Here is a 57,671-nt window from a genome sequence, read left to right on the forward strand (position 1 = left end):
GTTGCCGATTTTTGGCGCAGATGGCATATTTCATTATCAAGTTTTTTACGCGATTATCTATATATTCCATTGGGAGGAAATAAAAAAGCGAGTTTTATATCTTATTTGTTTGTCCCGCTGATCGTATTCTTTTTAAGCGGACTCATCAACTATTACTGGTCGCCCGGAATTACCATCGGCGAAACATTTTACGCTCTCGATTTTTGGGTGTTGAGTTTATTATTATTACTGGCCATATTGTCGCTGATGCTCATTGAATCTGTCAGAAATTTTATGAATACCGACATCAATTTACTCATTACGATGCTGCTTGGCGGATTATGGCATGGAGCGAGTATGAAGTTTATTATATGGGGAGGATTAAACGGATTAGCATTGGTGATTTACAAATACTGGAAGCGCGTTTCTCCCTATGAAAAATCGAATTTCTTCCTGGTTCATTTCTGGAAAATATTTTTCACGTTTAATTTTATCACCTTCACCCGGATATTTTTCCGTGCAACCGACATGGATAATGCCAACTTTTACCTGAACAGGATCTGGAATAATTTCGGATTATTTACTGCAGAAGGATTTAACTCCGCAGCATGGAATCTGATGGTGACAAGCTATTGGGCGGTATTAATAATTATGATTATTGCTTATATCATTCACTGGTTATCGGGTTCGTTCAAGGAAAAGGTATTGGAGAAATTCGTTAACCTTTCCATGGCGGCACAAATTATTATAACCTTTATTTCATCGGTACTAATTTATCAGATCGCTTCTTCGAACAATTCTGTTTTCATTTATTTTCAATTTTAATCCATGTTGCTTCACGAACAAAGCTGCAGTTCACAGGACGATTGCGATGCATTAATTGCCATGCTCCGCAACTTGAGAACCAATAATCAGATTAAAATTCTGGAAGGCTCGTTTGATCCGGATGCCTCATCCATTGTTGAATTATTATTCATCGAAAACGACTCGAAACAAAAATGGATTCTGGAAGGCGTTTACGATCTCCGGGGAGGTTTAACGCTGCGGAAAGCCGATTTATAATTCATACCCTAAATCCGACATCAAGGCATAGATTTCTCTTGGTGAAAAATAAAATTTCTCTTTTTTCTTTTTGTACGCCTCAGGCACACCTGCGTTGTTTTGCAATTGCGTTGCGAAATCATAACACTGCCAACCTAAGCCTCTCACAACGGTTATACTGTCGGTGTAACGTTCATACTTCATTTTAAAATTTTCCTTTTTGTATCGGAAAGCATCCCCCAATAAGCTTCCGGCTTTTTGAACACGGTATTTCAACAAATGAGCTAATTCGTGTCCCAATACCCCTATTTGTGCATTGAACGTGAACTCATGAAATTGCGGGGAGGCGTGACTGCTGTCGCTATTGACATAAATAACGTAACGCCGCTTTGATTTGGAACGAAACAAACTGGAAATTACCGTTGGACGAGCAGCCATTGTGCTGTTCAATTTTTTTTCCCGGATAGAAATTCGCAATGAAATTAATTCCGGATACCGGCTCAGTGCATAATAAAACGCCAAACGGTATTTTGCAGGCACTTGTTTATTAGAACCATAAACCCGTTCCAGCGAATCAGCCATAAATCCCGCTTCAGTCTTGCTTACATTCATCGGTGCATTCCCCTGTTTCCCTTCACTTTGTGAATAAAACAACAACATACATAGGCTTATTGCTAGAAACTGTGCTTTCATTTTTTAAATTTAAGGCAATAAAAACCAGAATGAAAAAACTATTCCTGTTTATTGCCATACTTTTTACGGCTACGGTTTCCCACTCTGCCGATCCGGATTCGGTGCTTATCCGAAAAATTTACGATGCTGAATTGACCAATGGAGAATGTTATCAGAATTTAAAAGTTCTCTGCAAAAGTATCGGTCATCGACTCAGCGGATCTCCGCAAGCGGAACAAGCGGTGTATTGGGGAAAAAAAATAATGGAAAAAGCCGGATTCGATAAAGTTTATCTGCAGGAAGTAATGGTTCCTCATTGGGTAAGAGGAAAAAACGAAAGTGGAATGCTCATTCTTTCTAATTATCCAAAAAGAAAAGACGGAACACCGGTTAGCAGTTCCATTAAAATCACCGCACTCGGTGGTTCTGTGGGTACAAACGGAAAATTAACTGCAGAAGTGATTGAGGTTAACGATTTTGAAGAATTAAAACGACTGGGGCCGGAAAACATCAAAGGTAAAATCGTATTGTTTAATCGTCCCTTCGATCCTACATACATTCACACGTTTAATTCGTACGGACATTGTGTAGACCAACGTGTACATGGTGCTAAGGAAGCAGCCCAATACGGTGCTAAAGCTGTTGTTATTCGCAGTATGACGCATGGAGAAGGTGATCATCCGCATACCGGTGCAATGAAATACGATGACTCCATTCCTAAAATTCCTGCTGTTGCAGTAAGTACCGTGGTTGCCGATGAAATTTCGAAAGAATTAAAAGCGGGTCGTCCCGTAAAAATGACGTTGAATTTAGATTGCCAATGGTTACCTGATGTAAAATCATACAACGTAATTGGAGAAATCACCGGTAAAGAATTTCCCGACGAAATCATTTCAGTGGGTGGTCACCTCGACAGCTGGGATATCGGCGAAGGCGCTCACGATGATGGAGCGGGATGTGTTCAAAGTATGGAAGCTCTTCGTTTATTTAAAGTGTTAGGCATTCAACCGAAGCATACTTTAAGAGCTGTATTGTTTATGAATGAAGAAAACGGATTAAGAGGCGGAAAAAAATATGCGGAGCAAGCCCATGAAAAAAATGAAAAACATATCGCTGCATTAGAAAGTGATCGCGGTGGATTTGTTCCCCGTGGTTTTGCCATTGAGGGTAATCAAAAAGAAATTGACTGGTTGCAATCACTTGCCCCATTGTTTAAAGCATACGACCTCCACTATTTTGAACCCGGAGGATCCGGAGCAGATATTGGTCCCCTTAAAAAATACTTCCCCGATATTGTGTTGTTCGGATTTGTTCCCGACTCCCAACGTTATTTTGATCATCACCATGCAGAAACCGATGTGTTTGAAAATGTAAACAGACGGGAACTCGAATTAGGATCTGCCGCAATGGCTGCATTTCTCTATGTGTTGGACATCCATTTGGCAAATCATTAATTAGAGCGAAGGAGAATTACAGTGACCCCGATTGATTTTAAACCCACAGAACAAACCCAAACTGCACACATTCATATTGTCGACGGAATCATTCACGTCACTTATCTGAAAGATGCAGAAATAACGGTTGAAGTTAAAAAAGAACACCATCGATTTTATAAGGAGATTACCGTTTTTGGTCCCATGCCTATGTTGCTGAAAATGGAAGATGGGGTAAGCATTACCCGCGACGCCAGAGTGTATTCCCGAAAGATTGAGGACAAACAACCTTTTACCGCCACTGCAGTTTTGGTCAATAATCTTGCCTATAAAATCCTGGCCAACTTCTACGCCAATTTTTATCGCCCAAAAAAACCATTCAAGGTTTTCGATAATGAAGAAAAAGCCATTCAATGGTTGCAGCAATTTAAAAACGAAACGAAGCATCCGGAATCAGAATGAGTAACCGAACTACCATTCTATTGCTGGCAACCTTTACCCTCACCATTTTTCCATTGGTAGGTTGGCTTATCTTTAAAATTATTTCTGAAGAAAACTGGACCGCTGTTTTTTTTGAAGGACATTCCATCATTCTACAAATCTGTTTCGGATCTGTATTCGGATTTCTTTCTGCATTAGGTGCATGGTATCTGATTCGTTCTCCATTTTTATTACCCGTAATAGAAAAATACGGCGGATTGATAAAATCACTCCACTTAAAACCCATCGATATCATTTACATATCCCTCTGTGCAGGTATTGGGGAAGAGTTATTATTCAGAGCCTCCATTCAACCTTTTTTAGGAATATGGATCACCTCCATCCTCTTTGTTGCGCTCCATGGATATTTAAATCCCTTCGACTGGCGGGTTTCGGTTTATGGCATTTACATGACTGCCGTAATTATTATCATAGCTTACGAGCTCAGCTATTTAGGTATTTACGCCTCCATTGCTTCACATGTGGTGATTGATATAGTTTTGCTTTTTCTGTTGAGTAAATTGAACGATCAGGAAGCAATTCCCAAGGATGACTTCCCAATATTTCTTAATTCGGAGGAAGAAGAAGGAGAGATTTCCTAATTTTTGTAAATAGGATGTAACCAGTTGGATTATTCACCTTATGTTGGTCGAAATCTAATTTTAATGAGGACATCTGCTCTACTCTTGTTTTTTCTAATCGCTCTCCAATCTATTGCTCAACCTGCTCAGGAAGAAAATAATCTGGCCCCAAAAGTGTTTGTTGATTGCGAATCGTGCGACATTGAAAATCTTCGTCAGGATTTTTATTTTCTTCACTATGTGAGAGACCGTCTCTTATGTGATGTGCATGTTTTAGTAACTACACGTCCCACCGGTGCAGGCGGAACGGAATTTACCTTAAGCTTTTTCGGCAGAAATAAATTCGAGGGCATGAATGACACCTTGGTAAGTTCCATCCCACCCAACTCAACGCCTGATGAAATCAGAGATCATCTCAACAACAATATTCAGCTTGGATTGATCCGTTATATTATGAAAACTCCGTTATGTGAACATATTTCTATTACCTACGACCAGGAAGCACCTGCCAATGATACCATCAAGGACAAGTGGAATTTCTGGGTATTTAAGGCTGCTGCCGGTGGATGGTTTAATGGAGAATCGCTGGTTTCGTCGCTCAGTTTAAACGGATCGTTAACGGCCAATAGAATTACCAACGAAAGCAAAACCCGAATGGAGGGATCCACCTATTACAATAAAAATACATTCCATATCGACGACACCACCGAAATCGTGAGTTTGTTTAGAAATTATTACGCCAATATTAATCAGGTTTGGAGCATCAGTAAACATTGGAGCGCAGGAACCGAAATCAATTATTATTCGAGTATTTATGAAAATATTAAATCTTCCTATTATGCAGGAGCTTCACTTGAATATGATATTTTCCCTTACAACGAATCCTCCACCCGGATGCTGTATTTCTCCTATACACTCGCTCCACTGTATAGAAAATATAATTCCACCACCATTTTATTTCGCGACGAACAATACCTGATGCGTCAATCACTTTCGTTTACCAGTAAATTCATTAGTAAATGGGGACAGTTCAATTCCACGGTATCCTGGAATAATTTCCTGCACGATTTCAGTCTAAATTCCTTGGCACTTTATGTATATGCCCAATTCCGGCTTTTTAAAGGTTTTTCACTTGAATTATCAGGCTATTATGCCCGCATCCGGAACCGGATTAATTTGCCCTTAGAGTCTGCAAGTCAGGAAGAAATATTACTTGGTCAGGTCCAGCTCCCTACCAGCTTAAGTTATTGGGGCAGTGTGGGTATCTCCTATACCTTCGGATCAATCTATAATAACATTGTAAATCCGAGGTTGGAATAACTTTTTTGCATTCGGATATTTTCGTATTTTCGAGGCAGATAAATTCCAAAATAGTCATTATGAGCAGTTTCGTACTTGAGGGGAGTCCTAAAACCCCAACCGTGAATCTGAATGCGGAAAAAGGTGTTCTTGAATTAAAAGGACGTTCCATTCCGGAAAATTCCATTGAATTTTACAAACCGATTTTTGATTGGGTTGAAAATTACGGTTCAAATCCGAAATCCGATACTCAGGTAAATGTTGTGTTGGAATATTTCAATACCTCTTCTTCGAAATGTATTCTTGATTTCTTTAAGAAACTTGAAAACCTGAACAATGGCGGGAAAACAAAAGTGACCATTAACTGGCATTATGAAGAAGATGACGAAGATATGCTGGAAGCCGGAGAAGACTATCAGGCGATTATCTCTGTTCCATTTAAAATGGTAGCCATCGAAGAAATTTAATGGTTCAACAACCAATATTCAATCCCGCTTTATGCGGGATTTTTTGTTTTATATCATCCTTAAAACACGAAGATTCATCCAAAATGAGCATCCGTTGAGCGAAATGTAGCGTTGATTTAGTATGCATACATAACATTTTTTGGAACTGCCCGTTTAACTATACAGAAACCAGAACCAAATGGAGCAAGGCTACTTAACGGAATGTTTAACTTAAATTGTATAGCCATGAGAGACCGTTCTAACCTGTATGTGGGATTGGTACTGGCCGTTGTATCGCTCACCACTTACCTTCTCTTTTCATTCCTGGGATAAGAGAAGTTCACTAAAAGCGCCCATTGCTACCTCCGGGCGCTTTTTTATTGCTTTTATTTTTTCTGATTTATTCCTATATTAAGAGGAAAATCAGCAGGCAATGAAAGCAGAATATCTATTTGAGTTATTGCAGGAAAATAAGACAGTTATTCTTCCCGGAATCGGCGCATTCGTTCAGAATGATTCCACTACTCAACCTTATATTTTTAATCCCTACCTCAAGTTTAACGACGGAATGCTGGTTGCCTACATTGCCAAAAAAGAAAATCTCGGCATGGAGGAAGCAGGTAAAAAACTGGAAGTTTTCTCCGCCGGAATTCAATCTTTGCTGGAATCGGGACGAGATGTTGTGATTCAACGCCTGGGGAAAATAAAATCAGATGCATCGGGAAAAATTGAATTCACCCATGATCCATCCCTAACCGAAAATCAGCAAGAAAAAATAATTGTCCCTGAAATAAAAACGGAGACTCCAAAAACTGAGGTGCCAAAAGTTGAAACGCCAAAAATTGAAACACCAAAAGTTGAAACACCAAAAGTTGAAACACCGAAAGTTGAATTACCAAAACCTGAACTACCGAAAGAGGAAAAGGAAAATTCCATTCCTCCGGTAAGTATCCAGGAAGAGAAAATCACAAAGCCGGAAATTGCTGCAGAAAAAAAGATTGAAAAAGAAATAAAAAAATCTCCGGTTGAGAAAAAAAAGAAGGAGCGAAAAAAAAGAAAATTATTGATTCCCCTCTTGCTTCTTCTCCTACTCGGTGGAGGTGGAACAGCAGGCTATTTATTCCGCAATGAAATCATGCATTTATTTTCGGGACAAACAGAAAGTAAGGCAGATGAAAAAAAGGAAACAAAAAAAGAATCACCAAAGCAAGAACAACCAGCATCACCGGGTGATAGCACTTCGGTGGAAGAGATGGATAGTAGTCTCACCGAATCGCCTATTGCTGAAACTGAAAATCCTGAACTCATAACTGAAGAAAGTCCGGTGAAAGAAGAAGTGGCGCCGAAACAAAATCATGCGGTGACCACCACACCTTCAGCTCCGGCACAAAGTGGTAATTATTATGTGATCATTGGCTGCTATTCCAACGAAAGCAATATTTCAGCGATTAGTCAGAAAGCTTCAGAAAAAGGACATACTGCCAGCGATATTGGGGTGTATGGGGGCTTGCATCATATTTCGGTTTATTCCACTTCCGATTTATCGGATGCTGCGGCCAAGGCTTCCTCCTTACGATCCGATTTTCCAAATGCCTGGGTAATGCAGGTCCGTTAAATACCACTAAGCATTATCTTTGTCAAAAATCAATCACATTGAAAAGTATTCGAATTTGCGGCGTAAATGAGCATTTTAATTTTCCCTGGAGATATGCCATTGAAAAGGGATTATTCCAACAAGCGGGAATAGATTTGGTGTGGACAGAAAGCAAGGGCGGAACGGGCGAAATGACGCGTTTACTCGCGAACAACGGAACAGACCTTGCTGTTTTACTCACCGAAGGAATGTTTGTTGAAGCCATCAGAAATCGCACAGCAAAAATTATTCAGTTGCACGTCACATCGCCACTCCACTGGGGAGCGCATGTGAAAAAAAATTCCGCCATCCATTCAACCAACGATTTAAAACAAAAACGATTTGCCATTAGCCGATATGGCAGCGGTTCACATCTGATGGCGCTCGTTCATGCAAAAAATATGGGCTGGGAAAAATCGGATGTTTCATTTGTAGTTGTGAACTCACTGGAGGGTGGACTCCAATCGCTGGCCAATGGAGAAAGCGATGTGTTTTTATGGGAGAAATACACCACAGCGCCTTTTCTGGAAGAATTTGGATTACGATATGTTGGGGATGTGGTTACTCCATGGCCAAGTTTTTTACTGGCAGGTTCCAATGAATTCTGTGCAGAAGATCAGGAAGCGGTAAAGACCATTGCCCGTATCATTGCTTCTGCAAATGCCGAATTGAAAAAAAATCCGGAAACCGTCAAATGGATTTCACAACGTCAGCATCTCAATGAAAAACAGGTTAGCCAATGGTTTAGTGAAATGACATGGAATGAGGCTCCCGGTATAAAAGAAAGCGACTACGCGCATATTTTGCACAGTCTTTGCAATGCAGATTTAATCACACCGGAAGAACGTGATAATTCCAACGATATTCGATTTGTATGGTAAACAAAACAGCGCTGCTATTTATTCTTTTTGCATGGTCGGAAATTCAGGCACAGCAACTGGAACCGGATAGTACCTATAGTATACCCGATAACCTGAAGGAGACTTCCGGATTAGCTCATTTTGGTCCTCATTTCATTTCGATTAACGACAGCGGTAATCCGAATCTGGTTATTGAAATGGATCATCAGGGGAAATTTGTGAAAACATACACCATAGAAAAATCGAAAAACAGCGACTGGGAAGATATTTGTACCGATCCGCAAAACAACATTTACATAGGGGATTTCGGGAATAACGGGAACAAACGAACGAATCTTTGCATTTATAAATTTCAATTGGGAACAGAGCGTATTTACGCCGACAAAATTGATTTTAAATATTCCGATCAAAAATCTTTCCCGCCTGCTGAGAGCAATAAAAATTTCGATTGCGAAGCTTTCTTCTGGCACAACGGAAAATTGTTTTTGTTTTCGAAAAACAATGAATCACCATTTTCCGGTTACACCAAATTATACGAACTCAGCGATAAACCCGGGGTAAAAGAAGCGAAACTACTCGACAGTCTGTATTTAGGCAAAGGCGGATTTTTTGAGCACGCCGTCACCGCAGCAAGTATCGACCGAAGAACCGGAATGGTCGCCTTATTAACCTACCAGCATTTGTATCTGCTTTACGATTATGAAGGAGATGATTTTTTCAGTGGTAAAATGCTTCATTTCCCCATGGGAATTCTTCGTCAACGTGAAGCGATCCTATTTGATGACAAAGGAGATTTATGGGGCACCGAAGAAAAACGTATGGCCATCGGTGGAAATCTTTATCACTATCCACTTGTAAAATGGTTAAACGGAGAAAAAGAGTATAACGACAAAAGCATTTCCGATCCCATGTTTAAATCGGACGGAGAAAAAGGAGGTGTTGTCATCAGTTTAAGTTTTAGAACAGATCTTCCGGGAAATTACAGTGCGGAAATAAGAGGTGGACAAGAGGGTACGTTTCAGATGTATCAGAAAATTGGGATTAAGGATAAAAAAAATGAAGGCAAAGAAATTTTGTTTGGAAAAATAAATGTCCCGCCGGACGCTGTCCCTTCCAATTCGGTCATCTGTATTTACAGAAACAATCAGGTTATTTTTATGCGGTCACTTAAAAAAATCATCAAGTGATAAAGGCCGTGATTTTCGATATGGACGGATTGCTGATCGACAGTGAACCCATCTGGCGTGAAGCAGAGAAAGAATTATTTTCTACGGTAGGAATTTCGCTTAGCGACGAAATGTGTTTTGAAACGGTGGGATTACGTATTGAAGAAGTGGTTGAACACTGGTACCGTTTATTCCCATGGAACAACAAACCCAAAGAAATATTACAGGAAGAAATTATTCAACGTGTTATCGATTTGATTTTAAAAAAAGGGAACGCTCTTCCCGGGGTGTTTGACTGCATTTCTTTTTTCGAGAAAAAAAATATTCCAATGGCTATTGCATCGGGGAGTCATTACCGAATTATACAAGCCGTAACCGGTAAGTTAAACATACAAGATAAGATGAAGGTCATTTATTCTGCAGAAGAAGAAGCCTTCGGTAAACCACATCCGGGAATTTTCCTGACTACTGCAAAAAAACTAAATACGGAACACTATCACTGTTTAGTTTTTGAAGATTCATTTAACGGTGTTATTGCCGCTAAAGCTGCACGCATGAAAGTAATAGCTGTACCCGAAGATATCCATTACGGCGAAGCGCGATTTGCGGCAGCTGATTTGATATTAAAACATCTCACTGAATTCAACGAAGAAACATGGCAAAAATTCACTATTTGATTTTGTTGTTTTTCGGCTTGCATTTCCTGGCTGAAGCTCAAAATAAGGAGGAGTATATCGCAGCATGTGGAATTCCTGCCAAAGGGAAATTTTTACCTGTATTACAGGATTCGGTTTATTATAAAAGAGAACGATTCACCGATTATGATTTTAAGCGTATTTGTTTAATACCTGAGGACATCTGCAACAACGGCAATCCAATTTTACTTGTACAATGGTTAAAAGAAAATCCATTTACCAAAGTTGAATTAAGATGGCATACGGACATAAGAGGAAATGAGGCCTACAACAAAAGATTATCCGAAATGTACGTAAAAACACTTCAATCTTACTTAGTCAATGAGGGCATTGAGCCTTCACGATTGGTATCGCGTGGAATGGGTGAGGAATTTTTCCGTATTTCTGAAGCTGAAATTCTAAAATTAAAAACCAAACAGGAACAAGATTCGGCTCACCGGTTAAACAGACGACTTGAAGTAAAAATTCTTGAAATCAATTACAAAAGTGTTTTTGCAGTTTCGGATCAATATTTTTTTGTTGACCAAACCCTGGAAAAAAATCTTGCTGATCCGCTCAGCAGAAATTTCAGAAGTTTATTTGTAAAATCTAATCCAACACAACAAGATATCAGCGCCAAAGATTCAGCTCTAAGAATCATCAATATTCTTGCTGTATTTCTGCAAACTCATCCGCAAATTGTAATTGAAATCGGAGTCCATTGCGAAACCGCCATAGATGCAAACACAGCCTCTGCAAGCACCTTATCCGAAGCAAAAGCCATTGCCGATAACCTTATTTCAAAAGGCGTAAAGGCGAGTCAGGTCAGTTACACCGGATTCGGCAATTCGAAACCAATTCACTCTTCCTGGGAGATCAACAAACAAAGTGATCCGCTGCTGAAAAATAAAATGGATGCAGAGAATGTTAGACTGGTGGTGCGGATAAAAAAATGCTAAGCCTTTTTCCTGAGAGTGGAATTCACAACCAGGGTAATTGTTTTTGCAAACGCTGGTAATCCTTTTCCATGGAGGCCACAAACTTTTTGTGTTCCGTTGTTCCGGGATGCATCACGCGGTGCAAAAAACTACGGTGATATTTCTCTGCCTCTTCCGATAATTTTATGGTTGCAGCAGAAAAATAAGATTGCTTAAAGGCCGACCAGGTATATTGAATAGCCTCTTTGTTCGGATGAATCATATCAGCTTCATAAAACCGGTAATCGCGTAAATCATCCATCAGCAGCTCATACGATGGAAAATATTCTGCGTTATCGAAACGACGAATCAATTCATGCACGGCAATGTTTAAGGTACTCTTGCTCCACTGATTCTCCACAAATCCATCGGCCAGATGTCGAACCGGACTAATCGTAAAAATCACCTTAATATTCGGATTTACATTTTGTATATGATTCAATACCCAACTCATTTCGCTGATGATATCGTTTACACCCATTTTCACTTTTGTGAATTTTGAGTTGGGCACTTTGTGACAATTGGCTACGCGTTTTCCTGTTTCATTGTATTCATAAACCCATGCTGTACCGAAAGTAAGAATCAATACATCTGTCTCCAGCAGAAAATCATAGGCTTCATCGATGATTGAATTGGCCGTAAAGATGGCTTCTTCTAAATCGGGATTAGATAAATCGCCATGTAATTGAAAGGAATGATATAAACCATTGTGCTGAAAAAAATCTTTCGACCTGAACTTTTTCCGTGTACCGATGGTCCGCAAACAATTGCGAATTGCATCCGGATTAAACATCACGCCGAAGGGATTATTCATCACACGGAATCCCGAAGACTTTAAATGATCTCCAATGTGCTCACTAAAGCAGGAACCAATCAACATGATTTTTTGACGGTGATCGATTTTAAACGATGCGTTTTTAGGCTGAAATACGGTACGAAATTCCATAATGATTAAAACGATTGGATGAGTTCCGGATGAGGATATTTAAATTCAAAATTTAATCGCTGCCTGAGTTTTCGATTACTGATTTTCCGGTCAGGAAGTTCTTCATCCGAAAATTGAGGCGGCTCTAAATGTAAACGCAAAGCTGCATTTGTATAGAAAATTTCACGCGAAGGAAAAGGTTCACTTACCACATTCAATACCTCTCCAAAATAATCCTGTTCAATCACCTGCTTGATAACTTCTACCACATCATCGCGGTGAACCAGATTAACCGATGCATTTTTTCCGGCTACATTTTTTTTACCCGCTAAAAATCGACCCGGATCTCTACCTTCACCGATTAGTCCACCACAACGTAAAACCGTGACCTTTCCGGGAAAAAATTCCATCAACCATTTTTCAGATTGCAGCAATGGACTATCTTCTTCAGGTAAAAAAGAATAAGACTCTGTAAATTCTTCTTCTTTGGAGGGATAAACAGACGTTGAACTGATGTATATTATTTTACCCTGAAATGAAATTTCATTCAAGAAACGACAGAATTGTTGTATGACCGAAGGAAATAAATCGGCATTCACTGAACGAAATGGAGGAAAAGCAATAACTAAAACATCCACCTTAAAAAATTCCGGATCACTGCATTCAAATCCCTCTTCACTGAGATTTACATAAAAGGAATGATGGTGATCACATACTTTGTTTCGGGTAGAATAGTGAATGGATCCCCCTTCACTTTTCCAGCGCTCATAAAAAGCAGATCCTAACCAACCTTTACCCAATATAGCTAATCTCTTCTTCATGCGAATTCCCGTTGAAGTACATGGCGTGCATCGTCGGCACCTACACAGGAATAAAAATTCTTCTCATTTCCGATAATCCAAAAACGATCGGCAGTTTGAAGAGCAAGTTCAGTTTCGTGGGTAGAAAAAATAAATAATCTTCCACTTTCCTTCGCACTCTTCTTAATCAGATTAGCTACCGTTCGGCGTGCAGAGAGATCTAAAAAAGCAGTGGGTTCATCCAACAACACAATCGGTGTATCTTGTGCCAGTGCACGTGCAATCATCACCCGCTGTTTTTCTCCATCACTTAACTGATCCACCTTACGAAATGCAAGCTGACTTAATCCCGTTTCTTCCAGTACTTTTTCGATCTGCAATAAATCTGATTCAGCTAATTTTCCCCGCCATCCGGTATACGGAAAACGACCTAATGAAATTAATCCGTACACATCCATTTCTCCCATTTCAGGCACCGAAGTAAGCACCACACTTACCTGTTGCGACCAATCTGCAGGATTAAATTGTTTTGTATTTTTTTCATTGATAAAAACATCACCCGACAAGGGTGAATGTATCCCACTGATAATTTTTAGTAAACTTGATTTACCGGAACCATTTGCACCCATTAATGCCACAACGTTCCCCTGCTCTACCGAAAAATTTAAATCATTCAGTAGGACATGATCCTCCTTACTATTCCGGTATCCCACTTGCAAATGTTCTCCCTTCAGCATCATTCCACACCTCCCTTGTATTTAAATTTTCCAAGAATGACTAAAATAACAACAGGTGCTCCAATGATGGAAGTAACCGCATTAAGCGGAAGTGCCTGCTCGAAAATAGGTAATCGGCTAAGCATGGAACAAATCAAACTTAACAATGCACCTCCTGCAATAACTGCGGGAATTAAAATGCGATGATCGCCACTGCTTATTAATCGCTTTACCAAATGGGGAACCGCAATTCCAATGAATGCGATGGGTCCGCAAAATGCCGTTACAATGGCCGTGAGTAAACCGGTTGTAAAAATGGTACTTCTGCGAATTCCCGATGGAGAAACACCCATACTTCGCGCATAGGTTTCACCCAGAGTCCACACATTCATTTTTCCTGCAATTAAAAAAACAGGAACGAGCGTGAGAATAATTCCACCGGCGAATAAAAAGGACTGCTTGAGATCGGTACCCGAAAAAGAGCCCATTCCCCAAAACACAAATTGTTGTAATCCTTCTTTTGCTGCCATGTGTTGAATTAAATTCACCAATGCACCAATTAAATAAGCCAGCATCATTCCTGCAATGATTACCGTAACAGGATTACGGGCGGTTTTTGCAAACAAAGAAATGATAAGCATAACAAGAAGTGCACCGATAAAGGAAGATGAAATCAGCAATGCATTTCCGGATAAAAATGAAAATTCAATATTCATCCAATCGGCACCCATCAATACAATAGCAACTCCTAAAATGGAGCCGGAAGAAATACCAAGCACATCGGGTCCCGCCAATGGATTTCTAAAATAAGTTTGAAGTAAAAGTCCGCCAACCGCGAGTCCCGCTCCTGCAAAAACCGCTGTGATACTCTGTGGCAAACGCGTTTCCAGAATAATAAAATCCCATGCCCTGCGTGAAGATTCTCCTCCCGTTAACACCGAAAAAACTTCGGAAAGAGGAATGGTAACGGATCCGATTAAAAGATCCGCCAGGAAAAACAGGGGGACCAATACATAAAGGATAAGTATAATTCGCTTATACTTTTTCTGTTGTTGCAGGTATGTGGACTTAATTCCACTCATTGCAAACGATAAAAATATTTTGGCTTATAATTTTTCACCAACTCAGGATGGAGAAAATAAACCAGGTCTTTTAATACAATTTGCGGCTCGGCAACTGCTTCTCCGAAATAATCACTTTCAAAAGTATTGCAGAACAACACTTGTTTATTCTTAAACGCATCAAATTCGGCATAGCGACTATCTTCTGCCTGCAATTTATCAAGTGTATATTTTCCATTATTGGCACCTACAATAATCCACCACTCCGCATGCAAAGCTTTTTCCACCACATGTTCCATTTCTAACTGGAGGACATTATTATGCGCATCATCACCCCACAAATAAACTGCTCCGGCATCCTGCATCATTGCAGCTGCAAAACTTTTTCCACCCGGAACATGCCATTCGCCATTAAATGCCTTACCGGAAAAAATTGCCGGTTTTCGCTGGGCTGATTTTGCCTTGTTCAATAATGAATTGTATTCTTCCTCTACAAATGAAAAATAATGATTCGCTTCTTCTTCCTTATTAAAAAATAAAGCGAAAAATTTAATCCACTCCGCTTTACCGAGGGGACTCATCTCTAAATAATCGCTATTGTAAACAATAGGAATTCCTGCTTTTTTAAGCGAAGAAAAATCCATGCCTTCGTAAGGATAGACCATTAACATCTCGGGGTATAAGTCAACAATGCTTTCTTTATTTAAATCTGTTTCCGTTCCAATCTCTTTCACTTTTCCTTCTTTAATGCGCTTTAAAATTTTTTCATCTTTCACATAACGCATTCCGGAAAACCCCACGAGTTTATCTTCGAGATCGAGGTGACTTAAAAACGGCAAATGCGTGGTGGAAACACAGGCCAGATTTAATACGGGTATTTCAATGACCACTTCATCACTGGCAGCTTCATAGGGACGTCCCCGCTCCACGAGAAGGTATTTTCCAAATGGTTTTCCCGGATTTTGCGGATCCAGCACCTGCACTTTTTTGTAAGTGGGGAAATATTCAACTTTAAATCCGGAGGCGTATTTTATGTCGACCTTATTCTGAAATAGATTGATCGTATCCGCCGGATTTGCATAAGGAGTTTCCTTCGCTGTTTTTTCATTGCGAATGCAGGAAGTAAAACTCCCGATCAACAACAGTAAAAAAATCCGAAACTGAATACGCACTTTTATTTAATCTTATTAAAATCCAATTCTGTAAAATCAAAATCCGGATTTGGAATATCAATCATTAAACTGATTACTTTTTTCTTTTCCTTATCCACATTAAAATGTACTTCTCCACGCGGAAGACTTGGATGCTCCGGCAATACAATGGTATAAACATCCTCCTCCCAATGTTCGAGATAACCGTACATGGTTGGAGTGTGTTGTAATTTCAAAAAGAGTTTTCCATCCTTTATATCAACTCTGCAATTTCCATATACATTACCGGAATAGAGTCCAACATAATCCTTCAATTCCAAACTTGCCGTAAGGTGTTTTTTACGTGCCTTTTCTTTTTCTTTGGTTTTATCTTCCACATATTTTTCATAGCCCTTTGCAAACTCAAGATAAGTAGCGCTCCAATCATTTGCTTCCGGATCGCCAATTACAAAATCGAGAATCTGATACATCAGTGCATAAGGAAGTGTAGTAGCAGAATTGGATAAAATCACCACTCCGAAATTTAATTCCGGAATTAAAAAAGTGTGTGAAATCATTCCATCCAGTCCACCACTGTGATTCACGATTTTATAACCGTAATAATCGAACAGATCCCAGCCTAATCCATAGGCACTAAAATGCTTGCTGGGATGAAGTCGCTCCGAGAATGCGCTTACATTATCGATGGTTTGTGGCAACCACATTTCGCGCGAAACACGTTCCGACCAATACGTTTTTTCATTCCACTTACCGTGATTCAATTGCAAACGCAACCAGTTCACTAAATCATTGGTACAGGAATTTATTCCGCCTGCAGGAGCCATGTTATCCCAGTTCACATAAGGAATCGGAACCCATTTTCCATTTACTTTGGCATGTGGCAAGGCTACATTTTCATCTTTCTTTTGCGAACGGATACTTGAATTGGTCCGCTTCATTCCCAAGGGCTCAAATATTTCCGTTTTTAAAAACTGATCAAACGATTTCCCATAAACCTCCGCCAATAATTCACCGGCGGTGAGGTACATGATGTTGCTGTAACCATAACTGGCACGAAATCCAAATGCAGGTTTTAAAAAGCGTGCACGTTCAATTATTTCTTTGCGTGAATGTTCACTCCCGTACCAGATTAAATCGCCGGAAAATGTTTTTAGTCCACTGCGGTGACATAACAAATCACGCACGGTCATTTCCTGTGTAACATAATCGTTATACATCCGGAAATAAGGAAGGACATCAATCACCTTCGAATCCCATTCCAATTTTTTCTGATCCACCATCATAGCAATTCCCGCAGCAGTAAATGCTTTGGTATTGGAGGCGATTCCAAAAAGCGTATTACCGTCGACCGCTTGTTCACTTTCTGAACTGATGGTTCCATATCCTTTTGATAAAATAACGGAATCGTTAAACACAATACCCACGGCCACACCCGGACAATCCCATTCTTTTCTCGCTTTGTCGATATAAGCATCAATCCGGGAAATATTTACCTGTTGCCCGATGGATAATAAGGGGAACAGTACTGCTAGAATATTCAATATACGTTTCATCTTCTTAAGGCTTTAAATGATTGGATTTCGCCATAAACACACATAGCTTCCACAACATTCGTGCCCCAACGTTGGCATTCCATTCGGTATCTCCGGGAGCAACTTCATTTAAATCGAATCCTATAATGGTTTTTCCTTCGCGTACTAAAGAGCGGAATAGATAAACCGCCTGCTCGAATTCGAGTCCGCCCGGCACTGGTGTTCCGGTACCCGGACATAATTTCGGATCTAATCCATCGATATCGAAACTGATGTACACTTTTTCGGGTAGTGTTGAAACAATGTCATCCACCACAGCCCTCCAGCTTTTGCCTTCGTACTGTGCCGTTTTCATATCGCTATCGTAAAAGACTTTTACCCGTCCGTTACTTGCAGCGGCAAGATCCGCTTCCTGTTTACAAAAATCGCGAATACCTACTTGCACCAATCGTTGCACTTGCGGGTATTTTAATGCGTTAAACATCACCGAAGCGTGCGAGTAGGAAAATCCTTCGTAAGCATCACGCAAATCCATGTGCGCATCAATTTGCAGAATACCGAAGTGTTCATGTTTTTCTGTCAACGCTTCAATTAAACCAAGCGGGGTACTGTGGTCGCCACCTAAAAGCGCAACCATTTTACCATCCTTCATCATGCTCAGGCATTTTTCCTTTACACGATTTTTCAGCATTTCGCAGGAAGCATTTATCTCTTCGAGAACAGTTGAAAATTCATCATTCGTTTCCACTTTTCCGCCATTTTCCAGGAAGTCGATATACGATGTGCTTTTTAATCTCAACTGATCACTGAGATCGCGTATTTCGGTACTGATCGGTGTTAAATGAAATCCGATTTTCCAGGCATCCTGTAAATCTGAATCGAAAAAATCCAATTGAGGAGAAGCATCCAAAATGGCAGAAGGACCATCCGCTGTGCCATCGCTGTATGAAACCGTTACATCCCAGGGAACGGGAAGAATCGTTAGGCGACTGTGCTCGTAATTAAAAGGCAATCCGAATAGATTTCCGTTATTCTGACCAACACCATCCGGATTAAAGGATTGAATAATCTCTTCTTTGCTCGACATGAATTTTTTTTATCGGGCTAAATTAGGAAACTAAAAGGAAAAAAAGCCAATTCACCAAAGGTGATGATGAACAATTACTCCACTTCGTGAATGGCATCGATGCGGGAATAAACCCGGTAACTGATTCCCACTATAAATCCACCTGCACCCTGCTCCAGCATTTGCCAGATTAAATCAATCACCGCGTGATGCAATCCTTTGGCATGATAAGAAAATCCAAGAATAAACACGATGAGGAACATGAGAAAACCAAGGACAGCTCCAATGGAAATAAATCGAAAAAGACCTGCGTCTTCATGACGAAAATGGGAAGCAAGAAAATTTAACATGGCTGCAATTCCCAAATAAGCAATCAGCGATAAAGCCAAAAATACCCGGTGATCATAAGGGATATTTTTAATATCGTTCAAAATCACCCCGTGCCAAAACAGCGATAAGCCCATCATCAGAAAGGCCGCAAGTAACCAGCTGATCATAAAGCGTTTGGTATTCAATTCGGGAAACATGCTGCAAAAATAGGATAGATTCGGCCAATTCCAAATCTAAAATCCACGAAAGCAAGGCTTTAAATGATAAAAATCAGGGTTTTCCTGTTCATCATCCGTCTCAACCTTTACCTCAGCAGGTCCTCGTTGTATAAGGCCTTTTCGTTATATTCGTTCTCTATGAAAATGAAATTTCTTTTTCTCTCTCTTTTGCTGATTTGCGGATTTTATTCCTGCAAAAGAGAATTGGAACAACCCTCCTGGGAAGTGGGAGTGGTAGGACCCGTCTTCCATTCTTCACTTGGCCTTAACGATCTGTTGGCCGATAGTTTAATTCAGGTAAATCCCGATAGCAGCATCACCCTGGTGTATAGCGGAAATATTTACAAACTGGCTTTGGATACGCTGCTTAATTTGCCGGACACCACCATTGCCGACACCTTCCAGTTACCGGCTATTGTTCCTTCTGTAAACGTAGCACCCGGAGCGCAGTTGTTTAGTCAGACCGACGAACAACATTTTAATGCGCAGGGCGTAGAGCTCACACAGATCGACCTCGAGCGTGGATTTTGTTATGTAACTGTATTCAGCACCATTGATCAGCCGGTTGATTTTACCTATGAAATTTTATCCGCAACTAAAAACGGAAATCATTTTTCAACCGTCATCACAGTTCCCGCAGGAAGTGTTGCAAATCCGTCATTCACTACTTCGGTGCTGGACCTTCAAGGTTATAGTTTCGATATGATTGGTCAGTCAGGAACCGATTTCAATGCCTACTCAACCAAAATTGTAATCCGCATGTCGAACCAGGCACAACCTACGCAGGTTCACAATTACGACAAAGTCATCATTTCTTCCACCTACTCCGATTTATTTCCTTCCTATGCACAAGGCTATTTCGGACACCGGACCGAATCCATTCCCGGAGAATCAACGGCCTTTGATCTGTTCGAAAAAATAATTTCCGGAAGCATCGATATCAATCAGGTCGATGTGAACCTCGTTATCCGAAATTACGTTGGTGCAGATGCACGGATCACCATTCAGCAATTACAGGCATCACGCGGTGCTACAAGCATTGATCTGAATCATTCCATCATTGGCTCCACCATCAACATCAATCGTGCAACTGATCCCAACGGATATCCCGTTCCGTATAACTACAGTGTACACATGGATAACGGGAATTCCAACATCGATCAAATCATCGAATTGTTGCCTACACAATTTACCACCAGCCTTGAAATGGAAATTAATCCGCTCGGCAATGTGGCGGCACATCATGATTTCATTTACGGGTCACACACTGTGGAAGCAGATTTAAATGTTGAACTTCCGCTTTCGCTGATTGCAAATGAACTTACCTTGGTCGACACCCTGCATTTAAGTTTGAGCAAAGGCGAAAATGGATATGTAACCGAAGGAAATTTTACGCTCGACATTGAAAACGGATTTCCATTTGCCGGCGATTTGCAATTGTATTTTATGGACGGCAATGGTACCCCTACCGACTCGATTGTTGTTCCCAATAGTTTCAGCGCGGGAATTACAAACGGAAGTAACATCGTTATTGCGAATAGTCATTCACAAATTCAGGTTCATCTTAACACTTCGCAAATGGATCGTTTATATGCAGGCGATGATGTATTACTGAAAGTAAAATTTTCCACCTCCAGCTTATTGCAGCACGTCGATATTTATGATTATTACAAAATCAACATCGATCTGCGCGGCAACTTCAACTACCACATCGGAAAACCATGAAAAACTGCTTCCTACTCCTTCTGATTTTTGTTGGAACAGCTGCGCATGCACAACGCCTTAACGAAAATCTTTTTCTACCTGCCGAAGGCCAAAAGCATTTGGTTCGGATAGATGGATCCGGCTATTTTTTATCGGGCGATCTGAAAAAAGAATTCACCGATAAATTTATCCATGGCGGATTTATCGATTCCACTTTAAAGTCCGATGTACGCAACGATTTGAAAAAAGAAAATCGCGCCGGAGCAGAAATTGAATATGGCATCAGCTATTACAACTACGGAAAACAGATTTTTGGTCGGCCCGACTGGTCCTGGTTCGCCGGTATTTCTTCGCATGAATTTTACAATGGAAGTTTCAGTAAAGATTTGTTTTCATTGGTGTTTTTTGGAAACCGTGAGTTTGCAGGCAAAACAGCAGAATTAGCTCCACTCCATTTCAATAGCATTTCATTCAGCAAACTGAGTTGGGGTGTGTTTTCGAAAAGCACGCAGTCTTCCATTTCCTTATCGCTCGTTGCGGGACACCAATTCTCCAGTTTAGAAACTTCCAAAGCCGATTTATACACAGCGGCCGACGGTTCTGCTTTGGCATTAACGTTAAATGAAAATTATTACCGTTCCGACAGTAGTGCAACAAGTGGAATAGCATTAAACGGCTGGGGGGCGGCAACCGATATGGTATTTAATTTTAATACCGGAAAAAACAGAAGTGTAAAATTGAATCAGTCATTCAGACTTACACTTCGCAATTTCGGATTTATCCGATGGAACAGTTCCAGTTTATATCAGCATAAGGACAGCAGTTATTCTTACACAGGATTTGAAGTGAACAATCTGTTAAATGGCGTAAGCGATCCTTTTGCATCGACGAATTTACAGGACACCCTCGGCATCCGGTATGAGCAAAAAATGGTGACTCAATTTTTACCCTTTACATTTAGTCTGGAAGCAACCACCATCACCTTCACCGAAAAGAAAATTCAACCATTTTACGGAGTGCGTTTAAGAGCAAATGCCAATTACAAACCGATGATACACCTAGGTATGCAATACAATCCCAAAGAACATATTGCACTTAGTTTATACGGAGCGTTTGGGGGGTATGGCGGATTCCGTGCAGGAATTAATGCCAATGCAAAAATCGGACAACACCTGCAATTGGGAATTTACACCGGAAATGTAACGGGATGGTTTTTAAAAAAATCATACGGAATGGATTTAGGAATTAATTTAATGGCTGCATTCTGATGAAAAAATTTGTGATTTTGTTTTTGTGTGCAATCACCTTTCAGCTGAAAGCACAATTTGTATTTCAAAAAGTAATTGGAAATGCCAATTCGAGTTTTGCACGCGATGTGATTCAGTTGCAGGACACCAATTATTTAATCACCGGCGCTTCGAGCGGTTATGGAGATTATACCGCCAATGCATTCCTTATGAAAATCGACCAGCAGGGAAATCACATGTGGACTAAAAATTTTGGTGGAAGCAATGCCGACTGGGCCATGCAATTGGTAGAAGAAAGTGATAATAGTATTGTATTTGCAGGTTACACCAATAGTTTTGGTAATGGAGGTTATGATATCTGGGTGGTAAAAACTGATGAAAACGGAAATGTAATCTGGTCGAAAACCTACGGTGGAAGCGATTGGGATTTTGGATACAGCATTATTAAAACGATCGACAACAATTATCTGATTGCCGGAGAAACCTACAGTTACGGCAGTGGAAATAACGATGCATTTTTATTAAAAATAAATCAGAGCGGCGATTCACTCTGGATGAAAACCTATGGAGAAAGTGACCTTGATCTGGCACGTGAAGTAGTTACACTTCCTGATGGAAAATTTGTTTTTACCGGTACCAAACGATCTCCCGCGCAAAATTACACGGATATCTGGGTGGTAAAAACCGACGATCTTGGCAATATGGAATGGGAACAAACCTATGGATCGCCCTTAAATGATGAAGGCCATTCATTGGTGCTGGCACAAAACCTAACGGATTTTATTATTGGAGGAACTGTTGATACCATGCCTTCCAAAAAAATTGATCAGTACTATTTTAAAATCGATGCCTACGGAAGCGAAATCTGTTCCTCGATTTATGGTGGTCCCGAAAATGAAACCACGCATGATGTGTGCGAACGCTATAATGGAAACGGATACATTGCCGGCATGACGCTTTCCTATGGAACCGGATTCGGAGATATGATTGTTTACTATCCCGGAAGCAACTGCCTGTGGACGGGTGGTCCTACCCTCGGAACAGTAGACCGCGATGAAGCATGGAGTATTAAAGAAACGCTCGACAGTGGTTATATTGTAGTGGGAGAAACAGAATATGGTCCCGGCTACACCAACATTTACGCGATTAAGGCGGGTCCAACCTTATACATCGATCCCAACCTGGTCACCTATTTCGATATTTCTGCAACCGAAGAAATAACTTCCTTTCATTTTACGATTTACCCCAACCCTGCCAGTGATAAAATTCAATTGGATTTCGGAAATACTTCCGGTAAAAAGCTCCTTGAAATTTATGACCTGAGCGGGAAATTATGTCAAAGCGGAAGCAGTAATCTCAACCGCGTAGAGGTAGAAGTTTCAGGTTTAAATGCAGGAATTTACTTTGTAAAAACCATGGTGGAAGAAACTGGAATCAGCACCACCCAAAAGCTGGTGATCCGCCATCAGGAATGAGCAATGAAATAATAATTTATTTCTTTTTCATACTGCTCAATAAAATCTGTTTTAGAAAGTGCTTTCCCTCCTTGAATAAAATTTTCCAGAAGAGAAATTTTCATTCCGGAATGATCGAAAAAGTTAAAGACATCTTCCGGTGTAGTTTTGTAAAATTCCGAAGCACCTTTTCCGTGTTCAAAAATTACCACCGGTTTCCATTGTTCAATAATGCGATGTGCACCTTTTAACACTCCCAGCTCACCGCCCTCTACATCAATTTTAATGAGATGTACAGGTGTTTTTTCCGGGATGATGTCATCGAGTTTTTCAATTTTCACCTTGATTTCTTCAATGCGCTCTTCGCCGGTATATTGACGTTTTTTTAATCCCGAATAAGCCGGATTCGATTTCACATATTGAAAAGTGGTCTCCCCTTTCGCGTCGGCCAATGCCATTTCAAACACTTTTGCATTGGGGAATTTACTTCGCAGTTTATGGGCAAAAACAGGAATAGGCTCGAAGCAATAGTGTGTTCCATTTGGAGCAAAACGAATCATTTCCTTTAAAATATCACCATCGTGACCACCCACATCCACTGCATTGGAATCCTTATGCAAAACCCTCCGCATAACCTCAAGCGTTTGCGCATCATAACGCTGATTCCTCGAGAACCGGATAGGCAGCACTTTTAACAGGCCCTTGATTAAATTTTTGAGTTTCCTCTTCACGTTTTATTCCTTCCAAACAGAAGCACGAAGTTATAAAAAGCCTTTTAATCTCATTATCGACTGAAAATCAGTAAAATAGATTATTTTTCGATAAATTATCGATTTAGTTCGACAAAAAGGATGAAAATTGAAACAAATATTCATTTTTAGGGTATAAACACTTGACTTGTGTCTATAAACCTATTATTTTTGTCGACAGATATTCGAAATTAATCGATAAGTATGCTTTATTTCATCATTTTATTGTTGATTCTTGGTGTGGTTCTGGGGATGTTTGCTCTTGCAAAAGGAGAGGGAAACAAGTACTCAAGAAATAATATGAAATCAGATCGTGGCGACGATCATTTCAATTCTTTTACGTTATAAGAATCAGATTATTTTTTCAACGCGTCCCTTAGCCAGGAATGCATCAATGAGCGAGCGGTATTCGGTACCGATGGCCACGTAACGGATAAACATATCCAGGTCCTCCGTACTACTTATACTCTGTTGCGAAGGAAAATAACCCCAACCAACCTGATCCTCTGCAACGCGCACAACTATTTTAGTGCTGCGGTCGGGTCCTTTGTCGATTAAATAATGTAAAGGTTTACTCAACATAATTTTGCGGTGAGCGAGCGGACGATAACGGCGGTTAAACATCGGTTTTAATCGTCTTATTTCCGACATCTCCATCAACAAGGCCAGCAGTTCACTACCTGTTATTTCGAATGAAACATCTGCTATGGAATTTCTTAATTCAAAAGCCTGGCGTGAATTTCCTTTGGTTAAATGATGCAGTACTTTTTTCCGGATGTTGGTTCCTCCGCCCACATAAATCACATCCTGATTGCTATCGTGCAAAAAATAAACACCTGTTCGCTCCGGAATATTTTCGAGCATACGATCTGCTTTCGGATCACCGGTAAAACGAGGAGAACCTTCTTCAATCAGACTTAATAAATCGGGTTTATGCTGACCATATAACAAATGAAACAACTCCATGGTAGCCAAAGCATCACCGCCGGCGCGGTGACGATGTTCAATTTCAATATTGAGTTCCTTGCACAAATTTCCCAATGAATATGAAGGATAACCCGGAATTAATTTTCGGCTCGATTTTACGGTGCACAACAATTGACGGTGGAATTCCATTCCCAATTCGCGGTACTCATGGCGGATCATACCGTAATCGAAAGCCACATTATGCGCTACAAAAACGGCGTCCTTGGTAATCAATGCCAATTGTGAAGAGATATCCTGAAAGCGGGGAGCAGATGCTACCATTTCATCACTGATTCCGGTAAGCTTCGTTATAAAAGAAGGAATGTGTTGCTCGGGGTTCACCAGTGTGATGAATTGATCCACCACTTTTTTTCCATCGCTTAGGTATACAGCAATCTCCGTAATGCGAGACTGTTGCGGGGAACCTCCGGTGGTTTCGATGTCGACAATGGCAAACATGTACTCAAATATAATAATTACGGAACAGTTAGCTGAATTATTAACTTTGAACGATGCTTCAAAAATTGTTCCATCTCCCAAACAGAATCTCAGCACTGGCACTTTTGGTGGTGATGATTTTTTCTATCGGGTATTTTTCCAAAATCAAAGCCTGGGCAGGAAGAGATGTTTTTATGTGGGATGTGAGTTCCTATTATTGGTTCTTACCCGCCATCTTTATTCATCATGATCCGGCATTGCATTTTACCGATGGAAAAGAAGGAGAATACAATGCGCATCACAAATATTTTGCAGAGCGAACACCGGAAGGAAATAAAGTGAACCGGTACACCATGGGCACGGCCATTATGTATTCACCTTTCTTTTTCGCTACACTGGCCTACGATAAAATCCGCGGAGCAGAAATCAATGAATTCAGTACCGATTATGAATTCATGATCAGTCTTGCTGCCCTAGTGTATGTGATGCTCGCTCTGTTGCTATTGCGAAATGTATTACTCCGTTTTTTTAGCGACACCGTAGTGGCTTTAGCCATTATCATTTTACCGATGGCCACCAATTTACTTTTCTACTATACGGTAGAAGGGGGTATGACCCACGCTTATTCATTTTTTCTTTTTTCGGCTTTGGTTTGGCTGACTGTTCATTGGTACGAATCGAAAAAAACGAAACATGCCATTCTACTTGGAATTGTTTTGGGACTCATTTTCCTCGTTCGTCCTACCAACATCATCGCCGGTTTATTTTTTGTTCTTTACGATATCCACTCGATTGCTGATTTAACTGCCCGGTTAAAATTATTTTTTGTTGTCCATTGGAAATCGACCCTAATCATTTCTTTATCCCTGCTGCTGGCCGTTTCTCCGCAATTCATTTACTGGAAATATGTTTCCGGACATTGGTTTTTTTACGGGTATGGACGAGAACGCTTTTTCTTCAATAACCCGCATCCTCTGGAAGGATTTCTTAGTTACCGAAAAGGATGGCTGGTGTATACACCAATCATGATTTTTTCAATCATTGGTATGCTGATGCTTCGCAAAAAACATGCATTTGCGATTGCTGTGCCCGTGTTTTTCCTAATCAACAGTTATATTGTTTTCAGTTGGTGGAGCTGGTGGTATGCAGGTGGATTTGGTCAGCGTGCCCTCATTGAAAGTTACCCCTTAATGATTTTACCTTTTTGCGTTTTTATGCAATGGCTGTTTGATAAAAAGAATAAAGTAATTATTGCCTCCTATCTGGTAGTGGTAGCCTTTGCCGTGCATGTGAATTTAGTTCAAACCCGTCAATACCGCGTTTGCTTTATTCATTGGGATAGCATGACGAAGGAAGCTTATTGGGCGGTGTTTTTGAAAAACGGTGTACCGCCGGATTATGATAAAATGTTGAAAGCCCCCGATAATGAAAAGGCCTTAAACGGAGAAGACGAATACGAATTCTCTCCTTTTAATTAATTACCCAAACTTCTTAAATCGCGCGCAAAACGTGCAATCAATTCACCTTCCTGATTCGAAGCCGTTGGGAAAGCATCTGCCACCTCCTGAAGGATATCGAGAAAATTCCATTTCATTCCCGGTGTGAGGTATTGCTCGCCCGTTTTAAAGGCATCCATCCCCCATTTGTAAGCCGTTTCGAAATCGATTTTATCGTGCTGCATCACCTGGAAAATAATATCGGCTAGATCGTAATCTGCATCAATTTTGGCAATTCCTTCTTTCATGATGCGATGAAGGGTTTCGCTTTCACTGCGCTGAACTTTTCCGTCGATATCGGCCACTGCATATGCAATTAAACCTAATCCGTAAAACAAATGTTGTCTGGAATCCATAGTAGCAATATTTCTCTGTAAGGTAGCAATTTTTTACTTTCGTGAAAAGAAAAAACATGTTTACACGCATTGTTAAACTCACCATAAAACAAGAACACATCAGCGATTTCGAATCCCTGTTTGAACGGTATAAAAACGATATCCGCAATCAGAAGGGATGCAAAGGATTACGTTTACTGCACGACAAAAACGATCCGCGGATATTTTTCACCTACAGTCACTGGCAACTCGATGCCGATTTAGAAAACTACCGCAATTCGGAATTATTTGCTGTTGTTTGGGGAACCACCAAACGTTATTTCGATGCTAAAGCAGAAGCCTGGAGTGTTAACGAAATGGTGACTCTAGACTAATTCTTTTTCTCCCTTAACACCATGCGTGCCGTGTGGCGACTTTTTTGCACCACTAATTCCTCTTTACCTTTCGTCAACATATCCATCGTTGGCTGATCATAATGACGAATCGTTACCAGCTCAACATTTTCATTGTACTTTACTTTGTAATTTTCCTGCAGGCGTTTTAGCAAATCAGGGAATTTATCCTCATTAAAATCTACACAAACCGAAAAACTCAAGGCAGAATTCTGCATCAGGTTTACACGTACACCGAGTGATGCAAATGCATCAAAAATATCACGCAGATTTTCTTCTACAATGAATGAAAAATCTTTGGGCAAAATGGAAATCAGAATTTGATTCGATTTAAAAATAAAGGAAGGAACCAAATGATCATATTCTTCCGAAGCCTGAATAACAGTTCCTTTATCACCCGGTGATAAAAATGATTTTACATAAAGTGGAATTCCTTTATTCTGCAGCGGCTTAATGGTTTTCGGGTGAATAACGCTTGCGCCGTAATAACTCAGCTCGATGGCTTCGCGAAATGAAATTTTATCAAATTTTACGGCTTTATCATACCTGCGCGGATCGGCATTCATAACGCCTGCAACATCTTTCCAGATGGTGACATCTTTCGCATCGAGTAAATAAGCTAAAATTGCAGCGGTATAATCCGAACCTTCCCTGCCGAGGGTTGTCGTTAATCCAATGGTGGTACTACCAATAAATCCCTGCGTTAAGGCCACTCTTCGTCCGATGGCTCCAATATAAAACGGAATCAGGTTTTGATTAACCAGTTTCTGACTCGCTTCCCAGTCCACTCTTCCTTCACGAAAGGTGCTATCGGTACGAACCAGTGTGCGCGCATCGAACCAGGTATTTTCTACGCCTTGTTCATTGAGAAAATGAGATACGATTACGGACGACAAAACCTCGCCCTGCGAAACAATCTGATCGTATACCAAATCGTAATTGGCAGAAGCAGTTACTTCGAATCGTTTTCGGATATCGGCAAAAACTTTATCTATGGCAGCATACACCGGTTTTGTACGGTCAGCGGCAAACAAGTCGTCCATTTCCTGATAATGGTAGCTTCGGATTTGTTCCAGAATTTCATCCTTATTGCCTTTGGATTTAGCATAGGCACGTGTTAGATCTTCGAGTGCATTGGTCGTTTTTCCCATAGCAGAAACCACCACGGCAATATGTTCATTGGGAAACAATTTCATGATCTCCGCTACATTGCGGATTCCCTTTGCATCGCGAACACTCGCACCACCGAACTTAAAAACTTTCATAACGATTAAATAAGCGAATAGGATGTTTGTTGCAATTGATCAAATGTCAGTTTCCCATTTACCCATTCCGGATCGAGAACTGCATTGTATTTTTTATAAAAACGAATCGCCGGTTCATTCCAGTCGAGCACCTGCCATTCCATTCTGCGCACTTTTTCCTCTCTGGCCAGCGCTACTACAGCTTCAAATAATTTTGCACCGATTCCTTTACCGCGCATACTTTCCGTCACCACAATATCCTCCAGGAAAATACATTTCCCTTTCCAGGTCGAATATTTATAATACCAAATTGCAATTCCTTCTGTTTTTCCATTGACCTCGGCAACGAACAATCCAAATACAGGCGATGCTCCAAATCCATCTTTCAACATTTCCTCTACGGAATTTTCCACTTCAAGCGGAGCCTTTTCATACAATGCCAATTCCTTCACCAGTTCCAATGCTCTGGGGATATCGGCAGCCGTACCTTTTCTCACCTTTATTTCCATGGCGCAAATATATCTTTTTTGTAGGCTGCTAAAAGGAGGAAAATCAGAAATGCCCTAGCAGAAAACAAAAAATCCCGATTCACAGAACCGGGATTTAAGGATGTTAATTTTATATTATTTTTTCTTTGGCGCTGGTCCCACCACTTTATTATTTCTTTTCTTCTCCTGCCATTTCTGATATTGATCAGCAGTTAAAATGGTTTTCATTTTTGCATCAAAACTTTCCTGAACAGCACTGTATTCTGCATGGTGTGCACGCTGCGCTTCTTTGTCGGTATACTGCGCATCTAAACCTTCCTTTGCAGTAATTTGGTCAAGTTTAGCAGCATAAACACGGTTTTTCTGCTCCGGAGTTAGATTGAGCTCCTTCAGCATGCGTCCGGCAAACTGTTCGGCGCGCTCTTCTTTAGAGGCTTGTTGCTGTTTAGGCTGATGGGTTTGTGCACTGTTCACTTCGGTTTTTACTTGTGCCATAGCAACACTGCTACCGATGAGTGCAACGAAAAGAAGAATAACTTTTTTCATAATCCGATTTTTAATCTCTACAATTTTACAAATAATATGCCCTTTTTTCAGGACGTTTGAAAAAAAGAATGAAAAAAACCGTCAAAAACCGATATTTGCAACATATATCCGGATTTATGAGCAAAATCAAAACCCTCGGCGAATTCATTATTGAGAAGCAAACCGACTTTCCCTTTGCATCGGGAGATCTCACCAAATTACTGAGTTCCATTCGTCTGGCGGCAAAAATCATTAACCGTGAAGTGAACCGGGCCGGTTTATCGGGCGATATTCTCGGTGCTGCCGGAACCGAAAACATTCAGGGGGAAGCGCAACAAAAACTGGATGTGTATGCCGACAATCAATTCATCTTCGCATTAAGGGCACGTGGTGAAGTATGTGCAATTGCGAGTGAGGAGAATGATGATTTTGTGGTTTTTGAGAATGAATTGTCCATGAACGGAAAATACATCGTTTTGTTCGATCCGCTCGATGGTTCTTCCAATATCGACGTCAACGTATCCATCGGAACCATATTTTCCATTTACCGTCGTCTTGACGATCATGCTCCTATCACTTTGCAGGATTTTCTTCAACCGGGATCTAAACAAGTGGCGGCTGGATATGTCATTTACGGTTCATCCACCATGTTGGTATATACCACAGGCAATGGAGTAAACGGATTTACGCTTGATCCTTCCATTGGAACGTTTTGTTTATCGCACCCGGATATTAAAATGCCGGTAGATGGAAAAATTTATTCCGTGAACGAAGGAAACATCCGCCAAATGGAAAAAGGAGTTCAGGATTATATTGCATATTGTCAGGAAGACGATAAAGCGACTTCTCGTCCCTATAGCGGCAGATATATCGGTTCATTGGTGGCCGATTTCCACCGCAACCTGATGAAGGGCGGAATTTATATTTATCCGGGCACCAGCAAAGCACCTGAAGGAAAATTACGTTTGCTTTATGAATGTAATCCTTTAGCGATGATTGCTGAGCAGGCCGGCGGAAAAGCAAGTAACGGAAAACAACGCATCCTCGATATTCAACCCAGTAAACTCCATCAGCGTGTTCCGTTTTTTGTGGGATCCAAAAACATGGTAGAAAAAGCAGAAGCATTTCTGAACGAAAAATAATTCATGCATATTTCCGAATTAAGACAAGTTTATACCGGAGATCCGCTGATTCAATCGATCGGAAAGGAATTAACCCGGGGTACGACTTCTATTTGTCTCGAAGGATTAATCGGCTCTGCTGATGCCTTTATGGCTTACGGTATTTTTGAAAATACCGGCGGAATTCATGTGTTTATTTTTGCCGACCGGGAAGACGCCGTTTATTTTTTAAACGACATGGAATCCTTAATCGGCAGCAATGAAAATGTACTTTATTTTCCCGGATCCGGAAAAACACCCTATCGCGCTGAGGACACCGACAATGCCAACGTATTGATGCGGGCAGAAGTGTTGAACAAACTGGGTAAACACAATAAATCGGCTATTGTAGTGACCACTGCAGAAGGTTTGGCCGAAAAAGTAGTGACACGCAAACACCTCGAAAAAAACACACTCGATTTAGAACAGGGAAAAAATTATTCCGTTGCATTTATCGATGAGGTTTTACTGGAATATGAATTTGAAAAAGTCGACTTCGTTTACCAACCCGGACAATTCTCAATTCGCGGAGGTATCGTAGATATTTTTTCCTTTTCGAATGAAGATCCTTACCGGATAGAATTTTTTGGTGATGAAGTAGAATCCATCCGCAGTTTCGATACGATTACGCAATTATCGAAACAAAAGATGGCGCGCATCAGTATTGTTCCCAATGTGCAGGAAAAAATTCTAAGAGAAAGCAGAGAAACATTTTTAGACTTCATTCCATCGGGAAGTATTTTGTGGATCAGTGATGCCGAAGTGGTGGCAAAAAAAATGGACAAGGAATTCGACCGCGCACAAAAAGCTTTCGACCAGTTGCAGTCCTCCCTGCTCCACCTCCAACCCGGTGAACTGTATTGCCATGGAGAAGACATGCTTCGTCAACTGATTAAATTTTCATGGATCAGTTTTCGTAAACAGGAATTTTTACAAGCACATCATCATTTCGAATTTAAAACATCACCTCAGCCCGTATTCAGTAAAAACTTCGATTTACTAGCGAAAAACCTGAATGAAAATCACAAGCTGGGATATAAAAACATTATTCTCGCAGAACAATCGCGTCAAGTAGAACGATTGTATACCATTTTTGAGGACAAACAAAAAGAGGTTGAATTATCGAGTATAAAAATGCCCATCCGTGCAGGATTTGTAGATCACCGAAACAAACTTGCCGTTTATACCGATCATCAGATTTTTGAGCGTTATCATCGTTTCAAATTAAAAGAAGGATTTAATAAAACACGGGAAGCATTAACGTTAAAAGATCTGCTCAGTTTACAAAAAGGAGATTTTGTTACCCATATCGATCATGGTATCGGACAATATTCCGGATTAGAGAAAATTGAAGTCAACGGAAAACATCAGGAAGCCATCCGCTTAATTTATAAAGGAGGAGATGTATTGTATGTCTCCATTCACTCGCTGCACCGTATTTCGAAATACACCGGAAAAGAAGGATCGGAACCGAGTTTAAATAAATTGGGGACCAACAACTGGCAAACGTTAAAGCAAAAAACGAAGAAGAAAGTCAAAGAAATTGCCTTTGATTTAATTCAACTTTACGCTAAACGAAAATCATCTCACGGTTTTGCCTACCATCCCGATAATTATTTGCAAACCGAACTGGAAGCTTCGTTTATGTACGAAGACACACCTGATCAATTAAAAGCAACTATTGCCGTTAAAAAAGACATGGAAGCGCCTTATCCAATGGATCGACTGGTTTGCGGAGATGTAGGATTCGGTAAAACAGAAATTGCCATGCGTGCTGCATTTAAGGCCGTATGCGATTCGAAACAAGTTGCGGTGTTATGTCCCACCACCCTTTTGGCATTACAGCATTATAAAAATTTTAAAGAACGCTTTAAAGATTTCCCTTGTAAAGTCGATTACATCAATCGCTTCAAAAGTACCAAATCGAAAAAAGAAACACTGGAGAAATTGCAAAGGGGAGAAATAGATGTGTTAATCGGAACACATGCCATAGTTGGTAAGGATGTAAAATTTAAAGATCTCGGTTTATTAATCATTGATGAGGAACAAAAATTTGGCGTAAGTGTAAAAGATAAACTAAAGTTGCTGCGCGAAAATGTTGATACACTCACACTCACTGCTACGCCAATTCCAAGAACATTACAATTCTCATTAATGGGCGCTCGCGATTTGAGCATCATTGCAACACCACCACCAAACCGGCATCCGGTTCAAACAGAAATCAGCACCTTTCATGAGGAGATTATCCGAGACCGGATCATGTACGAGGTTTCGCGCGGGGGACAAGTATTTTTTGTCCATAACAAAGTGCAGAACATCCAGGAGATTGCCGGACTCATACAGCGGATTTGTCCGGAAGTAAAAATCTGTGTGGGACACGGTCAAATGGAAGGCGACAAACTGGAGGAAGTGATGATGGATTTTATTGAAGGGGAATATGATGTTCTGGTTGCAACCGCCATTGTGGAAAGTGGAATTGATATATCAAATGCCAATACCATTCTGATTAATGATGCACACAATTTCGGTTTAAGCGATCTGCACCAATTGCGTGGTCGGGTTGGAAGAAGTAATAAACGTGCATTTTGTGTCTTGCTTACGCAACCGATGCATACGCTCACGCAGGAAGCAAGAAAACGATTGCAAGCCATTGAACAATTCTCCGATCTGGGAAGTGGATTTAACATCGCCATGCGCGATTTGGATATTCGCGGCGCAGGAAATTTATTGGGTGGAGAACAAAGCGGATTTATTTCCGATATCGGTTACGAAACCTACCAGAAAATTCTCGATGAAGCCATTCAGGAATTAAAAGAAACTGAATTTAAAGATCTTTATCAGCAAGAAAATGAAGATCAGATTGAATATGTACGTGAATGTACCATTGAAACGGATCTTGAATTATTGATTCCGGACGATTACGTAAACAATGTGAACGAGCGTCTCATCCTTTACCGCGAACTGGATGATTTGAAAAATGAACATGAACTGGAAAAATACCGTCTGCATTTAATCGACCGATTTGGCGTATTGCCTCCGCAAACCGAAGAATTATTAAAGACAATCCGACTCCGCTGGCTGGCCAAAGAAATCGGCTTCGAGCGCCTCATTCTTAAATTTAATCGTCTTGTTGGTTATTTTATTGCCAAAGAAGACTCCCCGTATTTTCAGTCGACCCGCTTTTCCAGGGTTTTAAAATTCATTCAATCGCATCATCAGATTGCCAAAATGGAAGAAAAAAATGGAAAATTGCAGATCAGTTTTCAGCACATCCGATCGGTTAACGATGCCATTGAAGCCATTGAAAAAATGATGTTGACCGAGGACAAAAAATAATTTTTTTATAAAATTGTCTGTACAACACTCGTTTTAATTTCATTTGAAAATCAGTATTTTAAAACTATTTAAATGATTTGCTTTTGTAAAATTGAAACAAAATCCGGTAAAAAATCGAGGCTTTGTTTTTGAAATTTATCGCTTGATTTTGCGTCTTCGGCAGAATCCGCTTTTATACCTAGAGAAGCAACAATTTTTTAGCTGATATTCGGTTAGAATAAATAAGCAGCGAAAATATAATGAGGAAGAACTTTCTGGATTATATCCATTCCACGAAGCAATCACCCGGAATCTCTATTTCCAATCAGCGTTATCCTTACATGGAGCAACCTGAAATTTTTATTCCATTGATTCGTCAAATGGATGTAGTTCTGATTTTGGCCGACTACAGAACCGGCAGTTTCCCCTATGTTTCTGAAAATTCCAATACCATTTTGGGAATTAAACCGGAGCAATTAAAGGCAGACGGCCTTATCGGTTATGTTCGCCATCTGGAGGTAGATGATCAATCGGTAGTTGTTCGCCAAATGTTTCCTGATTTCCTCGATTTATCCCGTGAGTTAAATCCGGATGAACTTTATAAAACCAAATTCTGCTTTTGCTATCGGCTAATGATTCGGGGCAAAATTCAAATGATTAAGCACAGCTGGACCATCCTTGAACTGAACGATAGAAAAGAGCCCATTGTAACCATGAGTACCTTACAGTTGATGGACGAACCTATCAAATCGGGTATATTGTTATTCCGTCAGTACCAACTTTGTCAGGATAAAGGCTGGAAGCAAGTCAATCAAATCAGCTACAAGACTTCCGGTCCGCACGATCATCTTAAAAAATTGTCTGCAACCGAATTAAAAGTTCTGGAGTTAATTCATAAGGGAATGACCTCCAAACAAGCGGGAACCCAACTCAATCTTAGTCACGAAACGGTGAATCGTCACCGTAAAAACATCATTAAGAAATTCAAGGCTTCCAATGCCATGGATGCTGTACGGATAGCCCGTGAAGCTGGAATCATTTAATTTTTGGATTCCAATAATTCCGCTTTTCATCGATCAAATTTGCAACCAAGAGTGATGGTATTCTTGGTGTCATTTCATTTGTTGATCCATTCCTCTCTGTGTAGTTTTGAAACGGCAACATCATCGTTCTTTTCTTTTCAATAGGTTTATGCAAAAAATCCCGGAGGTTTTCTTCGGGATTTTTTTATGCTTTTTCGCTTGCCGTATAGGTTCGCCATTTCTCTAACACTGCTTTAAATCCTTCCGGTAATTCGGAATCGAATTGCATCCATTCATTTTTTTCGGGATGCACAAAACCTAACGATTTTGCATGCAAAGCCTGACCCGGTATCAATGAAAAACAATTCTCCACAAATTGCTGGTACTTGGCAAAGGTGGTCCCCTTTAAAATTTTATCTCCACCATATTCAGTATCGTTAAACAGGGTGTGACCAATATGCTTCATGTGAACGCGTATCTGATGGGTTCTTCCGGTTTCTAGTTTGCACTTCACCAGGGTGACATAACCCAGACGTTCAATTACGGAATAATGGGTAACAGCATGTTTTCCGTTAGAACCATCCTCATACACACGAAAAACTTTTCTATCCTGCAGCGATCGACCGATATGTCCGGTAATTGTTCCGCTGTCGTTTTTTACATCGCCCCATACCAATGCATAATAGGTTCGCTCTGTACTTCGATCGAAGAACTGTTTAGCAAGATGGGTAAGTGCTTCCTCTGCTTTAGCAACCACCATAATTCCGGATGTGTTTTTATCGAGACGGTGTACTAATCCGGGACGAACCTCATCGCCTTGGCTGCGCGAAGGAATTTTACTGATTTCCTGAAAGTGATAGATTAAAGCATTGACCAATGTACCCGAATAATTTCCATAACCCGGATGCGTTACCAGTCCGGCAGGTTTATTTACCACTGCAAGAAATTCATCTTCGTACACCACTTCAATTGGAATATCCTGCGGAATTAATTCTATTTCGCGAACCGGATAAGGTAAAACAATCGAAATTTCATCGAAGGGTTTTACTTTGTAATTCGGTTTTACGGGATGGGAATTAACAAGTATATTTCCGTTTCGTGCGGCTAACTGAATGCGGTTCCTACTGGTACCCGATAAGCGGTCGAACAAAAATTTATCAATGCGAAGAAGTGATTGTCCCTTATCGACTTTTATATTGTGATGCTCGAATAACTCCTCGCCACTGTCTTCGATTTTCTCTTCATCCCAATCCTGCTGTTCCATCTTTAATGCTGCACTACAATTTTTTTGCTTCCGCGAATTCCGTCCTGAGAAACAATTTCAACGATGTAAAATCCATTGGAGAATTCACTTACATCAAATGATGTTCTTCCATTAAAAACTTCCGTGCGAATAATTCTTCCGGATAAATCATAAATAGAAAGTTGTGCATTCAACACATTCGCTTCAATATTTACTGCACTTTGTGAAGGGTTGGGCCAAATGGATAAATCAATTTCTTGTTTATTCAATACCGTAACAGAGGTTACATCTCCAATGCAACGATCGAAAACGGGACGCATCATGAGTGCTCCCTGAAATCCGGTTTGAACCCAACTTCCGGAAACATTGTACATGATTTTATTTTGCGCATTGGTGTTGTAGTCGAAACCGATATTTAATTTATCACCATCCAGTTGTCGCCATCCCACAAAAAAAGTTCCGCTTATTGCCACCGGTACATCCAATGCATATTCCGTAAATCCATTTAAGGAATCTTCATAGGTGGGGAAATGAAATGTTGTATTTGCACTCAATACATTTCCAGGTGTAGTTCCCGGTCCCGTTCCATCCCATACCGTGAGGAAGAAGGGGTGTCCGCTAACATTATTCACCGATGGTTCAAAATGGATACGCACCGACCGTAAGGTATCCTGATTGGGAATACTGAATTTATAAGCGAGTTTTGCATTGGCGGCTTGCGGACCATAAGCGGCTTCGGCAGAACCATCGTCATAAGCATATTCATCGCCAAAATATTGTTGAAAGTAAAGGGTATCGTTGGGTTGAAAATTACTTCCGGGATTAAAGGATACCGCTACATCAAAAAGAACTTTGCATTCGTCGGCCAATGAAGTATCAAACACAAATGCACTGGCGCCGATATCATACAACGAAGAAAAATTGGAGTAGCTGCTTACACTTGGAATATTGGGTGAAGTAATCGTGCCTTGCGGAGTTCCCTGATAAGAGATTTCCATTTGCTGGGCGACCACAATTTTTGCTACATCATCATTGTTTCGCTGATAAACCGATAAGGTATCTGCCATATATCCTGCAGGATTCCATTGGTAATGCGTCCATGGCATTCTGGAATAATCTTTCAGTATGCTAACAACATCATAAACAAAAGCTACATCCGGACGAATGGTATCGTGTATGTTTCGGGTGCTGTTCAGGTATACATAGTCAATATGCCAATGGTCCAGACTTCCCGACAAATTCCCTTTGTTTTTGAAACGGAACATAAATCCGTCTTCAAAAAATAAATTATCGGTAATAGGAATTAATACTTGCTTAAAGGTTTCATCGCTTAATGCACCGGGACTCGCCCATTGCTGATACCAGGTTGCTACGCTGGGCGACCAAAATTCCAGAATAAGCGAATCGCCTGCTTCAGGTTGATTTCCTCTTCCCGTTGGTTGATAAAAGAAGCTGAGATAAACCGAATCTGCTGCCGTATAAGGAATATTCCCCGGCTTTAAATCGAGATTGATGGGTTTTGAAGTGAGGTAATCGCAATATCCCGTTAAGGTTGTATTGATAAAATCGTAGGGATATCCATTTTCATCGAGTCCGTCGAATGTTGCAACGCCAATGGTGGGTGGTCCAATCGGATAACGGTTATTGCGGTAAACATAACGATCCTGCCAGAGTGAAATATCGCCAACGGAGGATACAAAGTTGACATACACCGAATCCTGAACCACATTCGGATTGGGAATCCAGATGGTGTCCGGCGATGAAGGTAACCACAATGTATCGATGATATAATAACGCGGATATACCCATTCCAATGTTCCAACAATCGGATAGGCTGTTAAATCATTAATGGTAATTTGTATACTATCGAGCGGTGTATTGATTTGTACCGTATCACCATTAATGGTGTCGTATTCGATGTAATAGGTAACTGAGTTCATGTATTTCACGGTATCGTTTAAAGCAACGGTACCGGAGGCATCGTACAAGTGATAATACAATTGAGTAGTTACATTCGGATCTCCTTGTTGAGCGTTATAGGATTTAAAAAAATCGCGACTGAAATCGTCCATAAACGGAAGATTAATCGTATCGATTTCATAAATGAAAATGTCGGGATAAGACCTGTATTGTTTTCTCTTTTGCTGCAATTCGAAATTGCCGTTCAAAGGAGAAACTGCTTCGGCTTGTGCAAATAGTTCAACAGCGAAACACAAAAAGAGGAAGAAAAATAAATACCGTTTCATCAGTCATTAAGGCTTTTGAATTTTCTCCGGATCCATCGATCGCCATACGGTAACTTCCGAACCGGAGGCTGCTTCCGAACCTGCACCGGGCGACTGGCGGTAAATGCGTGCCTGGAGGGAATCCTTCCGGGTAACACAACCTTCGCAGCTGGCCGAATACAAGCTAAGCGCAACAGTATTTAAACTCGAATTTGCTTCATCTATTGTCTTACCCATTAAATCGGGCACCACTTCGTTTCCTCCCCCTTTACCCTGACCCAAAACCAGCTCAATGGTAGAGCCTTTTTCCACCTTGTCGCCGGCGGTGATGGGGCGATTTTTGAATTTTTGTTCAATGACGCAGTCCTTACAATCCGAATAAGGTTTGTAGGTGTATTTCACTTTTAGTCCCACAATCCGCAAAATTCCTTCGGCATGTTTTTTCGATTTGTACACAAGATCCGGCATGGAAACCATTAGCGGGGCAAGCGAAACAACAGTGATGTAAATAGTACGGTCGGCCTTAACGAACTGACCTGTAGAATCGGTCGGACCCGGATCCTGAGCAATGACCGTTCCCTTTGGGAATTTGTCGGTAGCAACGGAGTCCACCGTAAATTTTAATCCAATGGGCGACAATTTTCCTTCCACCTCATTCATATTCATTCCCACCAGCGAAGGCACGGAAATATAGTTTTCTTCCCCGAAACGGGTATAGCTTTTCAGGTACCACATGGTGCCGTAAAAAAGCAGGACCATGGTAAGCAAGCCAAGGCCCACATGTTTCAGGAACTGAAGCGAAATCAGAAAACGACCAATATTTCCAAGCGTACGCATATTCGGGATGTGAATGACAAATATAACCTCAATTCCCACAAAACGGAAGTAAAAAAGAGCAGAGTCAGTAATAATTCCATCACCGGGTGATAAAAAAAGGAAATTCACCTTCGATTGTGGGTTATTTACCGAAAGCAGTCATTTCGGTCTGGGGAGGTGCCTTATTTTTGAAAAAAAAATCACATGAAAAAGAACATTGCCGTTTTAATGGGGGGATACTCACATGAAGCACAGATTTCGATGAAAAGCGGTGAAACGGTTTTAAAACATATTGATTCGGAAAAATACAATACGGTAAAAATTGTCATTGACGAAAAGGGATGGAATGCCCATTTCAATGAGCAGGTTATACCGGTTGACAAAAACGATTTCAGTGTCACCCGCCAGGGTGAAAAAATAAAATTCGATCTCGCCTTTGTTGTTATCCACGGCACCCCGGGTGAAGACGGAAAACTTCAGGCTTATTTCGATATGATCGGAATGAAATACACCACCTCAGGTGTGCTGCCATTGGCGTTGACCTTTAACAAATATGCCTGCAATACCTATTTACAACAACTGGGAATCCGCTGTGCAAAATCCATCCGAATCACGCGGGAAAGTTCCGTAAATACCAATGAAATTGCGAATGAAATCGGACTCCCGATGTTTATTAAACCCAGCGACGGAGGATCGAGTTTTGGAGTTACGAAAGTGAAATCGAAAGAGGAAATTGAATCTGCCATTCAAACTGCGCTTGAGCATGGAACTGAAGCCGTCATAGAATCATTCGTTAACGGCACCGAAGTGACATGCGGTATTTATCACCTGGGTGGAAAAACAACTGTGCTTTACCCTACAGAAATTGTTTCTGAAAACGAATTCTTCGATTTTGATGCGAAATACAAAGGACTTTCTCAGGAAATTACACCTGCACGAATCAGTGAAGAATTAACGGAACTCATTCGGAACACCACTAAAAAAGTGTATCATTTTCTTGCATTAAAAGGATTGTCGCGCGTTGATTACATCATCCAAAACGGTGAACCCTTTTTGATTGAAGTCAACACCGTACCCGGTTTATCCGATGCCAGTATCATTCCACAACAGGCTCGTCACTCCGGAATTGCACTTCGTGATTTATTCGGAGCAATGATTGAGGATGCATTAATGCGTTAAGAAATTCACCAGCTTTTGCATGGCAATTGCACGGTGACTGATTTTATTTTTCACCTCGGAAGAAAGTTCAGAAAAGGTCAAATCATAACCCTCGGGAATAAAAACCGGATCATAACCAAATCCGCCATTCCCTCTTCGTTCGGGAATGATTTTTCCTTCTATTTCGCCTTCAAAAACATATTCACCCTGCTCAGAAATAAAAGCCATGGCACAACGAAAACGGGCTGTTTTATTGGAGTGAACAGCCATTTCGTTCAATAATTTATTCATATTTTTTTCCGGATCTTTTTCTTCGCCAGCATAACGAGCCGAATAAATCCCCGGAGCACCATTCAAGGCATCCGCTTCAATTCCCGAATCGTCGGCAATGGTGGGAATTCCGAATTTGTCAAAGACATAACGCGCCTTCTGCAATGCATTCGCGGCAAAGGTATCACCCGTTTCAGGTAAATCTTCGTTTACCGGAAAGTCGTTTAAATCCAGCAATTGGAACCTTTCGTCAAGCAATTCGGCAATTTCCTTTACCTTATTGCGGTTTTGTGTAGCTAATAAGATCTTCATAAAAACTTGTTGGTAAAGTTACACAAGTTGGCCAATTAAAGTCGCCAATTCTTTATCTTTGATTCCTCTCATTTTGAGAAACAAACACTGCTGTTGATTGGGGTCGAACAAAAAAATAAGTTTGATGATTGTGGGTGCGCAAAAAGCAGGCACCACTTCATTGTTGCGTTATTTGGGAGAACATCCTGAATTATTAGCACACAATGCCAATGAATTTTCATATTTCTATTCCGATTCCGAATATGAACAACCCTACCCGGATGCCGTTCGCTCTTATTTTGGCACAGCCGTTTATACCGATCGCCAGCTGATTGCAAAACATGCCAACTTATATACTTCTGAAACGGGATTGGAACGATTAGCCAAATCGAATTCCGAATGCAAACTCATTTTGCTGCTGCGTGAACCTGTTAGCCGCGCTTATTCCAGTTACCAGATGGAAAAATTATATCAGCGGGTGAATTTTGAATTTTCAGATTTGGTTCAATACTTAAAAGGTGAAAAACGAATTGAAGTAGAAGATTGGCAGATGGAAGCAATTGTTGAATATTCGCAATACGATCTTCAGCTTGAAAAAATCCTGCGTTTTTTCCCTAAAGAACAAATCCGCATTCTCGATTTCCATCTTTTTTCTGCCGACCCTCTCCCCTATTGCCGTTCAATTTTTGAATGGATTGGCGTTGAGAAAGATTTTTATCCACGGGTACGAACCATTCACAACGAAACACGGATAGCGCGTTCGCAGACTTATTCAAAAATGATCCGGAATTTACTAGTAGAAGAAAGCATCGTACGTAAAATCGGAGAAAAAATATTTCCTACCCGTGTTCGAAGTGCAATTGGTAAAAAAATAAGAGACTCTAACAAATCCGGAAAAACATACGACAAAATCGACGAGGTCAGTCGGCACGAACTACAGCTTTATTTTCAGGAAAACATAAAACGCCTGGAACAATTAAGCGGACAAACTTTTTCGCAATGGCTGAACTGAATAAGGAATACGAAATTGTTCCCGTTTCTAAATTCAGTTTTGGAGCGAAGGAACTCTTGCGCAACCGCGAGCTGTTGTATTTTTTCATTTGGAGAGATATTAAAATCCGCTACAAACAAACACTGTTAGGCATCGCCTGGGTTATTTTACAACCCTTACTCCTGATGATGGTTTTCAGCTATGTTTTAGCTGCCCGGTTTAATCAGGATTTAAACGGAATCGATTACGGAACATTTGTGTTGGGCGGACTCCTCATGTGGAATATTTTTTCTTCTGCATTGGCGAATGCGGGACAAGGAATGGTGAGTAATGCCAACATCATTAAAAAAATTTATTTCCCCCGCCTTATCATTCCCCTAAGCGCGGTAGCTGTTTCACTTTTCGATTTTCTTTTTGCTACGATAATTTACATTGTCGTTTTAATCTATTACCAAACACCCATTCATTTTACCGGATTACTTTTTCTGTTGCCTGCACTCATATTAACCGCCACAGCCGCATTGGGTAGTGGAAGTTTAATTGCAGCGCTGAATGTAAAATACCGCGACTTCAGATACATTCTCCCCTTTCTGATACAAACCATGATGTTTGTTACACCGGTTTTTTATCCGATTTGCAGCAGCTGTGGAATCAGTTCTTATCTTTTTGCACTTAATCCCATGTATGCTCCTGTGCAATTATTCCGGATGCATCTGGAAGGCTCAGCGATACAGGCGGAATTAATTGGAATAAGCATCGCTTTCAACCTGATTTTACTAATGGCGGGCTTAATCGTATTTCGAAAAATGGAATCTTATTTTGCCGACATCGCATGAAGCCTATTCTCGAAATACAACATATCAGCAAAAAATTTCGGATACGGCATGAGTCCAGGTCTTATTTAAGCCTACGTGATTCTTTTACGGAATTATTCCGCAGCAACAAGAGTACGACGGAAGAATTTTTCGCACTCAAGGATATTCATTTTGATGTTTTTCCGGGTGATACGATTGGAATAGTCGGAAAAAACGGTGCAGGAAAATCAACATTATTAAAAATTTTATCACGCATTACTCCACCCAGCAGCGGAAAAATTAAATGCCGTGGAAGAATGGCATCCTTACTGGAAGTGGGAACGGGTTTTCATCCCGAATTAAGCGGAAGAGAAAATATTTATTTCAACGGTTCCATTCTCGGAATGAAAAAACAGGAGATTGACCGGAATTTTGATGCTATAGTGGATTTTTCCGGCGTTGAAAAATTTCTTGATACCCCATTAAAGCATTATAGCTCCGGTATGCAATTGCGACTGGCATTTGCTGTAGCCGCTTTTCTTGAAAACGAAATTCTTGTTATTGATGAAGTCCTTGCCGTTGGCGATGCAGAATTTCAGAAGAAATGTCTGGGAAAAATGGATGAAGTGAGCAAAAGTGGCAGGACCATATTGTTTGTTAGTCACCATCTAACCTCCGTTGAACAACTTTGTTCCAAATCCATTTACTTACAAAATGGTCAACTAAAAAATTTCGATGTTACACCTACCATTCTATCCGAATATTTAAATGAAATATTTCACTCGGGTGATGATAATAATTATCTGTGCACCAAAGCCCGGAATGAATTTTCATTTCAATCCATTGCATTAGATACAAATCGGTTTGAATGGCATGAGTCGGTAACTGTGCGGATTAAATTCCAGGAAGAAATTGTTCCTTCTGCAATTATTGGTTATGCATTATTTGCTGCGAACGGAACCCGTTTATTTTCGGAATACAAATCCGTTAAGGAATTAAACATAAAAAATGGATTGGAATTAATCCTCCAGCTTCCAAAAGGAATATTATTACCCGGAAATTATTATTTCGGATTCGCCATTAGTTTACCGGGGAGTCACAATTTAGATTTGGTGGAAAACACTTGTCATTTTACCATTAGCGATGAAAAAGGTGAATTTCCTTTTCATCCAGGAATTGAACGGGGGTATTTAAATATAGAAAGTCACTGGAATTGCACTGAACAATGAAACAAACATTATACTACTTAAAAATGCTGGTCCCACCGGTATTCATTAAAATCGCGAATAAGGCGGGAATTGGTGGACCAAAAAAAATTGTTCGTTATCCTAAAAATGAAAACGATCAGCAACAACTCGATATGTATTTCGATCCGGAATACACTAAAATTCTCGAGACCTGGGGAGCAGAAACAACTTGGATCGAGATTCAGTATTTGCTGGCCAGCGGAAAAGGGAAAGTCCTCGACATCGCCTGCGGATCGGGTGTAACCATCGAATGGCTGAAAGGCAATACCGATCTTGAAGTACACGGTTGTGACATTTCCGATTTACTCATTCAGAAAGCAGTGGATCGAGGTATACCGAAAGAACATTTGCTGATTACCGATGCAACTGCCATGTCGTATGCCGACAATTCCTTCAACTATTCCTACTCCATCGGATCACTAGAACATTTTACGGCGAACGGAATTGAAAAATTTATAGCAGAAGCATCACGCGTTACATCCATTGCTTCAATGCACATGATTCCAACTTCGAAATCAGGAAAAAATGAAGGCTGGCTGAATACCTCCACAACCATTCAAACCTTTCATAATAATTCCGACGAATGGTGGATGGAACGATTTAAAAAACATTTCCGCGAAGTCCAAATGCTTAACTCAAGCTGGCACGATGATATTTCGTATGGACGTTGGTTTATTTGCAAAAAATAAATGGGAAACAAATCTTCCATACTCATCTTCGGCAGTTCCGGATTTATTGGCAGCAATGCCATGCATTTGTTATCTCCCTATTATTCCTGTTTCGGAGTCGATATCCAGGAGAGTGAACAAACGATAAACAGCGATTTCTTTTATAACGAAATAAAAAAGGTTAATCCCGATTTCATCTTGTTCGCAGCAGGATCGGCGAATGTGTTGCGATCAAAAACAGAGCCGGAATACGACCGGAAAAAAAATGTTACTGAACTGGAGGAATTATTAAAAGCAATTGTTCAGTCAGGCCAAAAAATTAAGCTTATACATATTTCCAGCGCGGCGGTCTACGGAAATCCCGAACGTTTACCTATAGAGGAATCATCTCCAACCCATCCGATTTCGAATTATGGAAAACACAAATTAGAAAGTGAAGAATTAGTCCGCCACTACCATTCCGCCTTTCAAATTCCAAGCATTATCCTTCGTCCCTTTTCCGTTTATGGTCCGCCCCAAAAAAAATTATTGTTCTACGATATTTATTTAAAATCTAAGACACAAAAATCAATTACACTATACGGCACAGGTCACGAGAGCAGGGATTTTATTTTCATTCATGATTTCATCACTGCACTGCATCTCATCATGCAAAAAGGAGATTTTTCGTCCTCTATTTACAATATTGCCAGTGGAACAGAAACATCAATTCGGGAAGTCGCATCGCACTTTGAGTCATTATTCCCCTCCCATCCCGTTATACAGTTTGGTGGTGAAAGCCGCGGGATAGATCCTGAAAACTGGCGGGCGGACATTTCGAAATTAAGAGCGATCGGATTTGTTCCTTCCTATAATTTAAAAGACGGAATGCAGCTTTATTATGATTGGTTACAAAAAACGGAGGAATCATGATTAAAGCATTGAGAAAATTCCGGGTTCGAGTTTTATGGTTCTTTCGCAACTATAAAAAAATTGAGTTTCACTCAACGCTTATCACCGATGAATTGACGGGTCCTGTTCGCTATATATCGGACGGCGTTATCACCTGCAACAATACTGCTTTTTTAGAACAAGCCCGATTTAAACAAGCCTATGCACTGGCAAAATCCACCCAACCCTGGCCCGGATTTAAATCGGAATGGAGAGTAATGATCAATTGCTGGATTGCAGAACAAGCCATGCGTATTGAAGGCGATTTTGTAGAATGTGGAGTAAATACCGGCGCTTATTCAAGAGCTATTATTGATTACACCCATTTAACAAGTTCCACAAAAAGATTTTATCTGTTTGATACATGGGAAGGATTAGTAGATGCGCAAATCAGTGCTGAAGAACGAAAAAAAGGAATTCAGAATTACGATTATAAAAACATTTACGAGAAGGTACAAAAAACATTTGAGGGACTTCCCGCTGTTTTAATTAAAGGAAGTGTCCCAGAAACACTAGACCAGTTTAAAGGCGAAAAAGTAGCGTATTTGTCGCTCGACATGAATGTGACACTCCCTGAAATTGCCGCTTTGGAATTTTTCTGGCCAAAATTATCTTCCGGAGCATTTATTGTACTCGACGATTACGGTTTTATGTTGCACGAGGAACAAAAAAAAGCCATGGATCAATTTGCAGCTAAAATGAAGGTCGAAATACTTCCACTGCCTACAGGACAAGCATTGATGATGAAACCATGAGCAGGAAGAAAAAACATATCGCCATAAACTTCGAAATGCAGGATAGAGCACAATATGCAGCAATGCTTTATCTTAAAAATTTTATTAAAGGGATTTTTTTATTACCTGAAGATATTCGACCCGAAATCACTATTGTATATGGAGGACTCATTACTGAAAATGATCTTGCAGATTTAAAAGGCAAGGGATTTCATTTTTTCCATGCACGCGATGTTTACCGAAATCCAGTAAAGCGATTTATTAATAAAATATCGAGGACTGTTATCAGAAAAAATTTATTGCCTTTTGTGGACCGCCACTTTCCTGCAAAACATATCGATATCATTTATCCTTGTCCAAGCAGACCAGAAGTTGAAAATATTCCTGGAAAAATATTCTGGAAGCCCGATTTTCAGGAAAAATATTTCCCCGAGTATTTTTCAGAAGAAACCAGAATGAACTTTGATCATAATTTCAGGAAAATTACCGATAACAAAAACCATTTACTCGTATTAAGTTCAGAAGACAGCCTGAACGACCTTCGGAAATTTTTTCCTGATCATCAATGCTCCACCTTTGTGCTTCCGTTTGTGGTATTCGATGAAAACTATTCAAATCCGCTTGGGAATGAAATGAGAAATCAAGTTTGGGAAAAATTTAATATTAAGTCCGATTTCATTCTTGTTCCCAATCAATTCTGGCCCCATAAAAATCATGCATTGGTTATTGAAGCCATGCATCGATTAAACCTGAAAGGTGAATGTCCATTTATTGTATTTACTGGTCACACCTCATCCGAACGCAACAAAAAAATATTCAGCGAACTTTCGGATAAAATAAAAGAATATAAGTTGGAATCGAAATGCTGTTTTACAGGTTTTCTATCCAAGGAAGAACAAATTGTACTTTATAAATCATCTTCTTTTGTTTTGCAACCAAGCTTATTCGAAGGCTGGAATACTTCCGTAGAAGAATGTAAGGCCATGAACAAGTTTATTCTTTGTTCCGATATCCCCTTGCATATTGAACAGATTCAAACCAATTGTGCTTTTTTCAAATCGAAAGACGCCGATGATTTAGCAAGTCAACTACGAAAATATTTCGAACAAACACCGGAAATAATAGCAGAGGATTACAGGTTAAACCAGCAACGATTTTCAGAACGTATTGCCCAATTATTTCAGCTACCATGATTGCCAGAAAAATAAAAAACAGATTGAATGCCCTGCATTACAAAACAGACATCGGTCAATGGTCGAATGGTTTGGAGTCCATTCATACTGCCAATTTGAATTTCCTTAATGCTCAGTCTTCCTTCATCAGGGAAAACGATATGCAGAAGGCTAAGTATAAATATGGAATTCCGGATCATTATTTTACATCGGATGGAAATCTGATCGATTTACCCATCAATGATGAAATCACCTATACGGACCTCATCTGCAAATTCTGCCGGGAAACCAATCAGGTAAATTACCTGGAGATTGGTGTTAGTGTAGGTAAAAACATGGTGCAAATCATGCAACACTTAAAAGGTGCTCAGATCACAGGATTAGATATTGAGGAAATACCCTCTGCGGTTCTTGAAAAACTTGATCCTGCCACTGTTCAGCAAAAAAATCAAATCACCAACGCGAGAGTTGGAAATAACGAATTTTCTTACATATGCGGAAGCGTGTTGGAAGATTCCACCTGGAAATCGCTTGAAGGAAGAAAATATAATATTCTATTATCCGATGCACTTCATACGCCGGAAGCGATTTGGACCGAGTATTTAATGATGAAGAAATACCAGGTAATTGACCCAAAAGAATTTGTCATTTTTTGGGATGATTTAGGTGGGGAAATGACCGATGTATTTATTTCCATTTTTAAGGACATGAAAAAAAATGGAATGGCAAAAAAGGGACAATGTGCCATTTTAAGTCTGAACGGATGGATTGGTCAACACGAAAAAAAACACAACATAGGCATCATATCTAATCGCATTTAATGCAACAAGGGGTACTGTATATCGTTAACAACAACAGTGTGATACTGGAAGAGTGTTTGCATTCTTTAGCCTCACTCCGAAAACATTCCCCTGGAGTTCAGGCATGTCTTATCACAAATACAGAACTTCCTTATTCAGTAAAGAAGCAATTCGATCATTTCATATTAAAAAACGAAAAGATCCATCCGTTAAAAGCAAAAGTAAAATGGATGATGGACTCACCGTTTGACACCACCTTATTTCTTGATGCCGACACTGAAATCCGTAAGGATATCCGTGAATTATTTTCCGCCAAGGAAACCTTTGCATTTGCATTCGACAATTTGTGCGATTGGAAAAGTCAGCCTCCTGTTTTTATCGCTCAGGAATCGACCGATATCAACACAGGCTTGGTTTTGTATAAAAAAAATGAGGAAAGTAATTCCATTCTTCAGGCATGGTTCAAGGTGGTTGAACTTGAAGATGAATCCAGAATGAAACCGGGACATTTTTGTGATCAGGTACATTTTAATTTATCCATCTTTTCACAGTTAAAAGAAAAAGGGATATCATTTAAAATTCTGGATAATAAAATCTACAATGTTCGTCCCTGGTGCTGGAATTCCTTAAAATCCACTGGTGAATGGAATGCCATTCGGATTGCTCATGCGCATCATTTGAATCATGGATTGTTTCAAAAAATAAAAATGAAATGGAAGGACATATTCAAATGAATCGGATTTCTGTTATTATATGTACCTACAATCCATCCATACAGCCATTGCTGCGGGTTATAAATTCCATTCAAAATCAAAAACTGGAAGGAATAAGTATCGAAAAAATTATCGTTGATAACAATTCATCCAATCAATTTTTGGCAGACACGAATTTAAAATCCTCATTAAATACAAACGGCTGGAAAATCGTTCATGAGCCAAGGGCAGGATTGAGTTATGCAAGAATAGCTGGAGTAAATCATACTACAAATGATTTCATTTTGTTTGTGGATGATGATAATGTACTGAATGAAAATTATGTTCAACATCTCATCAGACATTATAATGAACATCCTCAAGCCGGAATAATAGGTGCAGGAAAGATTGATGTGGAATTTACGGGTGGAGGCGATGAATACATTAAGAAGTACTTTAAAAAAGCGTTTCAATACCGGGAATTTTCAACTTATTTATCGGGTAATGCTGTTTGGGAAAATTTTTATCCTCCGGGATCAGGAATTTCCATTCGCAAAAAAGTATTTAATGTTTTTGCAGCAAACTTTATTCATGGAAAAATCAGTTTAACCGGAAGAAAAGCGGAGTCACTCAGCAGCGGGGAAGATGCTCAAATGATCTGGACCACCCTTCAGGTAGGCTTTACGGTGGACACGGCTCCGGATTTATCCCTCATTCACCTTATTCCCGAAAAACGCTGTTCACTCAGTTATATTATCCAGCTTAATCAATCCATTGCTTATTCCTTTTATAAAGGACAAGCAGAATTTTATCCTGATTTAACTGCCGGCAAAAAAGCGGGATTGCTTTACTTTTGGAAAAGGCGAATCCAGTTGTGGATGAAATACCCCTTTCAATTTAAGCGAATAAGGTATGAATTCGCCTATGAACAAGCCTGGCATAAGGGACATGTCCAATTCGTCGATAAACCATGAGAAATCCATTCATAACCATCATTACTCCTTCTTATAATCAGGGGAATTACCTGGAGGAGACCATTCTTTCGGTGATACACCAGGAGGGAGTGGATTTTGAGTATATGGTTATTGACGGAGGCAGTAAGGATCATTCGATTGACATCATAAAAAAATATGAAACTCATTTTTCCTTTTGGTGCAGCGAAAAAGATCGCGGACAATCCCATGCCATCAATAAAGGCATTGAAAAAGCAAAAGGAGATATCATTATGTGGATCAACAGCGATGATATACTACTTCCCGGAGCATTAAAAAAAATCGAAGAAGCCTTTAAACAACATCCGGATGCTTTACTGGTGCATGGGAAATCATTGTTGTTCGGAGCCAAAAGGAAGGAGCTGGAAATTGGTGAACTTAAATCTGACCACCATTTGCGTTGTCTCGCTTATATTCCATTTCCACAACCGGGATCGGCATTTAGCAGAAAACTGATCGATCAGTATGGTCCCTTGGATGAATCACTTCACTTCGGGATGGATTTTGAATTATTGGTTCGTGCTGCAATACAAAGACAGGTTTTAAGTTTACCGGAAATATTGTCGAAATACAGGATTCACGATAACAGCAAAACTAATTTACACTTAAAATTTGCGAAAGACTGGCAACAGGTTTTCTCTAAAGTTATTCAAAGCATTGCCCCTGATCATGCAATGGTAACGACACTCATTCGTATGGGTTATTTAGAAAAAGAGAAATTATATTACCGCTTTTCCAGTGAATTTACTTCGGAAGAGATTTCCAAAATCATCTTCTACCATTTAGAGATCCAATTCCATTACACTTATCTATATTGCAATCGTAAAGAAAACCAACGCATAGCAGAACTTATTAAAACGCTATTTCCTGATGTCTTTAAAAAGCAATTCATAAAATGGTACCGGCGCAAACAATATATTCCCGGAACTTTATTAATCCTGTTCAGAAAAATAAAAAACGTAAATGCCTAAATTTTCTGTGGTCATACCAAGTTATAATCGCTCGACATTTTTAAAAAGTGCCATCGAATCGGTATTGAAACAGGATTTTTCCGACTTCGAACTTTTGGTGATTGATGATGGAAGTACAGATCAAACTCAAACAATGGTTAATGAACTCTCAGAAAGAGATAAGCGCATCAAATATATTTTTCAAAGCAATGGGGAGAGAGGAAAAGCCAGGAATAACGGCTTCGATCATGCGAAAGGTGAGTATGTTGTTTTCCTGGATTCTGATGATGAGTTTTTACCCGGACATTTATCTCATCTTAATGAATTAAGCGAACAGCATCCCGAGGTTTTATTGCTGGCTACCAATTATGAATTTTTTGAAAACGGAAAAAGTATCAAAGCACCTATCGATAATATTGAGGAGGGATTTCATGATTATTCTGTGTTGTTAAGAGGAAATCCATTCGCGTCCAACGTTTGTGTAAAAAAATCGAATCCTTCTTATATTCCTTTTCCGGAAGACCGCACCTATTCGGCTATGGAAGATTGGATGTTCCTTTTCAGCAACCTATGGACAAAAAATTTATTTCTGAGTAAAAAATCAACGGTAAGAATGAATGAACATCCGAACCGGAGCATGCGGTTTCATACGGACATCATACAAAAACGTGAATTGGCAACTGCTTTTCTTATTCAGCACTTTTCATTTTCAAAAAGAGAAAAAAAACAATTAAAAGGAAATACATTTTATTTTCTCGCGATTCATTCCTACCTCGATCATAAAAAAGCCCAGGCCATTCGTTATTTTTTCAAGTCCTTTCTCTTACTTGGACCGTCAAAAAAATTATTGATTTTATTTCCAAAAATTATTGTTGGTCAAAAAATGATTAGTCAACTTAAAAATAAATTTAGGTCATGAAATATCAGGGGAACATCATGGTCATTACCTATTGGTCATTGAACGATGCGCTCATTCAAACCTATACCCTTCCCTATCTTCGTCAAATCCGAAGCCTGATTGGAGATTCCAGAAAAATCATTTTGGTATGCCTTGAAAAAAACGGCACTCACCATCCATTAACGCAACTTGAACCAGGTATTGAAATCCTGCAACTACCCTATATTCCTTTTGGAGGAAAGGCAGCCTTAAAATGGCTCAGCTATCTAACATTGCTAAAAAAAACAATTCGCACTAATGCAGTTGGTGTTATTCACGCCTGGTGTACTCCCGCCGGAATGATTGCTTACTTACTTTCAAAAAAAACAGGAAAACCTCTTATCATCGATAGTTTCGAACCTCATGCTGAAGCGATGGTGGAAAATGGCAGCTGGAAACCAAATTCCATGGCCTTCCGGCTTTTATTCCGCTATGAAAAGCAACAATACAAGCAGGCACAGCACCTCATCTGTTGCACGGAGAGCATGAAGGACTATGCCGAAAAAAAATATGGCAAAACGCATGCAAATTTTTATGTAAAACCGGCATGTGTTGATCGCAATTTATTTTCTTTTAATCTTCAAAAAAGAGATTCGCTCCGAAGGGAATTACTGCTAGAAAATAAAACGGTAATGGTTTATGCCGGGAAGTTGGGGGGGATATATCTCGATGAAGAAGTTTTTCGTTTTATTAAACAGTCCATCGAAGTATTTGGTGAAAATTTCCGTGTATTGTTTTTAAGTGCGCATACCATAGAAGAAATTCATGAACGTTGCATGCATTTTGCCATTCCAACTGAGTTTATTCAATTGAAATTTGTTCCTCACCGGGAAGTTCCCGATTATATGATGACCGCAGATTTCGCTATTACTCCGGTTAAACCTGTCCCTAGCAAACGCTTTTGCAGTCCCATTAAAGATGGTGAATACTGGTCGCTCGGTTTACCGGTTGTAATAACAGAAAACATTTCCGACGATTCGTCCATAATCCATCATGAAAATGCTGGTGTTATACTTCGTGAATTCACCGATTCTGCACTTCGAAAAGCGGCACGTGAAATGAAAAAATTGCTGGACGATGAAAACCCGGAAACTTTACGTTCCAGAATTCAGCAATTAGCCATTCAACACCGAAATTTTGAGAATTCCCTTAATGTTTATCGCGCAATATACGACTAGCTGATTTTTTACGGGAGGCTTCGAAAAACATGATTAATAAAGCTGAAGTAAAAAAAGGAAGAAAGGCGATTTTAAAGCGAACCAACGCACCGAAATTGGAGGTTGACAGTCCAACAATCAATGAAAATATCAGTGTGTAAAACAAACAAAACATCACGATTGGGTGACGAAAAACGAGGGAAAAAAATCCTATAACTCGCACTCTAAACAACACCAGTATTAATAATACCAACACAAAAAAGTTTTCCATCCCAGAGAAAATCATCACTACATTTTTTGCTTCCCAGATAAAGGGACGAAACAAACCGGCTACCATGGCAGGAACTGCAACTGTAGAAGCGCCCTGAAGTGTTGGTTCATACGTTCCTATGTCGAAGGAATTCCCATTGTATTCTTCACGTTTTAAGTCCGCTTGTTTAACTACAGCTTCTTCCAATAAACTATCAATGGAAAAACCAATGGCATTAACAAGAATCACATATCCAAGCACCGATGAGAAAACCAAAATAAACGGAATGGCAGAAACTCTTATCAACTTGTTTTTAATTTTTAAAATCCGATCGTAAAAATTCCAGATGATACATCCCGGAATTACCGCAATAATAAAATAGGGCTTAATCAGTAATAGCAACAAAAAGGAAAATACAAGAATTAATATATTGCTGATGCTTCGTTTTTTCCGGATAAAAAAAGATTCAAAGCCAACCACCAGCCAACATACGGATGAAAAAGTGAGTGTATCCTTCAGCATTCCACTACCCCAGAATACAGCAGAGGGAAATAATAAAATGGTAATGGCTAAATATTTTCTGTAGTCCGGATAATAATTACAAAACAACCGGTATAATTTCCAGGTCCCTGTAAAACAAGCCAGACTAAAGAAAATGGAGGACAACAAATAACCGTTCATTCCCAACAATACAAATGGAGTAATAACTCTAATCAATAAATTGGTTTTCGGATCCATAAACATATATCCCCAGGGATATCCCGTTGTGGATTTAAACAAATACATATTTTCCTCTACGGCACCATGCGTATAAGCCGTCCAGAATGAAGTCGGATCCTCAAACAATAAATTCACATATGCCCTTGCCGATTCATAATAGGCTATAGTATCTCCTCCTTTATAGTAATAGGTATATACAGCGCAAAAAGCAGAAGCTCCTAATATTTTAGCTAAAACACCAATGAAAAAATACTTGTAATCGGGTTCCATGGGTGAACGTTGTTTACTTTTCCTCCATGCCCAAATCAAAATAAGAATCAAAATGGTTGGGTAAGCCACCAATTCAACGGGGTCCAGTCCTTCGAGATATCCGAGATTTTTAACTTCTTCTTTCACTCGTGATGGTATTTTTCTCCCTTTAAAATCGTATGCGCCCGGTACAATTGTTCAGTAAAAAATAACCGCACCATTTGATGCGTCAGGGTCATTTTCGATAAAGATAGTTTAAACTGTGCCCTTTGATGAAGTTCATCCGAGAAGCCGTATGCTCCTCCAATTAAAAATACCAACTGCTTCGTTCCTCCATTCATACGTACCTGCAAAAATTCAGAAAACTCGGTTGAGCCATACATTTTCCCTTTTTCATCGAGCAATACAACCTGGTCACCCTCACTCATTTTCCCCATAAAAAGCTGTCCCTCCTTGATTTTCAACTCCTCCTTACTTAAAGCGGCCGCGTTTTTCACGTTGGGTATTTCCAGGCGCTCATAACTGCAGTACCGGCGGAGTCGCTTTTCGTAATCCGCAAGTCCCTCAGCCAGATAACCATCGTCGGAAAGTCCCATTGTTATTAACTTTATCTTCATCTTTTTCGTAAGAATTCCTAAAAGTATAAATTTGTTGGTGAAGGGTTGTGCTGACTTTGGCATTGATTTTGCAACCCTATCATCAGGAAACAAAAATGAATACCATGAGAACTCTCTTTGTATCGTTCCTTATGCTGATAGCTACGGGACTTTTCGCTCAGGCAGACATCACCGATCAGGTGGCCGGTTACATCAAAACCGCCAATGTGAAGGAGCTGGCTAAGCATTTCGCTGATAACATTGACCTTGCAGTTGAGGAAGTGGACGATATTTACAGTCGTGCACAAGCGGAGCAGATTTTGAAAAAATTCTTCGACAAGAACCCTCCGAAAAACTTCACCATTGCTCATTCCGGAACCTCTAAATTAGGTATAGAGTACCGAATTGGGGATCTCGAAACAGCCAATGGTAAATTCCGGGTACACATCAACCTGAAAAAAGTGGGTGATGTTTATCAGATCAACCAGTTCCGTATAGAACCTGCATAAGGTGTTTTAAGGGCAAATGATTAGTTTTGCCCTATGGAACTTAACAATCTGATTCAACAAGCCCTTATTGAGGACGCAGGAGACGGAGATCACACTTCGCTGGCTTGCATCGTAAAGGGGACCCAAAGCAAAGCCAAATTACTGGTAAAGGAAGATGGAATCCTTGCCGGAATGCGGGTAGCGCTTGAAGTGTTTAAACAGGTCGATTCACAACTGAAAATAAACGCACTATTAAACGATGGCGACATGATCCGTAAAGGAGATGTCGCCTTTTTTGTGGAAGGAAGTGTACACTCCATTCTACTCGCCGAGCGATTGGTGCTTAACATCATGCAACGCATGAGTGGCATTGCAACCATTACTCACTCCATTGTAAAAAAACTGGAAGGCACTTCTTGCCAGGTGCTCGACACCAGAAAAACGACTCCTTTACTTCGCTCACTGGAAAAAGAAGCTGTGCGCATTGGCGGCGGTGTAAATCATCGCATCGGATTATATGATATGATTCTAATCAAGGATAATCATGTTGACTATGCCGGTGGAATTACTGCGGCACTGAATGCAGCGGTGGATTATCTGGCAAAAACAGGTAAAAACCTGAAAATAGAAATTGAAACCCGCAACTTAAAAGAACTGGAAGAAGCCATTCAACACGGAGGCATGCACCGGGTGATGTTTGATAATTACGCAATGGAGGATTTAGTGGAGGGAGTGAAAATGGTCAACAAAAAATTCGAAACGGAAGCATCCGGAGGAATTACACCCGAAAATGTTCGCAGTTATGCAGAAACCGGTGTAGATTTTATTTCAATGGGATGTTTAACGCACTCCGTGAAATCGCTTGATCTTAGCCTTAAGGCATGTTAAAGAAATTTCAACATATTAAGGCATATATTAAGGATCTGACCTCACGCATTGTGTTGCCGGGCTTTGAAGGACAAAATCTTTTTGATGTAGGAAAATTTTTTGTGCAGGGATTAAGCAGTGCCAATGTTGCCACCCGCGCAGCATCGGTAACTTATCGCTTTTTAATGGCAGCATTTCCACTGATCATTTGTATTTTTTCCCTCATTCCATTTGTACCGATTGATCATTTTCAGGAAGATATTCTTACCTACATCCGCTCATTTTTTCCATCGGAAGTATATGCCTTTTTCGATGATGCACTGGTGGATTTGATTACCTACAAACGAACCTTTTTGTTATCCATCGGATTTGCAGTTACCATCTATCTGGCCTCCTCCGGAATTAATGCCTTACTCGAAGCATTTTCATCCTCCTATCACCTGGATGTAAAACGAAAATTTCATAAGCAAATATTGTGGTCGCTCTTATTGCTTTTCGCTTTTATGGTTTTTGCTATTTTGCTGACACTGATTTCCGGATTCGGACAAATGCTGATTGATTACCTGAGCAGAAAACATTTTATGGATAGTACCTTTTCGTGGACCGTTATGACTATTCTCAAAAATGTAATTCTCTTTTTTCTGTATTACAGTGTTATCAGCATGCTGTATAACATTGGCCATACCGAACGCGAGAAATGGAAATATTTTACAGCAGGAACCACTATGGCCACATTGCTGATTATTCTTTTTCAGAAAGGATTCTCAATGTACCTGACGGATATTGCCAAGTTCGATAAGCTGTATGGTCCACTTGGCGCATTCCTTGGATTCATGTTGTTTTTCTATTACTTATTTTA

The 57,671-nt window shown here is 40.1% G+C and carries 58 protein-coding genes (2 of these 58 cut by a window edge); 37 read left to right on the forward strand and 21 right to left on the reverse strand.

Annotation, left to right across the window (positions count from 1 at the left end):
- Both K1X56_00160 and K1X56_00165 read left to right on the forward strand, forming a co-directional pair.
- Window positions 1–804: the 3' portion of an MBOAT family protein gene (locus K1X56_00160; GenBank protein MBX7093104.1), read on the forward strand. The gene continues 972 nt to the left of window position 1, outside the view; the window shows 804 of its 1,776 coding nt (coding positions 973–1,776); its start codon lies off the left edge, out of view; it ends in the stop codon at window positions 802–804.
- A gap of 3 nt (window positions 805–807) precedes the next feature.
- Window positions 808–1,041, forward strand: a complete 234-nt coding sequence (locus tag K1X56_00165) for a hypothetical protein (protein ID MBX7093105.1) — start codon at window positions 808–810, stop codon at window positions 1,039–1,041.
- On the opposite strand, the gene K1X56_00170 is transcribed toward K1X56_00165, so the two are convergent.
- On the reverse strand, window positions 1,036–1,713 hold the full coding sequence (locus K1X56_00170; GenBank protein MBX7093106.1) for a hypothetical protein: 678 nt from the start codon (window positions 1,711–1,713) through the stop codon (window positions 1,036–1,038). The genes K1X56_00165 and K1X56_00170 overlap by 6 nt on opposite strands.
- Before the next feature lie 29 nt (window positions 1,714–1,742).
- Between K1X56_00170 and K1X56_00175 the strand changes: the two genes are divergently transcribed.
- From K1X56_00175 to K1X56_00220, 10 genes are all read left to right on the forward strand, one after another.
- Window positions 1,743–3,146 carry a M20/M25/M40 family metallo-hydrolase gene (locus tag K1X56_00175; GenBank protein MBX7093107.1) on the forward strand — a complete coding sequence of 468 codons (1,404 nt, stop codon included), beginning with the start codon at window positions 1,743–1,745 and terminating at the stop codon, window positions 3,144–3,146.
- 21 nt (window positions 3,147–3,167) lie between these two features.
- Window positions 3,168–3,587, forward strand: coding sequence for a hypothetical protein (locus K1X56_00180; GenBank protein ID MBX7093108.1), 420 nt, complete (start codon window positions 3,168–3,170; stop codon window positions 3,585–3,587).
- A complete protein-coding gene (locus K1X56_00185) occupies window positions 3,584–4,207 on the forward strand; it encodes a CPBP family intramembrane metalloprotease (GenBank protein ID MBX7093109.1) in 624 nt (207 codons plus the stop codon). Before K1X56_00180 ends, K1X56_00185 begins: the two co-directional genes overlap by 4 nt.
- Window positions 4,208–4,270: 63 nt before the next feature.
- On the forward strand, window positions 4,271–5,506 hold the full coding sequence (locus tag K1X56_00190) for a hypothetical protein (protein ID MBX7093110.1): 1,236 nt from the start codon (window positions 4,271–4,273) through the stop codon (window positions 5,504–5,506).
- 59 nt (window positions 5,507–5,565) lie between these two features.
- Window positions 5,566–5,952, forward strand: a complete 387-nt coding sequence (locus tag K1X56_00195; GenBank protein MBX7093111.1) for a DUF1987 domain-containing protein — start codon at window positions 5,566–5,568, stop codon at window positions 5,950–5,952.
- A gap of 412 nt (window positions 5,953–6,364) precedes the next feature.
- The gene (locus K1X56_00200; protein MBX7093112.1) at window positions 6,365–7,546 is read left to right on the forward strand and encodes an SPOR domain-containing protein; all 1,182 of its coding nucleotides are present in this window, start codon (window positions 6,365–6,367) and stop codon (window positions 7,544–7,546) included.
- 38 nt (window positions 7,547–7,584) lie between these two features.
- A complete protein-coding gene (locus K1X56_00205) occupies window positions 7,585–8,445 on the forward strand; it encodes an ABC transporter substrate-binding protein (GenBank protein ID MBX7093113.1) in 861 nt (286 codons plus the stop codon).
- Complete coding sequence (locus tag K1X56_00210; protein ID MBX7093114.1) at window positions 8,439–9,611, forward strand: hypothetical protein; 1,173 nt, start codon at window positions 8,439–8,441, stop codon at window positions 9,609–9,611. Before K1X56_00205 ends, K1X56_00210 begins: the two co-directional genes overlap by 7 nt.
- On the forward strand, window positions 9,608–10,267 hold the full coding sequence (hxpB, locus tag K1X56_00215) for a hexitol phosphatase HxpB (GenBank protein ID MBX7093115.1): 660 nt from the start codon (window positions 9,608–9,610) through the stop codon (window positions 10,265–10,267). Before K1X56_00210 ends, hxpB begins: the two co-directional genes overlap by 4 nt.
- Window positions 10,246–11,223, forward strand: coding sequence for an OmpA family protein (locus K1X56_00220; protein ID MBX7093116.1), 978 nt, complete (start codon window positions 10,246–10,248; stop codon window positions 11,221–11,223). Before hxpB ends, K1X56_00220 begins: the two co-directional genes overlap by 22 nt.
- 22 nt (window positions 11,224–11,245) lie before the next feature.
- Here the strand turns inward: K1X56_00220 and K1X56_00225 are convergent, their stop codons facing one another.
- From K1X56_00225 to K1X56_00260, 8 genes are all read right to left on the reverse strand, one after another.
- Entirely contained in the window at window positions 11,246–12,187 is a 942-nt protein-coding gene (locus K1X56_00225; protein MBX7093117.1) for a GSCFA domain-containing protein, read from the reverse strand.
- A 5-nt stretch (window positions 12,188–12,192) separates the two neighbouring features.
- Window positions 12,193–12,987, reverse strand: a complete 795-nt coding sequence (locus tag K1X56_00230) for a hypothetical protein (GenBank protein ID MBX7093118.1) — start codon at window positions 12,985–12,987, stop codon at window positions 12,193–12,195.
- Window positions 12,984–13,706 carry an ABC transporter ATP-binding protein gene (locus K1X56_00235; GenBank protein ID MBX7093119.1) on the reverse strand — a complete coding sequence of 241 codons (723 nt, stop codon included), beginning with the start codon at window positions 13,704–13,706 and terminating at the stop codon, window positions 12,984–12,986. Before K1X56_00235 ends, K1X56_00230 begins: the two co-directional genes overlap by 4 nt.
- Window positions 13,703–14,764 (reverse strand): iron ABC transporter permease, encoded by a 1,062-nt coding sequence (locus tag K1X56_00240; GenBank protein MBX7093120.1) that lies wholly within the window; start codon window positions 14,762–14,764, stop codon window positions 13,703–13,705. The genes K1X56_00235 and K1X56_00240 overlap by 4 nt, the downstream gene beginning before the upstream one ends.
- Entirely contained in the window at window positions 14,761–15,915 is a 1,155-nt protein-coding gene (locus K1X56_00245; protein MBX7093121.1) for an ABC transporter substrate-binding protein, read from the reverse strand. The genes K1X56_00240 and K1X56_00245 overlap by 4 nt, the downstream gene beginning before the upstream one ends.
- 2 nt (window positions 15,916–15,917) lie before the next feature.
- Window positions 15,918–17,447 carry a serine hydrolase gene (locus K1X56_00250; protein ID MBX7093122.1) on the reverse strand — a complete coding sequence of 510 codons (1,530 nt, stop codon included), beginning with the start codon at window positions 17,445–17,447 and terminating at the stop codon, window positions 15,918–15,920.
- Window positions 17,448–17,451: 4 nt separating this feature from the next.
- The gene (locus K1X56_00255; protein ID MBX7093123.1) at window positions 17,452–18,513 is read right to left on the reverse strand and encodes an agmatinase family protein; all 1,062 of its coding nucleotides are present in this window, start codon (window positions 18,511–18,513) and stop codon (window positions 17,452–17,454) included.
- 74 nt (window positions 18,514–18,587) lie between these two features.
- Window positions 18,588–19,019, reverse strand: coding sequence for a hypothetical protein (locus tag K1X56_00260; protein MBX7093124.1), 432 nt, complete (start codon window positions 19,017–19,019; stop codon window positions 18,588–18,590).
- A gap of 159 nt (window positions 19,020–19,178) precedes the next feature.
- Between K1X56_00260 and K1X56_00265 the strand changes: the two genes are divergently transcribed.
- From K1X56_00265 to K1X56_00275, 3 genes are read left to right on the forward strand one after another with little or no spacing between them, the layout of a single operon-like run.
- Window positions 19,179–20,765 carry a hypothetical protein gene (locus K1X56_00265; protein ID MBX7093125.1) on the forward strand — a complete coding sequence of 529 codons (1,587 nt, stop codon included), beginning with the start codon at window positions 19,179–19,181 and terminating at the stop codon, window positions 20,763–20,765.
- Window positions 20,762–22,012 carry a hypothetical protein gene (locus K1X56_00270; protein MBX7093126.1) on the forward strand — a complete coding sequence of 417 codons (1,251 nt, stop codon included), beginning with the start codon at window positions 20,762–20,764 and terminating at the stop codon, window positions 22,010–22,012. Before K1X56_00265 ends, K1X56_00270 begins: the two co-directional genes overlap by 4 nt.
- Window positions 22,012–23,466: a T9SS type A sorting domain-containing protein gene (locus K1X56_00275; GenBank protein MBX7093127.1), complete on the forward strand. Its 1,455-nt coding sequence runs from the start codon at window positions 22,012–22,014 to the stop codon at window positions 23,464–23,466. Before K1X56_00270 ends, K1X56_00275 begins: the two co-directional genes overlap by 1 nt.
- On the opposite strand, the gene K1X56_00280 is transcribed toward K1X56_00275, so the two are convergent.
- Window positions 23,457–24,176: an FkbM family methyltransferase gene (locus K1X56_00280; GenBank protein MBX7093128.1), complete on the reverse strand. Its 720-nt coding sequence runs from the start codon at window positions 24,174–24,176 to the stop codon at window positions 23,457–23,459. The two genes, K1X56_00275 and K1X56_00280, sit on opposite strands and share 10 nt — an antisense overlap.
- Before the next feature lie 369 nt (window positions 24,177–24,545).
- Window positions 24,546–25,619 (reverse strand): ribonuclease H-like domain-containing protein, encoded by a 1,074-nt coding sequence (locus K1X56_00285; GenBank protein MBX7093129.1) that lies wholly within the window; start codon window positions 25,617–25,619, stop codon window positions 24,546–24,548.
- A gap of 53 nt (window positions 25,620–25,672) precedes the next feature.
- Between K1X56_00285 and K1X56_00290 the strand changes: the two genes are divergently transcribed.
- Window positions 25,673–27,076: a hypothetical protein gene (locus K1X56_00290; protein MBX7093130.1), complete on the forward strand. Its 1,404-nt coding sequence runs from the start codon at window positions 25,673–25,675 to the stop codon at window positions 27,074–27,076.
- Here the strand turns inward: K1X56_00290 and K1X56_00295 are convergent.
- A complete protein-coding gene (locus K1X56_00295) occupies window positions 27,073–27,450 on the reverse strand; it encodes a hypothetical protein (GenBank protein MBX7093131.1) in 378 nt (125 codons plus the stop codon). The two genes, K1X56_00290 and K1X56_00295, sit on opposite strands and share 4 nt — an antisense overlap.
- A gap of 56 nt (window positions 27,451–27,506) precedes the next feature.
- Between K1X56_00295 and K1X56_00300 the strand changes: the two genes are divergently transcribed.
- Entirely contained in the window at window positions 27,507–27,803 is a 297-nt protein-coding gene (locus tag K1X56_00300; protein ID MBX7093132.1) for an antibiotic biosynthesis monooxygenase, read from the forward strand.
- On the opposite strand, the gene K1X56_00305 is transcribed toward K1X56_00300, so the two are convergent.
- The 3 genes from K1X56_00305 to K1X56_00315 form a co-directional block, all read right to left on the reverse strand.
- Window positions 27,800–29,086 (reverse strand): aspartate kinase, encoded by a 1,287-nt coding sequence (locus K1X56_00305; protein ID MBX7093133.1) that lies wholly within the window; start codon window positions 29,084–29,086, stop codon window positions 27,800–27,802. The two genes, K1X56_00300 and K1X56_00305, sit on opposite strands and share 4 nt — an antisense overlap.
- Window positions 29,087–29,091: 5 nt before the next feature.
- Complete coding sequence (locus tag K1X56_00310; protein ID MBX7093134.1) at window positions 29,092–29,574, reverse strand: GNAT family N-acetyltransferase; 483 nt, start codon at window positions 29,572–29,574, stop codon at window positions 29,092–29,094.
- A 114-nt stretch (window positions 29,575–29,688) separates the two neighbouring features.
- Window positions 29,689–30,099 carry a DUF4890 domain-containing protein gene (locus K1X56_00315; GenBank protein ID MBX7093135.1) on the reverse strand — a complete coding sequence of 137 codons (411 nt, stop codon included), beginning with the start codon at window positions 30,097–30,099 and terminating at the stop codon, window positions 29,689–29,691.
- A 116-nt stretch (window positions 30,100–30,215) separates the two neighbouring features.
- Between K1X56_00315 and fbp the strand changes: the two genes are divergently transcribed.
- The 3 genes from fbp (at window position 30,216) to K1X56_00330 (ending at window position 35,596) form a co-directional block, all read left to right on the forward strand.
- Window positions 30,216–31,220, forward strand: a complete 1,005-nt coding sequence (gene fbp, locus K1X56_00320) for a class 1 fructose-bisphosphatase (GenBank protein MBX7093136.1) — start codon at window positions 30,216–30,218, stop codon at window positions 31,218–31,220.
- A gap of 3 nt (window positions 31,221–31,223) precedes the next feature.
- Window positions 31,224–34,574, forward strand: coding sequence for a transcription-repair coupling factor (gene mfd, locus K1X56_00325; protein ID MBX7093137.1), 3,351 nt, complete (start codon window positions 31,224–31,226; stop codon window positions 34,572–34,574).
- 239 nt (window positions 34,575–34,813) lie between these two features.
- A complete protein-coding gene (locus tag K1X56_00330) occupies window positions 34,814–35,596 on the forward strand; it encodes a helix-turn-helix transcriptional regulator (protein MBX7093138.1) in 783 nt (260 codons plus the stop codon).
- Window positions 35,597–35,780: 184 nt separating this feature from the next.
- Here the strand turns inward: K1X56_00330 and K1X56_00335 are convergent, their stop codons facing one another.
- From K1X56_00335 to K1X56_00345, 3 genes are read right to left on the reverse strand one after another with little or no spacing between them, the layout of a single operon-like run.
- Window positions 35,781–36,839, reverse strand: a complete 1,059-nt coding sequence (locus K1X56_00335) for an RluA family pseudouridine synthase (GenBank protein MBX7093139.1) — start codon at window positions 36,837–36,839, stop codon at window positions 35,781–35,783.
- Window positions 36,840–36,841: 2 nt separating this feature from the next.
- Window positions 36,842–39,064: a T9SS type A sorting domain-containing protein gene (locus tag K1X56_00340; GenBank protein MBX7093140.1), complete on the reverse strand. Its 2,223-nt coding sequence runs from the start codon at window positions 39,062–39,064 to the stop codon at window positions 36,842–36,844.
- Window positions 39,065–39,070: 6 nt separating this feature from the next.
- Complete coding sequence (locus tag K1X56_00345) at window positions 39,071–39,988, reverse strand: PASTA domain-containing protein (protein ID MBX7093141.1); 918 nt, start codon at window positions 39,986–39,988, stop codon at window positions 39,071–39,073.
- 75 nt (window positions 39,989–40,063) lie between these two features.
- Here K1X56_00345 and K1X56_00350 point away from each other — a divergent pair, with 75 nt between their 5' ends.
- Entirely contained in the window at window positions 40,064–41,038 is a 975-nt protein-coding gene (locus K1X56_00350; GenBank protein ID MBX7093142.1) for a D-alanine--D-alanine ligase, read from the forward strand.
- Here the strand turns inward: K1X56_00350 and rdgB are convergent.
- Window positions 41,027–41,599 carry an RdgB/HAM1 family non-canonical purine NTP pyrophosphatase gene (gene rdgB, locus K1X56_00355; protein ID MBX7093143.1) on the reverse strand — a complete coding sequence of 191 codons (573 nt, stop codon included), beginning with the start codon at window positions 41,597–41,599 and terminating at the stop codon, window positions 41,027–41,029. The genes K1X56_00350 and rdgB overlap by 12 nt on opposite strands.
- Window positions 41,600–41,723: 124 nt before the next feature.
- Between rdgB and K1X56_00360 the strand changes: the two genes are divergently transcribed.
- Genes K1X56_00360 through K1X56_00420 form a run of 13 tightly spaced genes read left to right on the forward strand, consistent with a single transcriptional unit; the run spans window position 41,724 to window position 53,663 of the window.
- Window positions 41,724–42,590 (forward strand): sulfotransferase domain-containing protein, encoded by an 867-nt coding sequence (locus K1X56_00360; GenBank protein ID MBX7093144.1) that lies wholly within the window; start codon window positions 41,724–41,726, stop codon window positions 42,588–42,590.
- Window positions 42,578–43,405, forward strand: a complete 828-nt coding sequence (locus K1X56_00365; GenBank protein MBX7093145.1) for an ABC transporter permease — start codon at window positions 42,578–42,580, stop codon at window positions 43,403–43,405. Before K1X56_00360 ends, K1X56_00365 begins: the two co-directional genes overlap by 13 nt.
- Complete coding sequence (locus K1X56_00370) at window positions 43,402–44,592, forward strand: ABC transporter ATP-binding protein (GenBank protein ID MBX7093146.1); 1,191 nt, start codon at window positions 43,402–43,404, stop codon at window positions 44,590–44,592. The genes K1X56_00365 and K1X56_00370 overlap by 4 nt, the downstream gene beginning before the upstream one ends.
- The gene (locus tag K1X56_00375; protein ID MBX7093147.1) at window positions 44,589–45,299 is read left to right on the forward strand and encodes a class I SAM-dependent methyltransferase; all 711 of its coding nucleotides are present in this window, start codon (window positions 44,589–44,591) and stop codon (window positions 45,297–45,299) included. The genes K1X56_00370 and K1X56_00375 overlap by 4 nt, the downstream gene beginning before the upstream one ends.
- Window positions 45,300–46,190 carry an NAD-dependent epimerase/dehydratase family protein gene (locus tag K1X56_00380; GenBank protein MBX7093148.1) on the forward strand — a complete coding sequence of 297 codons (891 nt, stop codon included), beginning with the start codon at window positions 45,300–45,302 and terminating at the stop codon, window positions 46,188–46,190.
- Window positions 46,187–46,963, forward strand: a complete 777-nt coding sequence (locus K1X56_00385; GenBank protein ID MBX7093149.1) for a TylF/MycF family methyltransferase — start codon at window positions 46,187–46,189, stop codon at window positions 46,961–46,963. Before K1X56_00380 ends, K1X56_00385 begins: the two co-directional genes overlap by 4 nt.
- Window positions 46,960–48,135 carry a glycosyltransferase gene (locus tag K1X56_00390; protein ID MBX7093150.1) on the forward strand — a complete coding sequence of 392 codons (1,176 nt, stop codon included), beginning with the start codon at window positions 46,960–46,962 and terminating at the stop codon, window positions 48,133–48,135. The genes K1X56_00385 and K1X56_00390 overlap by 4 nt, the downstream gene beginning before the upstream one ends.
- Window positions 48,132–48,935: a hypothetical protein gene (locus tag K1X56_00395; protein ID MBX7093151.1), complete on the forward strand. Its 804-nt coding sequence runs from the start codon at window positions 48,132–48,134 to the stop codon at window positions 48,933–48,935. Before K1X56_00390 ends, K1X56_00395 begins: the two co-directional genes overlap by 4 nt.
- Window positions 48,935–49,648 (forward strand): hypothetical protein, encoded by a 714-nt coding sequence (locus K1X56_00400; GenBank protein ID MBX7093152.1) that lies wholly within the window; start codon window positions 48,935–48,937, stop codon window positions 49,646–49,648. The genes K1X56_00395 and K1X56_00400 overlap by 1 nt, the downstream gene beginning before the upstream one ends.
- Complete coding sequence (locus tag K1X56_00405; GenBank protein MBX7093153.1) at window positions 49,627–50,580, forward strand: glycosyltransferase; 954 nt, start codon at window positions 49,627–49,629, stop codon at window positions 50,578–50,580. The genes K1X56_00400 and K1X56_00405 overlap by 22 nt, the downstream gene beginning before the upstream one ends.
- Window positions 50,577–51,569: a glycosyltransferase gene (locus tag K1X56_00410; protein ID MBX7093154.1), complete on the forward strand. Its 993-nt coding sequence runs from the start codon at window positions 50,577–50,579 to the stop codon at window positions 51,567–51,569. The genes K1X56_00405 and K1X56_00410 overlap by 4 nt, the downstream gene beginning before the upstream one ends.
- The gene (locus K1X56_00415; GenBank protein MBX7093155.1) at window positions 51,562–52,467 is read left to right on the forward strand and encodes a glycosyltransferase family 2 protein; all 906 of its coding nucleotides are present in this window, start codon (window positions 51,562–51,564) and stop codon (window positions 52,465–52,467) included. The genes K1X56_00410 and K1X56_00415 overlap by 8 nt, the downstream gene beginning before the upstream one ends.
- Entirely contained in the window at window positions 52,464–53,663 is a 1,200-nt protein-coding gene (locus tag K1X56_00420; protein MBX7093156.1) for a glycosyltransferase, read from the forward strand. The genes K1X56_00415 and K1X56_00420 overlap by 4 nt, the downstream gene beginning before the upstream one ends.
- Here K1X56_00420 and K1X56_00425 read toward each other — a convergent pair.
- Both K1X56_00425 and rlmH read right to left on the reverse strand, forming a co-directional pair.
- Window positions 53,635–55,008, reverse strand: coding sequence for a hypothetical protein (locus K1X56_00425; GenBank protein ID MBX7093157.1), 1,374 nt, complete (start codon window positions 55,006–55,008; stop codon window positions 53,635–53,637). The two genes, K1X56_00420 and K1X56_00425, sit on opposite strands and share 29 nt — an antisense overlap.
- On the reverse strand, window positions 55,005–55,478 hold the full coding sequence (gene rlmH / locus K1X56_00430) for a 23S rRNA (pseudouridine(1915)-N(3))-methyltransferase RlmH (GenBank protein ID MBX7093158.1): 474 nt from the start codon (window positions 55,476–55,478) through the stop codon (window positions 55,005–55,007). The genes K1X56_00425 and rlmH overlap by 4 nt, the downstream gene beginning before the upstream one ends.
- Before the next feature lie 104 nt (window positions 55,479–55,582).
- Between rlmH and K1X56_00435 the strand changes: the two genes are divergently transcribed.
- The 3 genes in view from K1X56_00435 to K1X56_00445 are tightly spaced (at most 33 nt apart) and all read left to right on the forward strand, a layout consistent with a single transcriptional unit that may run on beyond the window.
- Window positions 55,583–55,966: a DUF4783 domain-containing protein gene (locus K1X56_00435; protein ID MBX7093159.1), complete on the forward strand. Its 384-nt coding sequence runs from the start codon at window positions 55,583–55,585 to the stop codon at window positions 55,964–55,966.
- Between the two features lie 33 nt (window positions 55,967–55,999).
- Complete coding sequence (nadC, locus tag K1X56_00440) at window positions 56,000–56,833, forward strand: carboxylating nicotinate-nucleotide diphosphorylase (GenBank protein ID MBX7093160.1); 834 nt, start codon at window positions 56,000–56,002, stop codon at window positions 56,831–56,833.
- Window positions 56,827–57,671: the 5' portion of a YihY/virulence factor BrkB family protein gene (locus K1X56_00445; GenBank protein MBX7093161.1), read on the forward strand. Its footprint extends 79 nt past the window's final position; the window shows 845 of its 924 coding nt (coding positions 1–845); the start codon lies at window positions 56,827–56,829; its stop codon lies beyond the right edge, outside the window. The genes nadC and K1X56_00445 overlap by 7 nt, the downstream gene beginning before the upstream one ends.

It is taken from the genome of Flavobacteriales bacterium, assembly GCA_019694795.1.
GTDB lineage: Bacteria > Bacteroidota > Bacteroidia > Flavobacteriales_D > UBA2798 > UBA2798.

Excerpts from the sequence above, each read along its gene's own strand:
- K1X56_00165 (MBX7093105.1), top strand. The coding sequence starts at position 808 with ATGTTGCTTCACGAACAAAGCTGCAGTTCACAGGACGATTGCGATGCA.
- K1X56_00170 (MBX7093106.1), bottom strand. The coding sequence starts at position 1,713 with ATGAAAGCACAGTTTCTAGCAATAAGCCTATGTATGTTGTTGTTTTAT.
- K1X56_00175 (MBX7093107.1), top strand. The coding sequence starts at position 1,743 with ATGAAAAAACTATTCCTGTTTATTGCCATACTTTTTACGGCTACGGTT.
- K1X56_00185 (MBX7093109.1), top strand. The coding sequence starts at position 3,584 with ATGAGTAACCGAACTACCATTCTATTGCTGGCAACCTTTACCCTCACC.
- K1X56_00190 (MBX7093110.1), top strand. The coding sequence starts at position 4,271 with ATGAGGACATCTGCTCTACTCTTGTTTTTTCTAATCGCTCTCCAATCT.
- K1X56_00195 (MBX7093111.1), top strand. The coding sequence starts at position 5,566 with ATGAGCAGTTTCGTACTTGAGGGGAGTCCTAAAACCCCAACCGTGAAT.
- K1X56_00200 (MBX7093112.1), top strand. The coding sequence starts at position 6,365 with ATGAAAGCAGAATATCTATTTGAGTTATTGCAGGAAAATAAGACAGTT.
- K1X56_00210 (MBX7093114.1), top strand. The coding sequence starts at position 8,439 with ATGGTAAACAAAACAGCGCTGCTATTTATTCTTTTTGCATGGTCGGAA.
- K1X56_00220 (MBX7093116.1), top strand. The coding sequence starts at position 10,246 with ATGGCAAAAATTCACTATTTGATTTTGTTGTTTTTCGGCTTGCATTTC.
- K1X56_00225 (MBX7093117.1), bottom strand. The coding sequence starts at position 12,187 with ATGGAATTTCGTACCGTATTTCAGCCTAAAAACGCATCGTTTAAAATC.
- K1X56_00230 (MBX7093118.1), bottom strand. The coding sequence starts at position 12,987 with ATGAAGAAGAGATTAGCTATATTGGGTAAAGGTTGGTTAGGATCTGCT.
- K1X56_00235 (MBX7093119.1), bottom strand. The coding sequence starts at position 13,706 with ATGATGCTGAAGGGAGAACATTTGCAAGTGGGATACCGGAATAGTAAG.
- K1X56_00240 (MBX7093120.1), bottom strand. The coding sequence starts at position 14,764 with ATGAGTGGAATTAAGTCCACATACCTGCAACAACAGAAAAAGTATAAG.
- K1X56_00250 (MBX7093122.1), bottom strand. The coding sequence starts at position 17,447 with ATGAAACGTATATTGAATATTCTAGCAGTACTGTTCCCCTTATTATCC.
- K1X56_00255 (MBX7093123.1), bottom strand. The coding sequence starts at position 18,513 with ATGTCGAGCAAAGAAGAGATTATTCAATCCTTTAATCCGGATGGTGTT.
- K1X56_00260 (MBX7093124.1), bottom strand. The coding sequence starts at position 19,019 with ATGTTTCCCGAATTGAATACCAAACGCTTTATGATCAGCTGGTTACTT.
- K1X56_00265 (MBX7093125.1), top strand. The coding sequence starts at position 19,179 with ATGAAAATGAAATTTCTTTTTCTCTCTCTTTTGCTGATTTGCGGATTT.
- K1X56_00270 (MBX7093126.1), top strand. The coding sequence starts at position 20,762 with ATGAAAAACTGCTTCCTACTCCTTCTGATTTTTGTTGGAACAGCTGCG.
- K1X56_00275 (MBX7093127.1), top strand. The coding sequence starts at position 22,012 with ATGAAAAAATTTGTGATTTTGTTTTTGTGTGCAATCACCTTTCAGCTG.
- K1X56_00285 (MBX7093129.1), bottom strand. The coding sequence starts at position 25,619 with ATGTTTGCCATTGTCGACATCGAAACCACCGGAGGTTCCCCGCAACAG.
- K1X56_00290 (MBX7093130.1), top strand. The coding sequence starts at position 25,673 with ATGCTTCAAAAATTGTTCCATCTCCCAAACAGAATCTCAGCACTGGCA.
- K1X56_00295 (MBX7093131.1), bottom strand. The coding sequence starts at position 27,450 with ATGGATTCCAGACAACATTTGTTTTACGGATTAGGTTTAATTGCATAT.
- K1X56_00300 (MBX7093132.1), top strand. The coding sequence starts at position 27,507 with ATGTTTACACGCATTGTTAAACTCACCATAAAACAAGAACACATCAGC.
- K1X56_00305 (MBX7093133.1), bottom strand. The coding sequence starts at position 29,086 with ATGAAAGTTTTTAAGTTCGGTGGTGCGAGTGTTCGCGATGCAAAGGGA.
- K1X56_00310 (MBX7093134.1), bottom strand. The coding sequence starts at position 29,574 with ATGGAAATAAAGGTGAGAAAAGGTACGGCTGCCGATATCCCCAGAGCA.
- K1X56_00315 (MBX7093135.1), bottom strand. The coding sequence starts at position 30,099 with ATGAAAAAAGTTATTCTTCTTTTCGTTGCACTCATCGGTAGCAGTGTT.
- fbp (MBX7093136.1), top strand. The coding sequence starts at position 30,216 with ATGAGCAAAATCAAAACCCTCGGCGAATTCATTATTGAGAAGCAAACC.
- mfd (MBX7093137.1), top strand. The coding sequence starts at position 31,224 with ATGCATATTTCCGAATTAAGACAAGTTTATACCGGAGATCCGCTGATT.
- K1X56_00330 (MBX7093138.1), top strand. The coding sequence starts at position 34,814 with ATGAGGAAGAACTTTCTGGATTATATCCATTCCACGAAGCAATCACCC.
- K1X56_00335 (MBX7093139.1), bottom strand. The coding sequence starts at position 36,839 with ATGGAACAGCAGGATTGGGATGAAGAGAAAATCGAAGACAGTGGCGAG.
- K1X56_00340 (MBX7093140.1), bottom strand. The coding sequence starts at position 39,064 with ATGAAACGGTATTTATTTTTCTTCCTCTTTTTGTGTTTCGCTGTTGAA.
- K1X56_00350 (MBX7093142.1), top strand. The coding sequence starts at position 40,064 with ATGAAAAAGAACATTGCCGTTTTAATGGGGGGATACTCACATGAAGCA.
- rdgB (MBX7093143.1), bottom strand. The coding sequence starts at position 41,599 with ATGAAGATCTTATTAGCTACACAAAACCGCAATAAGGTAAAGGAAATT.
- K1X56_00360 (MBX7093144.1), top strand. The coding sequence starts at position 41,724 with ATGATTGTGGGTGCGCAAAAAGCAGGCACCACTTCATTGTTGCGTTAT.
- K1X56_00365 (MBX7093145.1), top strand. The coding sequence starts at position 42,578 with ATGGCTGAACTGAATAAGGAATACGAAATTGTTCCCGTTTCTAAATTC.
- K1X56_00370 (MBX7093146.1), top strand. The coding sequence starts at position 43,402 with ATGAAGCCTATTCTCGAAATACAACATATCAGCAAAAAATTTCGGATA.
- K1X56_00375 (MBX7093147.1), top strand. The coding sequence starts at position 44,589 with ATGAAACAAACATTATACTACTTAAAAATGCTGGTCCCACCGGTATTC.
- K1X56_00380 (MBX7093148.1), top strand. The coding sequence starts at position 45,300 with ATGGGAAACAAATCTTCCATACTCATCTTCGGCAGTTCCGGATTTATT.
- K1X56_00385 (MBX7093149.1), top strand. The coding sequence starts at position 46,187 with ATGATTAAAGCATTGAGAAAATTCCGGGTTCGAGTTTTATGGTTCTTT.
- K1X56_00390 (MBX7093150.1), top strand. The coding sequence starts at position 46,960 with ATGAGCAGGAAGAAAAAACATATCGCCATAAACTTCGAAATGCAGGAT.
- K1X56_00395 (MBX7093151.1), top strand. The coding sequence starts at position 48,132 with ATGATTGCCAGAAAAATAAAAAACAGATTGAATGCCCTGCATTACAAA.
- K1X56_00400 (MBX7093152.1), top strand. The coding sequence starts at position 48,935 with ATGCAACAAGGGGTACTGTATATCGTTAACAACAACAGTGTGATACTG.
- K1X56_00405 (MBX7093153.1), top strand. The coding sequence starts at position 49,627 with ATGGAAGGACATATTCAAATGAATCGGATTTCTGTTATTATATGTACC.
- K1X56_00410 (MBX7093154.1), top strand. The coding sequence starts at position 50,577 with ATGAGAAATCCATTCATAACCATCATTACTCCTTCTTATAATCAGGGG.
- K1X56_00415 (MBX7093155.1), top strand. The coding sequence starts at position 51,562 with ATGCCTAAATTTTCTGTGGTCATACCAAGTTATAATCGCTCGACATTT.
- K1X56_00420 (MBX7093156.1), top strand. The coding sequence starts at position 52,464 with ATGAAATATCAGGGGAACATCATGGTCATTACCTATTGGTCATTGAAC.
- rlmH (MBX7093158.1), bottom strand. The coding sequence starts at position 55,478 with ATGAAGATAAAGTTAATAACAATGGGACTTTCCGACGATGGTTATCTG.
- K1X56_00435 (MBX7093159.1), top strand. The coding sequence starts at position 55,583 with ATGAGAACTCTCTTTGTATCGTTCCTTATGCTGATAGCTACGGGACTT.
- nadC (MBX7093160.1), top strand. The coding sequence starts at position 56,000 with ATGGAACTTAACAATCTGATTCAACAAGCCCTTATTGAGGACGCAGGA.